The organism is Brevibacillus sp. HB1.2, assembly GCF_013332495.1.
Classification (GTDB): Bacteria; Bacillota; Bacilli; order Brevibacillales; family Brevibacillaceae; genus Brevibacillus; species Brevibacillus porteri.
Genome location: NZ_JABMIU010000021.1, coordinates 1 through 55221 on the forward strand (window position 1 = coordinate 1; position 55221 = coordinate 55221).

The window sequence follows — 55221 nt, forward strand, 5'->3', positions numbered from 1 at the left end:
TTCTTAGCAATCATGCGTATTCAGTTTTCAGGGAATGAAACCAACCTCTTTACCCCAGAATGGGTAAGGAGGTTTTTCGTTTTTATAGCAAAAAGTCAAACTCGCGATTATTTTGTCGATAAGTTAGGCCGAATGACCGACAAGTTCCCTCTTGCAGACGGGTCTTGGGGTAGACTAACATGAGAAGGTACCTGATCCAGGCGTTGGAGTAGGCGAGGTTATGAAGGAGAATCGTTCATGAAAAAAATTCTAATCTTTTCCGCTTCCATCGGTAACGGACACAACCAGGCAGCGCGGGCCATGCAGGAAAGCTTGGCCGAGAGTGGTTGCACATCAATGATCATCGATACGTTGGAATATATTAGCCCCACCTTTCACAAGATTTTGCTGGAAAGCTATATGAATCTGTTAAGGCTGTCACCCAAGATGTGGGGAAGGATTTACCATAATACGGAAAAAACCCGTTTCTTCGATATGAATGTGCTGATGAATAAGTTATTGGCAAACAAACTGAAAAAGCTGATCAACAGTGTACAGCCTGATGCCTTTATTGCTACGCATCCGTTTGCAAGCTGTATGCTCTCCGTCCTGAAAGGGAGAAATGATTGGAAGGAACCAATCTATACGATCATTACTGACTATACCATCCATCCTTCGTGGATTAATCACCATATCAATTATTACTTCATCGGCCATGAACAACTGTATTACCTGTTAGACGTTTATCGTCAGGACCATCAAAAATTCATTCCGATGGGCATTCCCATCATGAAAAAATTCAGTTTACCATTGGACCCTGATTTGATTCGGCAAAAGCTGGGCCTCGCTCCTGGACAAAAGAGCATTATTCTTTCAGGGGGCGGATTGGGTCTCGGCTCGATGGAAAAGGTATTAGATGGTCTAGAAGAGATTAACATTCCTCTGAAAACTTTTGTGTTAACAGGGACAAACGACAAGCTGTACAATAAAGTGATAAATCGTACGTATCGCCATGAAGTCGTTCCACTAAAATTCATCAATAACTTCCATGAATACTTGGAGACGGCTGATTTAATTGTCACCAAATCAGGCGGACTTACATCAGCTGAAGTAATGAGTAAACGGGTACCCATGATTATTTACAACCCTCTGCCTGGACAAGAAGAGAGGAACAGCCACTTTTTGCTCAATAATGGATGTGCGGTACATGCCAATCTCTCGGAGCAATTGATTTACTTTATCGATGAACTATTGCATAGCCCGTCCAAGGTGGACTATATGCGTAGAATGGGACAGAAAATCTCAAAGCCAGATGCTGCACAACGAATTACCGAGTTTATCATGGATGATATGAATATGTTGTCAAGAGAAGTAGAATAGCTGCCTAGCCAGACAAAATGGAGGAACCCATGACTGTACCATTCGCCATATTATTTGATATGGATGGCACGTTACTGCAAACAGAAAAGCTGTCGACCCCCGCATTTATTCGAACGTTTGACCAGCTTCGTCAACAAGGGCTATGGCAAGGGGAAACGCCTGACGAGCGTGAACTGATCAATGTACTGGGAATGACGATCGAGCAGATCTGGGACAAATTGCTGCCGAGCGCGAGTGAGGAAGCCATTCGCTCAGCAGATGCTTTCTTGCTAGATAATGAAATCCAGTTACTCAAAGAAAGAGTGACCGAGCTATATCCGGATGTAAAATCAACCTTGGAAACACTGCGTGAGAAAGGATTTGCTTTGTTTGTAGCAAGCAATGGGCAAGAAGAGTACATCGATGCCATTTGTCAGGAATACGAGTTAAAGCCGCTGATGACCGATCTGTACTCAGCCGGCCGATTCCGTACGCATTCCAAAAATGACCTGGTTGCAAAATTGTTGTCTGATTACAAAATCGGGCAGGCCATCATGGTAGGAGATCGTCACTCCGACGTGGAAGCAGGCAAGACAAACGGTTTATTTACCATTGGATGCGACTTCGGTTTCGCCAAACCAGGGGAGCTTGATGGGGCAGATGTCATCATCACCAGCTTCACTCAGCTACTGAATCATTTGCCAGCAATCGACACCAATACACAAGAACAAACATAAACCATTCCTCAGGGAGTGGTTTTTTTGTTGATCATGTCCAAGTTTCAAGCGACCTTCTTTTGCCCACACTAGAATGTGTAAGGGACACTTGCGGGCACGCACTAAACCCATTATAATTAACGTCAAAGATAGTCAAAGTCAATAGGTAACCTCATAAGAACATACACAGAGGAATAGGAGGCGATGACTTGCGTAACATCTCGGACATCATTGAACATCACTTGAAAAGCATCATTACAAACAGTCCCAATGGATCGATCGAGATTCAGCGTAGTGAGCTTGCCGACCATTTTCAATGTGTGCCGTCTCAGATCAATTACGTCATCAATACGCGTTTTACCGTTCAAAAAGGATACATTGTAGAGAGTAAGCGCGGGGGCGGCGGGTATATTCGCATACGCAAGGTGCAGATTGTCAGCAAAGCACGTTTGCAGGAATTGCTAACAGAAGAACTGATTGGTGAGAGCATCAGTCAGAGCGTGGGAAATGCGATCGTAGAAAGACTAATGGAAGAAGGATTAGTCAACATCAGAGAAGCCACCTTGATGAAAATCGCTACCTCGCGAAATGTATTGACGCTAGAAGCTGAATTGCGGGATCGTTTGCGGGCAAATATTTTAAAGCAGATGATCGCAGCAATCTTGTTGAAGTAAAAGGAGGTATGATGTTATGAACTGTGAGGAATGCGGAAAACGACCGGCGACACTTCATTTGACGAAAATCGTCAATGGCGAAAAAACCGAATACCATATTTGCGAGCAGTGTGCTCATGAAAAAGGGGACGTCTTTACCGGCTTTCACAACTTCAGCATCAACAATCTCCTGTCAGGACTTTTAAAATTTGATCCCATGCAAAAGAATGGACGCGAAACGGCAACGAATAAGCCGCTTCAATGCGAAACATGTGGACTCACATATTCTCAATTTAGTAAAAGTGGACGATTTGGCTGTAGTGATTGCTACACCTTTTTGGGTGACCGACTGGACCCCCTTTTCCGCCGGATTCACGGAAACACACAGCATAGTGGAAAAGTACCAGAGCGTACCGGTGGCAAATTGAAGATCCGTAAAGAGCTGGAACAACTAAAGCAAGCACTGCAAAGTCATGTCGCCAGTGAAGAGTTCGAGAAGGCAGCAGAAATGCGTGATCGAATTCGAGCATTGGAACAAAAAATGGCCCAATCGTAGCAAGGGAGGTTAGCTGGTTATGTCCCAAAAGCAGTTTATGCAAAACCCGTGGAGCAATTGGATGAAAGGAGAAGGTCCTGATTCCGACATTGTCATTAGTACACGGCTGCGTATCGCCCGTAACCTGCGCCAGCACCCCTTTCCGTTATTGGCAACGGACTCGCAGGGCGAGGAAGTCGTCAGAAAGGTAACGGAAGTAAGCGATTCGGAGGCAATGCGCAAAAGGCATCAGCTTCAGGTCATCCAGATGGATCAAATTAACCCATTAGAAAAAAGGGTACTCGTAGAAAAGCATCTGATTAGCCCTCATCTGGCAGAGGAATCTCGCAAAGGTGCTGTATTACTTCGTGAAGATGAGTCTGTCAGCATTATGGTTAATGAAGAAGACCACATTCGAATACAGGTACTATTACCCGGGTTTCGTTTGAACGAGGCATGGGAATTAGGTACGAAGATAGACGACATTTTTGAGAAAAACTTGAACTACGCTTTCGACGAAACACGAGGATATCTGACAAGCTGCCCAACCAATGTGGGTACGGGTATTCGTGCATCTGTAATGCTGCACTTGCCGGCTCTGGTGATGACGCAGCAGATCAGCAGAATTTTACAGGCAATTAATCAAGTTGGTCTAGTTGTTAGAGGAATTTACGGAGAGGGCAGCGAAGCTCTAGGGAATCTTTTTCAGTTATCCAATCAGGTCACACTGGGGATGTCTGAGTCAGATATCCTTTCCAATCTCTACGGTGTAGCCAGACAGATTATTGAGCAAGAGCGTGTCGCACGTACTTATTTGCTGGAGCATACCCGGGTTTCTTTAGAGGATCGGATTTTTCGGTCGTATGGCATCCTGATGTACGCTCGCACAGTAGAGTCCAAGGAGGCGGCTCAGCGCCTGTCCGATGTACGTTTGGGGATTGATCTAGGTATTATTCCAAATGTATCTCCGCTCGTCCTAAACGAACTGTTGGTCACGACACAGCCGGGGTTTTTACAACACCACGCTGGACAAAAGCTCACTCCGGACCAACGCGACGAAAGAAGGGCACGGCTGATTCGCGAACGTCTGCGCGTAGTAGAATCACAAGAGTAATCGTAATGGTATCACGCAATTGTTAACCATATAGAGAAAAAACACGGTTATACGGAGGTGTACGATATGATGTTTGGACGTTTTACAGAACGAGCACAAAAAGTACTGGCGCTTGCCCTGGAAGAGGCGGTTCGTCTCGGACACAAAGATATTGGGACAGAGCATGTGCTGCTGGGACTCATTCGAGAAGGCGAAGGGATTGCGGCGAAGGCATTGCAATCACTTGGGCTTGGCCTCGATAAAATCCAGAGTGAAGTGGAGTCGTTAATCGGGCGAGGAACAGAGCAGTCCGGTAGTAATTACACACCAAACTATACACCTCGCGCCAAAAAGGTTATTGAACTGTCAATGGACGAAGCCCGCAAACTGGGTCATACCTATGTGGGGACTGAACATATTTTGCTTGGCTTGATCCGTGAAGGAGAGGGCATTGCTGCGAGAATCATGAACAATTTGGGCGTTAGCCTGAACAAGGCACGTCAACAGGTGCTCCAGCTCCTTGGCAGCTCGGAAATGATGGCATCTCATCAACCGTCTGGAGGGAACCCAGCGGCGAATACGCCGACATTGGACGGCTTGGCAAGGGATCTGACTGCAATCGCTCGTGATGGCGGACTGGACCCTGTCATTGGTCGCCAAAAAGAAATCGAGCGTGTGATCCAAGTACTTAGTAGACGTACTAAGAACAACCCTGTTTTGATTGGGGAGCCTGGCGTCGGGAAAACAGCTATCGCAGAAGGTCTTGCCCAAAAAATCGTGAACAACGAAATTCCAGAGACCCTTCGTGATAAGCGCGTCATGACACTCGATATGGGAACCGTTGTTGCGGGAACCAAATATCGTGGTGAGTTCGAAGATCGTCTGAAAAAAATCATGGACGAAATTCGCCAAGCAGGAAACATCATCCTGTTTATTGATGAGCTGCACACCTTGATTGGTGCTGGTGGAGCAGAAGGCGCAATTGATGCCTCCAACATTTTGAAGCCTGCTCTGGCACGTGGCGAGCTACAGTGCGTGGGTGCCACTACGCTGGATGAATATCGCAAGTACATCGAAAAAGACGCGGCACTGGAGCGTCGTTTCCAACCGATTCAGGTTGATGAACCGACACCGGAGGATGCGATTCGTATCCTGCATGGCCTTCGTGATCGTTACGAAGCCCACCATCGTGTCAAAATTACCGATGAAGCAATCGAGCAGGCAGTAAAACTGTCTGACCGCTATATTACGGAACGCTTCCTTCCTGACAAGGCTATCGACTTGGTCGACGAGGCGGCCTCCAAAGTTCGCTTGCAATCCTTTACGGTTCCACCAAACCTCAAAGAGCTGGAGGGACGTCTGGAAGAGGTACGCAAGGAAAAAGACGCTGCCGTACAATCACAAGAGTTCGAGGAAGCAGCAGCACTTCGCGATCAGGAGCAAAAACTGCGTGAAGAACTGGATAAAACGAAAAAAGACTGGAAAGAGCGCCAAGGCCAGCTGAACATGGAGGTTACGCCAGAAGACATCGCGCAAGTAGTGGCGAGCTGGACGGGTATTCCTGTATTGAAGCTGAAGGAAGAAGAAACAGAGCGTTTGCTGAAGATGGAAGAGATTTTGCACGATCGCGTCATTGGTCAAGATGAAGCAGTCAAATCCATCTCGCGTGCAATCCGCCGTGCCCGTGCTGGTTTGAAAGATCCAAAACGCCCGATCGGCTCGTTTATCTTCCTAGGACCTACTGGTGTGGGTAAAACTGAATTGGCTCGTGCCGTAGCAGAGACGCTTTTCGGTGACGAGGATGCCATGATTCGTGTAGATATGTCCGAGTACATGGAGAAGCATTCCACCGCTCGTCTGGTCGGTGCCCCTCCTGGCTATGTAGGCTTTGATGAAGGCGGTCAGCTGACCGAAAAAGTGCGTCGCAAGCCTTACTCCGTCATTTTGCTGGACGAAATCGAGAAAGCTCACCCAGACGTATTCAACATCCTGCTACAAGTATTGGATGATGGTCGTCTGACAGACTCCAAGGGACGTACCGTTGATTTCCGCAACACGGTTGTCATTATGACTTCCAACGTCGGAGCCAGCATGATCAAGAAAAATACGACGCTCGGCTTCACGACCAACGATTCGGAAAGAAAGTACCAGGATATGAAGGACAAAGTCATGGATGAGCTGAAAAAGAGCTTCCGTCCTGAGTTCTTGAACCGTATCGACGAAGTCATCGTGTTCCACTCTTTGGAGCAAGAGCATATCGAGCAAATCGTATCTCTCATGACAGAAGATCTGCGTAAACGTTTGAAAGAGCAAGACATTGATTTCCAATTGAGTGAAGAGGCCAAGAAAGTATTGGCAAAAGAAGGCTTTGATCCGGCCTATGGTGCGCGTCCTCTGCGTCGTGCTATCCAGCGCCACATCGAGGATAATTTGTCCGAGGAATTGCTCAAGGGCACGATCAGTAAAGGCGATACCGTCAATATCGAAGCCGAAGAAGGCAAGCTGGTTGTTAAGCGCCTCGAAAAAACGAAATCATAAGCTGGATTGAAAAGTAATAGAATGCCTCCTGATTCGGGAGGTATTCTTTTTTTGGGTGCGTAATTATGATAAAAGTAGAGAAAGAAATCCAAGTGAGGGTGCGACTATGTCAAAGTATAAAACGAAATACGCGTGTCAAGAATGTGGCTATGAATCGCCAAAATGGATGGGAAAATGCCCGGGGTGCAGCAGTTGGAACACCTTGGTGGAGGAAGTGACCGTAAAAAATCCACATCGTCACGAAGGGATGAGCGGCGGTCAGCGCCAATCTGCGATTCCATTGACTCAGGTAGCCAGTGAAGAAGAGCCACGCATGGATACCACGATCGGTGAATTGAATCGTGTTCTTGGTGGAGGACTTGTTCCGGGTTCACTCATTTTGGTTGGAGGAGACCCCGGAATCGGAAAATCGACATTGCTTTTGCAGACATCTTTTGCCTTGGCTCATCAAGGGGCAAAGGTTCTCTATGTATCTGGAGAGGAGTCGGCAAAACAAATCAAAATTCGCGCGGATCGACTCCATTTGCAAACGCCGCCGATGTTTGTATTGGCAGAAAATGATTTGGATTTGATCGAACAGCATATTAATCAAGTAGACCCGGATGTACTGATTATTGACTCGATCCAGACCGTGTTTCACCCGACGATCCAATCGGCTGCTGGAAGTGTCGCACAAGTGCGGGAGGCGACTGCCCAATTGATGCGGATTGCAAAAGGGAAAGGAATTGGTACCTTCATTGTCGGTCATGTTACCAAGGAAGGCTCCATCGCCGGTCCGCGTATGCTTGAGCACATGGTAGATGCTGTTCTCTATTTTGAAGGGGAGCGCCACAATACGTTTCGGATTTTGCGCGCCGTCAAAAACCGTTTTGGTTCGACAAACGAAATCGGTATTTTCGAGATGAAGGATCGCGGTTTGGAGGAAGTGGCGAATCCGTCTGAGATATTTTTAGCAGAGCGTCCATTTGGTGTTGCGGGTTCCACGGTCGTAGCCAGCATGGAGGGCACACGTCCCGTTTTGGTTGAGCTGCAAGCACTCGTTGCCCCGACCAGCTTTGTAACCCCACGGAGAACGGCAACAGGGGTCGATCATCAGCGTGTGGCGATGATCATGGCAGTGTTGGAAAAGCGCATGGGCATGATGCTACAAAATCAGGATGCATATGTAAACGTAGCAGGTGGGGTCAGATTGGATGAGCCAGCGGTTGATTTGGCGATTGCCGTAAGCATTGCAAGCAGTTTCCGTGATCACGCTACCAATCCGCATGATGTCGTGATCGGAGAAATTGGCTTGACTGGTGAGGTGCGCGGTGTCTCTCGTATTGAGCAACGAGTACGAGAAGCACATAAGTTAGGCTTTAAGCGTGTTATCATTCCGGAGAAAAACATCCGCGGTCTGGATGCGCCAGCAGATATTCAAGTGATTGGTGTGAGCAATATTGCCGATGCGTTGAACGAGGTGATAAGGAGGTAGGAGTGGGCATGCAGGGGAACATCAAAAGAGCTCCGCAATTCGGTGATGTGCTTCGTCTCGTGGCACCCGGCACACAGCTTCGTGAAGGATTGGAAAATGTTTTACGGGCCAAAACCGGGGGCTTGATCGTCATTGGGTGCGGTCCAGAGATGAAGACGATTGTCGATGGCGGTTTTTCCATCAATTGTGATTTTTCTCCTGCCCATTTGTATGAATTAGCGAAGATGGATGGGGCGATTATAGTAAGTGAAGACGCAAAACGCATCCTGTACGCGAATACGCAAATCTTCCCACCCTCCTCAGTCCCCACGAGCGAGACGGGGACACGGCATCGTACAGCGCAACGGACAGCCATTCAAACGAATCATCTGGTCATTGCTATCTCTCAGCGCCGCAATGTGATCACGTTGTACCAGGGGAATTTCCGGTATGTCTTAAGTGAAATCAGTGTCATTTTGGCCAAGGCGAATCAGGCTGTATCTACCCTTGAGAAATACAAGGCCGTTCTTGATCAAACATTGACGAATCTTGGTGCGTTAGAATTTGAGGAGCTCGTTACTCTACACGAAGTTGCCTCGGTTTTGCAACGGATTGAGATGGTGTTACGTATTAAGACAGAGGTCTCCAAGTACATATGTGAGCTAGGGGTAGAAGGAAGGCTCGTCAGTATGCAGTTGGAGGAATTGGTTTCAAACATTGAGGAAGAGGCACACATGCTTATTCGGGATTATTCCCGAGATCCATCCTATTCACCTGATCTCGTGTTGCGGGACATGAAAAAATTAAACTCGGAGGAAATGCTGGAACTTACTTCTTTTTTGCGAACGCTGGGGTATTCCTCCAATGCCAGTATGCTGGATGAATCCGTTTCCCCTAGAGGTTATCGGATCCTGTACAAGATCCGGCGTTTGCCCGTTACGATCATCTCAAATCTGGTAGAGCATTTTCATCATCTGCCGCGAATCATGATGGCAACGATTCAGGAATTAGACGAAGTGGAAGGCATTGGCGAGGTACGAGCGAGAGCGATTAAAGAGGGGCTGAAACGGATTCAAGAACAAGTGTTCATTGACAGACACATTTAAAGTAGAATAGGATAAAGGCATTATTTGTATTCAACATTTGCCTAGGGGACTTGGATGAAAACAAGGTCGACAGGATAACCTGCTCCTTACGCAAAAGAAATCAGGAGGTAGTCTATGTTCGTGAAATCGTTACCGAACATACTAACCGTAAGCAACTTGTTTCTGGGAGTTTTAGCAATTATTCTTGCGTTTCGAGGCGATCAATACGTCGAATATGCAGCGATCACAGTGATCATTGGTATGCTGGCAGACGGGCTGGATGGACGTGTAGCTCGTATGTTGAATGCCCAAAGCGAGTTCGGAAAGGAATTGGATTCACTTTCTGACGTCATTACGTTTGGGATTGCGCCAGCGTTCATCATGTATGTTGTCGTCTTGCAACACTTTGATTTGCTTGGGATTCTCATTACAGCCATTTTTCCGATCTGTGGTGCGCTGCGTTTGGCGCGTTTTAACGTACAGGCCGGGGTTCCGGGGTATTTCATCGGTTTGCCGATTACGGCAGCGGGGGGCGTACTGGCTACGCTCGCACTCTATCACCAAGTATTCACTCCGGTATTGCTTGCCGTAAGTATGTTGCTGCTTGCCTTTTTGATGGTATCAAAAGTCAAGTATCCTAACTTTAAAAAAGTGGGGATTCCAAAGTCTGCTTACTGGATCACACCCATTATCATCGCGATTGTGGTTGTTGTAGCGATTAAGTATCCGCAGCAATTTCCAAAAATCGTCTTCCTGCCACTTGCTTTTTATGCACTGTACGGAATAAAAAAAAACGTTGACTTTCTCGTCAAAAAATTACGCAAGCGTAAAAACAAAGAGGAAGAATCCGTTCCGTTTGAATAGTTACGGCATAAAAAAACCCACACTTCAATGTGCGGGTTTTTCTTTTTTGTATGCAACTTTTTTTAGGGTTCATTCGTAATACGAGTAACGGACTTTTAAGACAGATTGAAGACACCCAAAGTATTCAGTCGGTTGGATTCTTTCTGAAGCACATCTTCTAGCTTAATGTCAGTAATATTGCACAGGGCAGTGAGGTAAAAGAGATTTTTGCCAAGCTCAGCAGTAACTACATCGCGACAATGCTCGCACAGCGGTCCGTTAAAGTGGGTGTCCAAATGGGACTTGTTGTCCTCCAGATTCTTGTTCGAATCGTACGTCTGTTTTTTGGCAACCACTTCGACACAGCCGCATTCGGTGATGGCTTTGGTCAGTGAACGGTTAATGCGGGATGCCGTTTCCTGAACTTTGGACATGACGTCCAGTACGCTACGATGTCTGATCAAAAGCTCGGATACTTGCGTTTGAAAGTCGTCTATGTTTCGATTGTCCATCTGGTTCACCTCTGCTTTAGGCTGTTGGTATCGTCATAATTTTCTCTCATTACGATACTGACATTATAAGAAGGGAGTCAGCTCCCTGTCAATTTAACATCGAAGGAAACGAGTGTTCCCGGGTTGACGAGAAAATGACAACTATGTTAAAATTTTTGGCTATTTGACATGGCAAAATCTTTTTTGCTATAGTGAGGGAAAGTAAAATGAAGCATTATAATGATTTGGAAAAAAATAGGGTTTTACTCTTAGGCTTCTGTCTATATTAGTAAAAGGAGGTGAAGGCATGTTACGCCGAGTAGGAAAATTCATTTTTGTTTTGATTGGTGGCGGATTAGGGTATCGCTTTGGTGACGAACTGTTTTCGTTGCTCGATCCACTGTTAAACTTTGGTGTAGTAGCCGGATCGCAATATATTGGAGCTGTACTAGGTGCCATCTTGTTTTTCTTTTTAGCGAATTGGGTTGTGGATTATGTTCTGCGCATCGTTCGATGGGGTGAAGAGACACTCGTCAAAATGCCGGTTGTCGATGTGATGTTCGGAGCGATGGGGTTGATTAGTGGTCTTATTATTGCATTCTTATTATTCCTGCCCATCAGTAAAATTCCGATTCCATTTGTAGGAGATCTTTTGCCGTTAATTGTTTCCGGGTTGCTCGGTTATTTGGGCTTCCAGGTAGGATTTCGCAAGCGGGACGAGATTATGTCGGTATTTTCGATTGGACGTAAGGATAAGAAAAAGGATAGTGCAACAACTGCCGCTAACTTGGAAAATAAAATTCTCGATACCAGTGTCATCATTGACGGACGCATCGCAGATATTTGCCGTACTGGCTTTCTGGAAGGGGTACTGGTCATTCCGGGATTTGTGCTAGAGGAACTGCAGCATATCGCAGATTCCTCCGATGTACTGAAGAGAAACCGCGGTCGTCGTGGTCTGGATATCTTGAACAAGATTCAAAAAGAAATGAAGGTAAAGGTCCAGATTTGGGAAGGCGATTTTGAAGAAGTATCCGAGGTGGACAGCAAGCTGATCAAGCTCGCTAAGCTCATTAACGGAAAGGTCGTAACAAACGACTTTAACCTGAACAAGGTATGTGAGCTGCAAGGTGTTGCGGTATTGAACATCAATGATTTGGCGAATGCAGTTAAGCCTGTAGTTTTACCTGGAGAAGAGATGAACGTTCAAGTCATCAAGGATGGGAAAGAGCATGGTCAGGGTGTCGCTTATCTGGACGATGGCACGATGATTGTTGTAGAGGGTGGACGAGAATACATCGGAAATGACGTCGATGTTCTCGTAACGAGTGTGCTGCAAACTTCTGCGGGACGCATGATCTTCGCCAAACCAAAGTTGCTGGAACGAGCGTTATAGAAAAGACAACAGGAGAGGGATGAATCAGTGAGTACGGGTGTCGTGATCGTTGCAGCCGGTTCGGGTAAACGAATGGGTGGACAACGAAACAAGTTGTGGTTACCGCTTGCGGGCGAGCCGATCTTGGCTCATACGGTACGTCTTTTTGCCACTCATCCCGACATTGATGAAGTCGTGCTAGTGGTGAGTGAAGCAGACCACGCAGAAGTAACGACCTTGATCTCGGCTGAAAAGCTGACGGTTGTGGTTACTCTGGGTGGAGCAGAGCGACAAGACAGTGTGAGAAATGGCTTGGCATCACTATCCGCAAATTGCGATTATGTACTAGTTCACGATGCTGCCCGTCCTTTCGTCACTCGCAAACAGATCAGTGACATGATCAAACAAGTGCAACAAGATCAGGCAACGATCATGGCAGTACCTGTCAAAGATACGATTAAAGTGGTGGGGGCAACAGGACTTGTAGAGTCAACCCCAGCACGGGAAAGCTTGTGGGCGGTTCAAACCCCACAAGCTTTTCGTATGTCTTTATTGCGAGAGGCACATCAGGCAGCAGAGGCAGCGGGGAAGCTGGGTACGGATGATGCGATGCTGGTTGAGTGGCTGGGTCATCCGGTATCGATTATGAACGGAAGCTATGAGAACATTAAGATTACTACGCCAGACGATCTGTGGTTTGGTGAAGAGATATTGCGGAAACGAAAGGGAGAGTAGCTCATGCGTATTGGACAAGGTTTTGACGTGCATCAACTAGTAGAGGGGCGTCCATGCATTATCGGTGGCGTCACCATCCCGTATGAAAAAGGCTTGCTAGGGCATTCTGACGCGGATGTTCTCCTCCATGCGATTAGTGACGCGATTCTTGGAGCGATTGGTGAGGGGGATATTGGCCGTCATTTCCCAGATACAGACCCGGCTTTCAAGGATGCGGATAGCGTGAAGCTGTTGGAGCATGTATGGAAGTTGGTTCGGGAGCGCGGCTACCGTTTAGGAAACGTGGATGCAACGATCATTGCCCAAGCGCCGAAGATGGCGCCATACATCCCGCAAATGTGTGAAGTCATTGCACGCGTGCTGGAGGCAGAAGATCTCTCGCAAGTGAATGTGAAAGCGACTACCTCCGAGAAACTCGGTTTTACAGGCAGAGGGGAAGGAATCGCTGCACAGGCAGTATGCTTGCTTGTCAAGTAGAAGGGCAAGGTGTAACATAAAGCCTTAGATACGTTTTTACTTAGGTCAAGGTTTATAGCCTTTTACATTCATAAGGATGGTGCTACCAATGGCGAAAGAAATTCGCACTCGTTATGCGCCGAGTCCTACGGGGCATTTACACATCGGCGGTGCGCGAACAGCGCTCTTTAATTATCTTTTTGCGAAACATCACGGTGGTTCGTTCATCGTTCGGATTGAAGATACGGACCAAACGCGCAATAAGGAAAATGCGGACGAAGAGCAAATGAAAAACCTGAAATGGCTCGGCGTAACATGGGAAGAAGGTACAGACGTTGGTGGACCATATGGACCGTACCGTCAAACAGAACGCCTGGACATTTATCGGAAATATATCGATCAACTGCTGGCAGAAGGCAAAGCGTACTACTGCTACGCGACAAAAGAAGAGCTGGATGCAGAACGTGAAGAACAGCTCGCGCGTGGAGAAACACCGCGCATTTTGGAAAAGCACCGCCATGTAACGGACGAGCAGCGTGCTCAGTACGAAGCAGAAGGGCGAGTGCCATCCATTCACTTCCTCGTTCAGGATAATCGCGAGTATGTCGTGAACGACCTGATTCGTGGCCAGGTAACATTCGACTCCAACGAGATGGGCGATTTCGTTATTTGCCGTCCGGATGGAATTCCTACATACAACTTCGCTGTTGTAGTGGATGACTATTTGATGAAAATTAGCCACGTCATTCGTGGAGAAGAGCATCTGTCCAATTCGCCTCGTCAATTGATGATTTATGAAGCGTTTGGCTGGGAAGCGCCTGACTTTGCTCACTTGGCACTGATCCTCAACCAAGATGGCAAAAAGATGTCCAAGCGCGATGAGAGCATTCTTCAGTTCATTGAACAGTACCGTGACCTCGGCTTCTTGCCAGAAGCAATCGTGAACTTCCTTGTTCTTTTGGGATGGTCTCCAGGTGGCGAAGAAGAGATTTTCTTAATGGAAGATCTGATTAAGCTGTTCTCAATGGACCGCGTGAACAAGTCGCCAGCTGTGTTTGATGCAACGAAGATGAACTGGATGAACAACTTCTATTTGAAGCGTCAACCGCTGGATATGATTACAGACATGTGTATCCCGCATCTGCAAAAAGCAGGCTTTATCGAAGAGAATTTGTCTGCTGAGAAGCGCGAATGGGTTCGCAGTATCGTAGGCCTGTACCAAGAGCAAATGTCCTACTGTGCGCAAATCGTTCCGTTGGCAGCTCTTTTCTTCCTCGACGAAGTGGTGTACGATGAAGAAGCAACTCTGGTGCTAAAAGAACCGCAATTGCCGGAAGTGCTTGCTTCCTTTGTGAAACACCTTTCTGCCCAAGATGCATATAATGTGGATGTTATTAAAGCGGTACTCAAAGACGTGCAAAAGGAAACGGGTCACAAAGGCAAGGCATTGTTCATGCCGGTCCGTGTAGGAGCAACTGGTCAGGCGCATGGTCGTGACCTGGCGGAGACGTTGTATCTGCTTGGACGCGACAAGGTGATTGCACGTGCAGAGCAAGTAATTGCAAACGGTCAGTAAGTATTGGCTGGTTTTCTTTTATAAATAATGAATGCGACGATCAGGAGAAGTACAACAGTCTGCACATCTACAGAGAGGATGGATAGGTGAGAGCCATCTGGTGTGCCCTGTATGGAAATGCCCCTGTGAGCAATGAGCTGAACCTATCTTTTTGAAAAGATATCAGTAGGCGCCATCGGCTTCCCGCCGTTATCGGGATATGAGCGAGATTTGCTCATGACTGTTGTGAGTTTTTTGTGACAGTGATGACGATCTAAGCAGAGTGGAACCACGGTAAACCCGTCTCTGTCCCTTCGTGTTTTTTGAGGGGATAGGGACGTTTTTTATTTTTTTGAAAAGGTAGTTCAAAAAGTGGTTCTCGCTATTTTCTCAATGCTGAAAAGACAACTTTTTGAACCCTGACATTGAGGTTGAACGTGAGCAGGTAAATCAGGCAGGAGGTGCCACCCAAAAATGTTAGCACAGATGAGAGATGACATTCATGCTGTTTTTGAACGAGACCCGGCTGCGCGAAGTACGCTGGAAGTCGTTATGACCTATTCCGGTTTGCACGCGATATGGGGGCACCGGATTGCCCACAGGCTCTGGAAGTCTGAGCTGTGTACACTCGCCCGAATTGTCTCTCAAGTATCCCGATTTTTCACGGGAATTGAGATTCACCCGGGCGCAACAATTGGCCGCGGCCTGTTCATTGACCATGGCATGGGTGTTGTGATCGGAGAGACGTGCGAAATCGGAGACAATGTAACGATTTATCAAGGGGTTACACTCGGGGGAACAGGTAAGGAAAAAGGAAAGCGTCACCCTACAATCGGCAATGATGTCATTATTGCTACGGGAGCAAAGGTGTTGGGCTCCTTCAAAATTGGCGATAATTCAAAGATAGGGGCTGGTGCCGTTGTCTTGCAGGAGGTACCGCCTAACTCGACCGTAGTAGGAATCAAGGGACGCATCGTCATCCAGGATGGCAAGCGGGTCAAAAATGATCTGGACCATGTAAATATGCCAGACCCGGTAGCGGATACGATTCGTATGATGCAAAAGGAAATTGATCAGTTACGCAAAGAATTGGAGCTTTTGAGGGAGGATAAAAAGAACGATGGGCATTCAGCTGACTAACACGATGACGCGGCGAAAGGAACCGTTTCACACATTGGAGCCAGGGAAGGTAAAAATGTACGTGTGCGGTCCGACCGTGTACAACTACATCCACATTGGAAATGCGCGCCCTGCCATTGTATTTGATACACTTCGCCGTTACTTGAAATATCGTGGCTACGAAGTGACATTCGTGCAAAACATTACGGACGTAGATGACAAACTGATTCGTGTGGCGAATCAGGAAGGTGTCACTGTCAAAGAAGTGGCGGATCGATACACGGATGCGTACAACGCTGATCTGAAATCACTAAACGTACTGCCACCTGATATTCAACCGCGAGTAATGCAGACCATTCCGGAGATCATTGAATTCGTGCAAGGGCTGATTGAAAAGGGCTTTGCCTACGAGAGTGAAGGTGACGTCTATTTCCGCACGGGACGTTTTCAGGAATACGGAAAACTTTCGCATCAACCGTTGGATGATTTGCAGGCAGGTGCTCGTGTAGAAATCAACGAGAAAAAGGAACATCCCCTGGACTTTGTCCTTTGGAAAGCGGCCAAGACCGGAGAAGTTACCTGGGGCAGTCCGTGGGGCGAAGGAAGACCGGGATGGCATATTGAGTGCTCGGCGATGGCCCTGAAGTTTTTGGGTGAGGAAATCGATATCCATGCGGGCGGAACAGACCTTGTGTTCCCGCACCACGAGAACGAAATTGCCCAGTCGGAATGCTTTACGGGTAAAGTCTTTGCTCGCTACTGGCTACACAACGGCATGCTCAATATCGATAACGAAAAAATGTCCAAATCCCTCGGGAATTTCTTGCTTGCACGCGATCTTTCGGAGAAATTCGGTGGTCAATTAATTCGCTTCTTTATGCTTCAGGGGCACTATCGCAACCCGATCAATTTTAGCGAAGAGTTGATTGAACAGGCGGCTAATGGTCTAGATAGAATTAAGACCGCGCATACGAATCTGTCTCATCGTCTGGATACCGTGCGCGCAGAAGAGCCGAATGATCAGGCACAGGAGCAGGCACGAATCATTGGAGAGCTTCGTGAGCGTTTCATTGCTGAGATGGATGATGATATCAATACAGCGAATGCCATTACCGTTATTTTTGACGTCGTGAAGGAAGCCAACCTGTATTTGCGTCATCAAAATGTAGGCGAAACCGAAGTTCGTGCGTACATGGATTTGTTGGTGGAGTTGACGGAGGTTCTTGGTCTTGAAATTGCAGAAGAGCAGGAACTGTTGGATAGTGAGATTGATGCGTTGATCGAAGAGCGCACAGAAGCTCGCAAAGCAAGAAACTTTGCCCGTTCTGACGAAATCCGCGATCTGCTCGCAGCAAAAGGAATCGTGCTGGAGGACACGCCACAAGGTGTTCGCTGGCGTCGAAAATAAGGGGCCGAAGAAAATAGATGCAAAAAGAAGAACTAACCCGAGATCCTAATCTGACAAATCCACTCGTGCTTGCCTTCCTCGGGGATGCTACCTATTCGCATTGTGTTAGGTATCATTTGATCGCCAAGGGGCTGGTTAAACCAAACCAGCTCCACAAGGCGGCCAACCGCTATGTTTCAGCGAAAGCACAGGCCAATGTGTTGTTGACGTTAATGCCCACATTGCCGGAGGAAGAATTGAATGTAGTGAAGCGGGGGCGGAATGCCAAATCCGGTTCCAGTGCCAAAAACGCCGATATTATCGACTACCGTCATGCAACGGCTTTTGAAGCATTGATCGGGTACCTGTACTTGTGTGGAAAAGAAGAGCGGATCGCTGAAATTGTGCAGCAGGCTTTTGCCATAGTGGAAGGAGAATCGTGAAATGAGTGAAGAGTGGATTCTGGGGAAAAACCCCGTCATCGAGGCTTTGCGATCGGGGCGTACGATCAATAAGATTTGGGTTGCAGAGGGAACGAATAAAAATTTGATGGGACCTGTCTTTGCTTTGGCAAAAGAACAGGGTGTCATTGTGACGACAGCGAACCGCAAAAAGCTGGATCAGCTCGTGTCGACGGACAACCATCAGGGTGTAGTGGCTTCTGTTGCTGCTTACGATTACGTAGAAGTAGACGATATTTTGAAGCGGGCAGAGGAAAAAAACGAGGCGCCGTTCATTTTGCTGTTGGACGAGCTGGAAGATCCGCATAACCTCGGTTCGATCATGCGTACAGCCGATGCAGTCGGTGCTCATGGTGTCATCATTCCAAAACGACGTTCTGTCAGTCTTACGGCAACAGTGGCAAAAGCTTCGGCAGGGGCGATCAACTACGTGCCGGTAGCGCGAGTGACGAATTTGGTTCGTACCATGGAAGAGCTCAAAGAACGCGGTGTTTGGATCGCAGGAACAGACGCGAGTGCCAAACAAGATTTCCGCCAGGGTGATTATACGATGCCGCTCGCGATTGTCATTGGCAGCGAAGGAAAAGGCATGAGTCGCCTCGTTCGGGAAAACTGTGATTTTCTGTACAGCCTTCCGATGGCGGGCAATGTTACCTCACTCAACGCTTCTGTAGCAGCTGCCTTGTTGATGTATGAAGTCTATCGCTCCAGGAGTCCAATTCCAACGCGGGTGAAATGACATGTCAAAACGAAAAGCCAAGCAGCTGTTGATCGTAGATGGATACAATATCATCGGCGCCTGGCCCGATCTGCGCCTGCTGAAGGATCAAGAGCGGATGGACGAGGCGCGTGATCAGTTGATCGCAAAAATGGCAGAATACCAGAGCTACACAGGGACGAAGGTTATCATCGTTTTCGATGCGTACAACGTTCCTGGCATTGGCCGTCAAATGGAAGACTTCCAGGTTGAAGTCTATTTCACGAAGAAAAAGGAGACGGCTGACGAAAAAATAGAGCAGTTAGTCTCCGAATTTCACAATAAAAATCGACAAATTTATGTGGCAACTTCTGACTATACGTCACAACGTGTCATATTTGGGCAGGGAGCTTTGCGCAAATCTGCCCGGGAGTTGTTGCTCGATATGGAAAATGCGGGGAAAGAAATCAAGAAACAAGTCGAAAAAACGCAAGAAGACGGCTTCTCCAGGCGGATTACGCTGAATGATGAAATAGCGAAAATATTCGAAAAATGGAGAAGGGAATAACTTGGATTCGGTTGACGCTTTTTTACGGCATCATGTATAATAGCGCTATCTATTGGAGAAACCGGTTGGCGGAGGGATCATTTGTGAGTGTTGACCTCAAGGAGTTAAAACATGCCCAATATGAACTAATGACCGACGAAGAAGTAGTCGACCTGGTTCGCGATAATGACGCCGAAGCTTTGGAGTATTTGATCAACAAATACAAAAACTTCGTTCGTGCCAAAGCGAGATCCTATTTTCTTATTGGGGCTGACCGCGAAGACATCGTGCAGGAAGGGATGATCGGACTGTACAAGTCTATTCGCGACTTCCGAGGAGACAAGCTCACGTCGTTCAAAGCATTTGCCGAGTTGTGTATTACCCGTCAGATCATTACCGCGATCAAGACGGCGACACGCCAAAAGCACATCCCGCTCAATTCTTACGTGTCACTGGACAAGCCTATCTACGATGAAGATTCTGACCGCACGTTACTCGATGTGATCTCGGGAACAAAAGTGACCGATCCAGAGGAATTGTTTATCAATCGGGAAGAGTTCGATGATATCGAGGGCAAAATGAGTGAAATCTTGAGTGATTTGGAGCGCCAGGTTCTCATGCTCTATTTGGATGGACGATCCTATCAGCAGATTGCCGTCGAGCTGAAGCGTCACGTCAAGTCTATTGATAATGCATTGCAGCGAGTAAAGCGCAAGCTAGAGCGCTATTTGGAAGGAAGAGAGATTCATCTGTAGAGAATCTCTCTTTTTATTTTGGAAGCAAAAGGACTTCTTCTTGTCAAGTCATTTTGTTTGACATGGGTATTTCGGTATGATAAATTTATTTAGGTAGCCATAGACTCTTATCTCTCTGTTCTATGGTTACTTAGGTGAATGAAATGGTCTGGAAAAAGTAGCGGTTTTCCCGTACTATTTATCATCGGGGTACTTTTAACTAATAGCAGGTTTGAAATGAGATGGAGGTGGCAATAAATGCGAGTAAACATCACGTTGGCGTGCACCGAGTGTGGCGAGCGTAACTATATCTCCACGAAGAACAAGCGCACCACTACTGAACGTGTTGAACTGAAAAAGTATTGCTCCCGTGACAAGAAGCAAACCCTTCATCGCGAGACGAAGTAATGGTTGATGCGACGAAGTCAGGGGGTGGCAAAGTGGGTTTTTTATCACGAATCGGAGCCAGTTTTCGCCGTACCGGTGGTTTTTTTAGTGACGTAATGTCCGAACTAAAGAAAGTCCGTTGGCCTAACCGTAAAGAGTTGACAACCTATACGCTTGTTGTACTCGTTACGGTTGTGCTCCTGGCAATATTCTTCTTCGTCGTTGATTTGGGTATCTCGCGCTTGATCGATTTGATTCTAGGAACGTAATTATGCAAGTCTTAGGAGGGACGGACGGTTATCGTCCTGTTGGATATGGAAAAAGCATGGTATGTACTTCATACGTACTCAGGTTACGAAAACAAGGTTAAAACAAATCTGGAGAAGCGGCTCGAGTCGATGGGCATGGAAGACAAGATCTTTCGCGTTCTTGTTCCCACTGAAGAAGAGGTGGAAACCAAGGATGGTAAGAAGCGCACCGTCACGAAAAAAGTGTTTCCTGGATACGTCCTTGTTGAAATGGTGATGACGGACGACTCTTGGTATGTCGTGCGCAACACTCCTGGGGTTACCGGCTTTGTCGGATCCACGGGCGCCGGCTCTAAGCCGACAGCGCTGCGTCCTGAAGAGGCCGATACGATTCTCAAGCAAATGGGAATCGAAATTCCCAAGATCAGAGTCGATTATGCTCTCCGCGATATGGTGCGCGTCATAGATGGTCCATTTTCCAATCGCACCGGGGAGATTATCGAGATTCACCCGGACAGGCAGAAGGTTCGCGTATTGGTGGACATCTTCGGTCGCGAAACACCGGTAGAGCTAGACTTTACACAAGTTCAAAAATTGGATTAGGATTCAACTTGAAAAGTATCGCGCTATGTGGTACATTTCATTTTGTTTTAACAATCCCACAACATTAATTGGGGTTTCTTGCACTCTCACTATAGATCGAAAGTCTTTTACATAGAGACTTTCAAAAAACGGTGGGAGGGGGCATTCCCCCGTAATAACCACATGTGAAGTAAGGAGGTGTGTTACGTGGCTAAGAAGGTTATCCGCGTAATTAAATTACAAATCCCAGCAGGTAAAGCGAATCCTGCACCTCCAGTAGGTCCGGCTCTCGGTCAAGCTGGTGTAAACATCATGGGATTCTGTAAAGAATTCAATGCTCGCACTGAAAGCGAAGTAGGTATGATCATCCCGGTGGAAATCACCGTGTTTGAAGACCGTTCTTTCACTTTTATCACAAAAACTCCTCCAGCTGCAGTTCTGTTGAAGAAAGCTGCTGGTATCGAGTCTGGTTCTGGCGTACCAAACAAAACAAAGGTTGCTACGCTGAAGCGTGATAAAGTTCGTGAAATCGCAGAACTGAAGCGTCCTGACCTGAATGCTGCATCCGTAGAAGCGGCTATGCGCATGGTAGAAGGTACAGCTCGTTCTATGGGTATCGTAATCGAAGACTAATTGTCTTGAGTGCAAGGGGGCACAGACGTTGTGCCCCCCTGTCTGTGGGAGGATCAACCGCTACGACCACATTGAAGGGAGATTTAATCATGGCGAAAAAAGGTAAGAAATATCAAGAGGCTGTAAAGCTCGTTGATAAAAACAAAGTATACGAAGTAGCAGAAGGTATTGAGCTGGTTAAAAAAGCAGCTACTGCTAAGTTCGATGAAACTGTTGAAGCAGCTTTCCGTTTGGGTGTAGACCCTAAGCGTGCTGACCAACAAATCCGTGGCGCTGTTGTATTGCCACATGGTACTGGTAAAGTACAACGTGTTCTCGTATTCGCTAAAGGCGAAAAAGCAAAAGATGCAGAAGCAGCTGGCGCAGACTTCGTAGGCGATGCAGACATGATCGCGAAAATTCAAGGTGGCTGGTTCGACTTTGACGTTGTAGTAGCTACTCCTGACATGATGGGTGAAGTAGGTAAATTGGGTCGTGTACTCGGTCCAAAAGGCCTGATGCCAAACCCTAAGACCGGTACTGTTACTTTCGATGTAACAAAAGCGGTAAACGAAATCAAAGCAGGTAAAATTGAGTACCGCGTAGACAAAGCAGGTAACATCCACGCTCCGATCGGTAAAGCATCCTTCGATGCTGACAAGCTGGCTGACAACCTGGCTGCTCTGACTGACGCACTGAACCGTGCGAAACCAGCTGCAGCAAAAGGTGTTTACATGAGAAATGTAACCCTGAGCTCCACTATGGGCCCTGGTGTACGCGTAGCTGTAAAATAATGACACTTGACTTCCTTTGTGGGAGTTGTTAAGATAGTCCCTGTTGATGAAAAGAATATGCCGTAGACAGAAGGCGCGGTGCTTGTGAGAGTAACGCTTAATATCCCTCCGAGGCGTGTAATGTACGAATGAGGAAACGCTGTTTTCCTTTGACGATATAGCATTATGCCCTCGTGAGTCTGCGAGGGCATTCTTCATTTTCTAGGATTAGAGCACGGGAGGTGTAATCAATGGCAGAAATTCGTCCAACCGTTATTCGTGAAGAAAAGGTACAAGCGATCAACGAAATCGCAGCTAAGCTTCGCGAAAGCCAAACTACAGTGGTAGCTGACTACCGCGGTCTGACAGTAGCACAAGTAACTGAGCTCCGTAAGCAATTGCGTGAAGCTGGTGTTGAGTTCCAGGTGTTGAAAAACTCCCTGACTCGTTTGGCTACTGAGAAGGAAAGCCTGACTGAACTGGATCAATATCTGACTGGACCAAACGCTCTGGCGTTCTCCAAAGACGATATCATCGCTCCAGCGAAAGTTATCGCTGAATTCGCTAAGAAAAACGACAAGCTGGAAATCAAGGGTGGCGTTATCGAAGGTAAAGTAGTTGATGCTGAGCAAATTAAAGCTTTGGCTTCCCTACCAAACCGCGAAGGTCTCTTGTCCATGCTTCTCTCCGTCCTGCAAGCTCCTATGCGCAACGTTGCATTGGCAGTCAAAGCAGTGGCAGAACAAAAAGAAGGTCAAGGCGCGTAATCGCCTGATCGGCTAATTTCAAAAAAATACTATTCCTTGAATGGAGGATTTACAAATGTCTAAAGACCAAATCTTGGAAGCCATTAAAGGCATGTCCGTTCTCGAACTGAACGATCTGGTAAAAGCAATCGAAGAAGAATTCGGCGTAACTGCTGCTGCTCCTGTAGCTGTAGTTGCTGGTGGCGGAGCAGAAGCTGCTGCTGAGCAAACTGAATTCACTGTTAACCTGGTAAGCGGCGGCGCTTCCAAAATCAACGTAATCAAAGTTGTTCGCGAGCTGACTGGCTTGGGTCTGAAAGAAGCAAAAGACCTGGTAGACAACGCTCCAAAAACACTCAAAGAGGGCGTTTCCAAAGACGAAGCAGAAGCTCTCAAAGCAAAACTCGAAGAAGCTGGCGCACAAGTAGAAGTAAAGTAAGTTAGCTTCCTTTAGGATATCCCCTTGCCTGCGGCAGGGGGATTTTCTATAAGCTTTTGATGATAGAGGTTTTCGTAAACGATGAGGAAGGGTGAATCACACGTGGCAGACCATTACTATACCAATCAACCGGGTGCTGCACATGATGAACAGCAATTTACGTTCAATCTCCGTGGTAATGAACTTCGCTTCATAACGGATGCTGGCGTTTTTTCCCGAGACCGGATTGACTTTGGAAGTGTATTGCTCATCGAGAACATGGAAATCCCCAGTCATGCGCGTGTGCTGGATGTGGGATGCGGGTATGGTCCGATGGGGTTGACGGCTGCCAAGCTTGCTGATCATGGTCGGGTGACGATGATCGACGTGAACGAGCGTGCGGTTAACCTGGCTCGTCGTAATGCAGAAGCAAATGGAATAAAAAATGTTGAGCTTCGAGTGAGTGATGTCTACAGCGGCGTGCAAGGCGAGCAGTTTGATGTCATTCTGACCAATCCGCCGATTCGTGCGGGTAAGGAAATCGTTCATCGCATTTTTGTAGAGGGATACGACCTGTTGGTAGAAGGTGGAGAAATGTGGGTTGTCATTCAGAAGAAGCAAGGAGCCCCATCCGCATTGAAGAAGCTACAGGAAACGTACCGCGAAGTAATAGAAATTGATCGGGAAAAAGGCTATCACATATTCAGGGCAATCAAATAAGCAAGAAGAAATCATTAGAAAAGTTTTCTTGACGTGAATAATTGAATGTGATAGCATTATAAAATGTCAATATGGGATAAATGTCTATTTTTCAGCAATTCCCTGTCTGTCAAGCGTTTCTACTTTTTTCCTGAGATAGGAATGTTTGCGTGAAAACATGGGAATTCTTTTAAAATAGAGTTTCTCTGGGTTAAAAATGGTTGAAACTACTTTAACCCATTTTTATTTTTAGGCATTCGAATGCGACTGAAAGAAGTTGCCGAATGCCGAGTTTCTATGTGTGAAAACACAACCTGAGGGGTGAATAAGTTGGCAGGTAAAGTGATTCAAAGTGGCCGACACCGCCAGCGTCGTACGTATTCACGTATTAACGAAGTGCTGGGCCTTCCAAATCTCATCGAGATTCAACAAAAGTCCTACCAATGGTTCCTTGATGAGGGGCTCCGTGAGATGTTCCAAGACATTTCGCCAATCCAGGACTTCACAGGTAATCTCGTGCTGGAGTTTATCGACTACAGTTTGGGAGAGCCGAAGTACGATGTTGACGAGTCGAAAGAACGTGACGTCACCTATGCGGCGCCTCTGCGTGTGAAGGTACGTTTGTTGAACAAAGAGACGGGAGAAGTGAAGGAACAAGAAGTCTTCATGGGGGATTTCCCGCTCATGACCGAAACGGGAACCTTCATTATTAATGGTGCTGAGCGCGTTATTGTCAGCCAGCTTGTTCGTTCCCCCAGTGTATATTACAACACCAAAGTGGACAAAAACGGCAAGCAGACGTTTACAGCTACAGTAATCCCGAACCGGGGTGCTTGGCTGGAGCTGGAGACCGATGCGAAAGACGTAATTTATGTCCGCATCGACCGTACGCGAAAAATCCCGGTAACGGTTCTTTTGCGTGCGTTGGGCTTTGGTTCTGACATCGAGATTCTCAACTTGCTGGGTGAAGATGAATACATCAAGAACACGCTGGAAAAAGACAATACCGATTCTACGGAAAAAGCGCTCATCGAAATCTACGAGCGTCTTCGTCCGGGCGAGCCGCCAACAGTCGAAAATGCGAAGAGCCTCTTGATCTCTCGTTTCTTCGACCCTAAGCGCTATGACCTGGCTTCTGTTGGTCGTTACAAAATGAACAAGAAGCTTCATCTGAAAAACCGTCTGTACAACCAACGTTTGGCTGAAACATTGATCGATACCACTACAGGTGAAATTTTCGCCGAAGCCGGTCAAATGATTGACCGTCGTGTATTGGAACGCATTGTGCCAGCTCTGGAAGGCAGCATCGGATTTATTGACGTTCGCACGCATGGCGGCGTTCTAGAAGATGAAGCAATCCATTTACAATCTATCAATATTTTCTCTCCGATCGAAGATGGCAAGATCATTAAAGTAATCGGAAACGGAAATGTAGATAAGTCCTTCAAGCATATTACGCCGGCGGATATCGTATCGGCGATCAACTATTTCATGAATCTGCTGCACAGTGTTGGTTCCACAGACGATATCGACCACTTGGGTAACCGTCGTCTGCGATCCGTGGGTGAGCTTCTGCAGAACCAGTTCCGTATCGGTTTGTCCCGTATGGAGCGTGTGGTTCGTGAGCGTATGTCCATCCAGGATCAGAACCAAATTACACCGCAAGCTCTCATTAACATCCGTCCAGTGATTGCATCACTGAAGGAGTTCTTTGGTAGCTCGCAGTTGTCTCAGTTCATGGATCAAACAAACCCATTGGCTGAGCTGACACACAAGCGCCGTCTGTCCGCACTCGGACCTGGTGGTTTGACGCGTGAGCGCGCGGGCTTCGAAGTGCGTGACGTTCACCATTCCCACTACGGTCGTATGTGTCCAATTGAGACGCCGGAGGGACCAAACATTGGTTTGATCAACTCCCTGTCTTCCTTTGCACGCATTAACGATTACGGATTCATCGAAACGCCTCGTCGGAAAGTAGATCCGGAAACAGGCTTCGTGTTGACTGATATCAGCTATTTGACGGCTGATGAAGAAGACGTGTTTAACGTGGCACAGGCAAATCAGCCGCTTGATCACGATGGCCGTTTCGTAAACGACATGGTTATCTGCCGTCGTAAAGGTGAGATCTTGAGCGTACCGCGCGACAAGGTAGACTTCATGGACGTTTCGCCAAAGCAGGTTGTATCCGTAGCGACTGCGCTGATTCCGTTCCTCGAGAACGATGACGCCAACCGCGCACTGATGGGTTCAAACATGCAGCGGCAGGCCGTTCCGCTTTTGATTCCACAAGCACCGTTTGTCGGTACTGGTATGGAGCATAAAGCAGCGCAAGACTCCGGCGTGGCGATCGTTGCCAAGAATCCGGGTCAAGTAGAGCGCGTAACGGCTCGCGAAATCTGGATTCGTCGTTACCAAGAAATCGACGGTAGAAAAGTTGCCGGCGATCTCGATAAATACAAAATGCACAAGTTTATCCGTTCCAACCAAGGTACCTGCATCAACCAGCGTCCAATTGTAAGCACTGGAGACTGGATTGAAAAAGGCGATATCATTGGGGACGGCCCATCCACTGAAAAAGGTGAATTGGCTCTCGGTCGTAACGTAATCGTTGCGTTTATGACGTGGGAAGGATACAACTACGAAGACGCGATTCTTCTGAGTGAAAAACTTGTAAAAGATGACGTGTATACGTCTATCCATATTGAAGAATACGAGTCCGAAGCTCGCGACACCAAGCTGGGTCCAGAGGAAATCACTCGCGATATTCCAAACGTCGGGGAAGATGCTCTGAAAAACCTGGACGAACGCGGTATCATCCGTGTTGGTGCGGAGATTCAGGACGGCGACATTCTCGTTGGCAAGGTTACTCCTAAAGGGGTTACTGAGCTGACAGCAGAAGAACGCCTCTTGCATGCCATCTTCGGTGAAAAGGCTCGTGAAGTTCGTGATACATCCCTGCGCGTACCGCATGGTGGGTCCGGTATCATCGTAGACGTAAAAGTATTTACCCGTGAGAATGGCGACGAATTGCCACCAGGCGTAAACCAACTCGTTCGCGTTTACATCGCCCAAAAACGGAAAATCTCCGTGGGTGACAAAATGGCCGGTCGACATGGTAACAAAGGGGTTATCGCCCGCATCATGGCGGAAGAAGATATGCCGTTCCTGCCAGATGGCTCTCCAGTAGAGATCGTACTCAACCCGTTGGGCGTACCTTCGCGTATGAACATCGGTCAGGTATTGGAGACTCACTTAGGTATGGCAGCGAAGCTTCTGGGTATCCACGTAGCAACGCCGGTATTCGACGGTGCACGTCAGGCAGAAGTATTCGAAACGTTGGAAGAAGCAGGTCTGGATCGTGACGGAAAAACGATCTTGTTTGATGGTCGTACAGGTGAACCATTTGACCGCCGTGTAACAGTTGGTTGTGTATACATGCTGAAACTGGCTCACTTGGTCGATGATAAAATCCATGCTCGTTCTACAGGTCCTTACTCTCTTGTTACGCAACAGCCATTGGGTGGTAAAGCTCAATTTGGTGGTCAGCGTTTCGGGGAGATGGAGGTTTGGGCATTGGAGGCATACGGTGCTGCCTACACCTTGCAAGAAATCCTCACTGTCAAGTCGGATGACGTCGTGGGCCGCGTGAAAACGTACGAAGCGATCGTTAAGGGCGAAAACGTTCCAGAACCAGGTGTTCCAGAGTCCTTCAAGGTATTGATCAAGGAACTCCAGAGCTTGGGTATGGACGTGAAGATTCTGTCCGGTGATGAGCAGGAGATTGAAATGCGTGAAATGGAAGACGAGGATGAAGGTAACGGTGAAAAACTGAACCTCGTTCTCGAAGGCGGAAGCTTGAACGAAGAGTAAGATTCCGGTACCAAGGGAGGTAACGCCCTGTGATTGACGTGAACAACTTCGAATATATGAAGATCGGCTTGGCTTCCCCCGATAAGATCCGTTCGTGGTCTTTCGGGGAAGTAAAGAAGCCAGAGACGATCAACTACCGCACACTGAAACCGGAAAAAGACGGCTTGTTCTGCGAACGCATCTTTGGACCAACCAAGGACTGGGAATGCCATTGCGGTAAATACAAGCGTGTTCGTTATAAAGGTGTAGTGTGCGACCGTTGTGGCGTGGAAGTGACCCGCGCCAAAGTACGGCGTGAGCGTATGGGGCACATTGAGCTGGCTGCCCCAGTTTCTCACATCTGGTACTTCAAAGGGATTCCAAGCCGTATGGGCTTGGTGCTCGACATGTCCCCTCGTTCCTTGGAGGAAGTTATCTACTTTGCTTCTTACGTAGTAACCGATCCGGGTGACACTCCTCTCGATAAAAAGCAATTGCTCTCCGAAAAAGAGTATCGCAACTATCGTGAGAAATACGGCCACTCCTTCCAAGCGATGATGGGAGCAGAAGCGATTAAGCGCCTGCTTGCTGAAATCGATCTGGATAAAGATGTGGAAACGTTAAAAGAAGATTTGAAAACGGCACAAGGACAGCGTCGCAACCGTGCGATCAAGCGCCTGGAAGTGCTCGAGGCGTTCCGCAACTCCGGTAACCACCCGGATTGGATGGTTCTCGACGTACTGCCGGTTATCCCGCCGGAGCTTCGTCCAATGGTTCAGTTGGATGGTGGACGTTTTGCCACTTCCGACTTGAATGACCTGTATCGTCGTGTAATCAACCGTAATAACCGTCTGAAGCGCCTGCTCGAACTGGGTGCTCCTGACATTATCGTACAAAACGAGAAACGCATGCTGCAGGAAGCAGTAGACGCGCTCATCGACAACGGTCGTCGTGGACGTCCGGTAACAGGACCAGGTAACCGTCCTTTGAAATCTCTCAGCCACATGCTGAAAGGTAAACAAGGTCGTTTCCGTCAAAACCTGCTCGGTAAGCGTGTTGACTACTCCGGTCGTTCCGTTATCGTTGTAGGACCTAACCTGAAGATGTATCAGTGCGGTTTGCCAAAAGAAATGGCGCTGGAGCTCTTCAAGCCGTTCGTGATGAAAGAGCTGGTTTCCAAAGGCCTCGCTCACAACATCAAGAGCGCAAAGCGCAAGGTTGAGCGCGTTCAGCCAGAAGTTTGGGACGTTCTCGAAGACGTTATTCGCGAGCACCCGGTACTGTTGAACCGTGCCCCCACCTTGCACCGTCTGGGTATCCAGGCTTTCGAACCAGTTCTGGTTGAAGGTCGTGCGATCCGTCTGCATCCGCTCGTTTGTACAGCGTACAACGCGGACTTCGACGGTGACCAAATGGCGGTTCACGTTCCGTTGTCTGCTGAGGCACAGGCGGAAGCCCGTATCCTCATGCTGGCAGCGCAAAACATCTTGAACCCGAAAGACGGTAAGCCGGTAGTAACACCATCCCAGGATATGGTGCTTGGTTCCTACTACCTGACGCTGGAACGCGAAGGCGACAAAGGCGAGGGTACGATTTATCGCGATCCTCACGATGCGATTGCCGCTTATCAGCAAGGCTTTATCAGCCTGCATACGCGCATCGCTCTGCCAGCGAAACGCCTGAACAAAACCAGCTTTACTGAGCGTCAAGAGAACTCGCTGATCGTAACGACAGTAGGTAAAGTAATCTTCAACGAAATTTTCCCTGCTGATTTGCCGTTCATCAATGCACCGACTAGGGCTAACCTGCAAACGATGGTTCCAGATGAGTGCTTTGTATTTGATAAAGGTACAAATGTTTCGGAGTTCATTAAAAACCTCCCAGATCCGGGTGCTGTTAAAAAAGGATTCTTGGGAACCATTATTTCCGAGTGCTTCCGTCGCTTCGGTACGATGAAAACATCCATGATCCTCGACAGAATTAAGGAACTGGGCTTCACGTATTCGACGAAAGCAGGTATTACGATTGCCGTAGCGGACATCGCGGTGCCAGGAAAGAAAAAAGACATCCTTGATGCGGCAGATGAGAGAGTTGCAACTGTCATGACGCAATTCCGTCGTGGTTTAATTACTGAAGACGAGCGTTACGACCGCGTTATCTCTATCTGGTCCAAGGCCAAGGATGAGGTAACAGAAGTATTGATGAAGTCCATGGATAAGTTCAATGCGATCTTCATGATGGCGAACTCCGGTGCCCGTGGTAACGTATCCCAGATCACTCAGCTGGCTGGTATGCGCGGTCTGATGGCAAACCCATCCGGTCGAATCATCGAGTTGCCGATTAAATCCAACTTCCGTGAGGGTCTGACGGTATTGGAATACTTTATCTCCACGCATGGTGCGCGTAAAGGTCTCGCCGATACAGCGTTGCGTACAGCGGACTCGGGCTACCTGACTCGTCGTCTGGTAGACGTTGCTCAAGACGTGATCGTACGCGAAACCGATTGTGGAACAGATAAAGGTATCCGAGTAACAGCAATCAAGGATGGTAAAGAAGAAATCGAGAAGCTGTCTGACCGTCTGACAGGACGTACTTGCTTCGAGACTTTGCGCCACCCTGAGACGAAAGAAATTATCGTGCACCGCAATGAGGAGATCTCTGAAGAGGTTGCCGAGTATATCGAAAAAGAAGGTATTACTTCCGTATATATCCGTAACGTACTTGCTTGCCGCACCAGCCATGGTGTTTGCAAACTGTGCTACGGACGCAACCTGGCGACAGGTGCCGAGGTGGAAGTGGGAGAAGCGGTTGGTATTATCGCTGCTCAGTCCATTGGTGAGCCGGGTACCCAGCTGACCATGCGTACCTTCCATACCGGTGGGGTTGCGGGAGACGATATTACCCAAGGTTTGCCGCGTATTCAGGAGTTGTTCGAAGCGCGTAATCCAAAAGGGCAAGCAGTCATCTCCGAGATCGATGGTGAAGTCGTCGACATTCGCGAAGGGAAAGATCGTCGCGAAATCGAAGTACGTGGAGAAGCGGAAAATAAAGTGTATGCAGCACCGTATGGCTCTCGCATCAAGGTTTCTGTTGGTGTCAAGCTGAATGCTGGTGATGAGCTCACGGAAGGTTCCGTAGACCCGAAAGAAATGCTCAAAGTTCGTGGCATGCGCGGCGTTTCCAACTACATCTTGCAAGAGGTACAAAAAGTTTACCGTATGCAAGGGGTAGAAATTAACGACAAGCACGTTGAGGTTATGATTCGCCAGATGCTGCGCAAACTGCGCGTCATCGACAGCGGAGATACTGACCTCTTGCCAGGCTCCTATGTAGAGGTACCAGAATTTGAAGTAGCGAACACAAAAGCGCTCATGGAAGGCAGAAGTCCAGCAGTAGGTCGTCCGGTTCTTCTCGGGATCACCAAAGCATCCCTCGAAACCGACTCCTTCCTGTCGGCAGCATCCTTCCAGGAGACGACTCGTGTTCTTACCGATGCAGCGATCAAAGGAAAAGTGGACCGCTTGCTAGGTTTGAAAGAGAACGTTATTATCGGGAAGCTGGTTCCAGCAGGTACCGGTATGTCACGTTACCGCAATGTAAAAGTTGCTAGCCAAGTAGATTACGAAGCAGAGCTGGAAGCAGCGAAGGCTGAGCAAGAAGCAGTTTCTGTAGAGTAATTGCGGGAAAAGCGCCCATCACCAATTGGTGGGCGCTTTCCTAAATAAAAAATATCAAATGGGCGTTGACAACAACTAGCCCACCTGATATTATATTCAAGTGTGCCTGACATCTGTACTTTGGAGGATATGAGAATCATGTCTTATGAAAAAGTCGAGCGGGCCAAGGACTTGACAATCGGCATTAAGCAGACGATTAAAGCTGTTGAAAGCCAACAGGTAGAAGCAGTGTATATCGCTGTCGATGCAGATAAGCGTTTGACCCAAAAAGTCGAGCTCCTTTGCAAAGAGAAGGGTGTTCCAGTCATCCATGTAGATTCCATGCGTCGTCTAGGCAAAGCGTGCGGAATTGAAGTGGGAGCAGCTACTGCTGCGATTAAAAAAAGTGGTTGACGATGTTTTTGTCTGTGGTTACACGTTGCGTAATACTGGACAAGGACTTTCTATTTGACCTAAAAATGACTCACCTGGATCTGTGGTCTTGAAGATTGGGTATTAAGAAGGGAGGTAACATCATGCCTACAATTAACCAATTGGTGCGTAAAGGTCGCGAGGATAAGGTTGTGAAGTCGAAGTCCCCAGCTCTTCAAAAGGGGTACAACAGCTTCAAGAAAAGCCAAACCAACCAAAGCTCTCCTCAAAAACGTGGTGTTTGCACTCGTGTAGGTACCATGACTCCGAAAAAACCGAACTCCGCGTTGCGTAAATACGCTCGTGTGCGTTTGACAAACGGAATCGAGGTAACAGCTTACATCGGTGGTATTGGCCACAACCTGCAAGAACATAGCGTCGTGCTGGTGCGCGGCGGTCGTGTAAAAGACTTGCCAGGGGTACGCTACCATATCGTTCGTGGTGCACTTGACACTGCTGGTGTGAACAACCGTAAACAAGGTCGTTCCAAGTACGGTACTAAGCGTCCGAAGCCAGGTCAAGCAGCAGCTGCAGCGAAAAAGAAATAAGACAAACGCCTGTGAAGTGGCGTGACTTTATATCGAAAAGAAGGAGGGAATACGATGCCTCGTAAAGGTCCTGTAACCCGTCGTGACGTGCTGCCAGATCCTATTCACAACAGCAAGTTGGTTACTCGCTTGATTAACCGCCTGATGTTGGATGGTAAGCGTGGTGTAGCTCAGAACATTCTCTACAACGCATTTGACATCATCCAGGAGCGCACAGGTCGCAACCCGATGGAAGTGTTTGAAGAAGCACTGAAAAACGTAATGCCAGTACTGGAAGTTAAAGCTCGCCGTGTAGGTGGTGCTAACTACCAAGTACCAATCGAAGTAAAACCGGAGCGCCGTACCACTCTTGGTCTGCGTTGGATGGTTAACTACTCCCGTAACCGTGGAGAGAAAACCATGGAACAACGTCTTGCTAACGAGATCATGGACGCTGCTAACAACACCGGTGCAGCAGTTAAAAAGCGTGAAGACACGCACAAGATGGCTGAAGCGAACAAAGCGTTTGCTCACTATCGCTGGTAGGAATTGAATCGGGTGTCCGTATTGGATACCCGTTTATTCTCAAACTCGAGTATGGAAGGAGCATACCTAATGGCTCGCGAGTTCTCTTTGCCGAATACGCGTAATATCGGTATCATGGCTCACATCGATGCTGGTAAGACGACGACTACTGAGCGTATTCTGTTCTACACTGGTCGCGTTCATAAAATTGGTGAGGTGCACGAAGGTGCAGCAACCATGGACTGGATGGAACAAGAGCAAGAGCGTGGTATCACGATCACTTCGGCTGCTACTACTGCTCAATGGGCTGGTCATCGTATCAACATCATCGATACACCAGGCCACGTAGACTTCACTGTAGAAGTTGAGCGCTCCCTGCGCGTTCTTGACGGTGCTGTAACCGTTTTTGACGCAAAAGGTGGCGTTGAGCCACAAACCGAAACCGTATGGCGCCAAGCTGACCGCTATGGCGTACCACGCATGTGCTACATCAACAAAATGGATATCATGGGTGCTAACTTCGATATGTGCTTGGGTCAGATCAAATCTCGCCTGGGTGCAAATCCTGTAGCAATCCAATATCCAATCGGTGCAGAAGATCAATTCAAAGGTATGGTTGACCTGATCGAAATGAAGGCAATCGTATATACCGATGATTTGGGTAAAACTTCTGACTCCGCTGAAATCCCTGCTGACCTGCTCGCTCGTTGCGAAGAACTTCGTATGGCGATGGTTGAGGCAGCTGCGGAACAAGACGAAGAGCTCATGATGAAGTACTTGGAAGGCGAAGAGCTGACCAACGACGAAATCCGTGCTGCTCTGCGTAAGGGTACTATTGAGTGCAAACTGACGCCGGTAATGTGCGGTTCTTCTTACAAGAACAAAGGTGTTCAGCCTATGCTGGACAACGTAGTATCTTACCTGCCGTCTCCAGTAGATATCCCTGCAATTAAAGGTACATTGCCAGACACTGAAGATGAAGTTGATCGTCCAGCTGACGACAACGGTCCGTTCTCTGCTCTTGCGTTCAAGATCATGACTGACCCGTATGTTGGTCGTTTGACATTCTTCCGTGTATACTCCGGTGTACTGAATTCCGGTTCTTACGTTCTCAACTCTACTAAGGGTAAACGTGAGCGTGTAGGCCGTATCCTGCAAATGCACGCAAACCACCGTGAAGAGATCCAAACGGTTTACTCCGGTGACATTGCAGCAGCTGTAGGTTTGAAAGATACAACAACTGGTGATACTCTGTGTGATGAAAAGGCTCCTGTAATCCTCGAGTCTATGGACTTCCCAGAGCCAGTTATCTCTGTTGCGATCGAACCAAAATCCAAAGCAGACCAAGACAAGATGGGTATCGGCCTGTCCAAACTGGCTGAAGAGGATCCAACGTTCAGAACTCGTACAGATGAAGAGACTGGTCAAACTATCATCTCCGGTATGGGTGAACTTCACTTGGAGATCATCGTTGACCGTCTGAAACGCGAATTTAAAGTTGAGTCGAACGTAGGTGCTCCACAGGTTGCTTACCGTGAAACATTCCGTAACGCAGCGAAAGTGGAAGGTAAATTCGTTCGTCAGTCCGGCGGTCGTGGTCAATACGGTCACGTTTGGGTGGAATTTGCTCCACTCGAAGCTGGTCAAGGCTTCCAATTCGAAAACAAAATCGTTGGTGGTGTAGTACCACGCGAATACATCCCTGCTGTTCAAGCGGGTATCGAAGAGTCCATGAAAAATGGTGTTATCGCCGGCTTCCCGCTGGTTGATATCAAAGCTACTATCGTAGACGGTAGCTACCATGATGTTGACTCCAACGAGATGGCATTTAAAGTAGCAGGTTCCCTCGCATTGAAGGAAGCTGCGAAAAAATGTGGCGCAGTACTGCTCGAGCCAATCATGAAAGTAGAAGTTACAATGCCAGAAGAGTACATGGGCGACGTAATGGGCGACCTGAACTCCCGCCGCGGTCGTATCGAAGGTATGGAAGCTCGTGCAAATGCACAAGTAATCCGTGCGATGGTACCACTGTCCGAGATGTTCGGTTACTCCACAATTCTTCGTTCCCGTACCCAAGGCCGTGGCGTTTACTCCATGGTGATCGACCACTACGAAGAAGTACCTAAATTTATCGCTGAAGAGATCATCAAGAAATCTAAAGGCGAATAATTACAGGTTACAGCTTTATCTTGCAATCAGAAAGGTTTACAATATGGAAGGGACAACCATTCGTAAGGTAAACCTTTCTTCAAACCATAAAACCCTTATCTATAAGGAGGCTTTCCTCTCATGGCAAAAGCGAAATTTGAGCGTAATAAACCACACGTTAACATTGGTACTATCGGTCACGTTGACCATGGTAAAACTACCCTGACTGCTGCTATTACAACTGTATTGGCACAGAGCGGTAAAGCACAAGCTATGAACTATGCTGCAATTGACGCTGCTCCAGAAGAAAAAGAGCGCGGTATCACAATCAACACTGCTCACGTTGAGTACGAAACTGACAACCGTCACTATGCTCACGTTGACTGCCCTGGTCACGCTGACTACGTGAAAAACATGATTACTGGTGCTGCTCAAATGGACGGCGCTATCCTGGTTGTATCCGCAGCTGATGGCCCTATGCCACAAACTCGCGAGCACATCCTGCTCTCCAAGCAAGTAGGCGTACCTTACATCGTAGTATTCATGAACAAATGCGACATGGTAGACGATGAAGAGTTGTTGGAACTGGTTGAAATGGAAATCCGTGACCTGTTGTCTCAATATGAGTTCCCAGGTGACGACACTCCAGTAATCAAAGGTTCTGCTAAAGAAGCTTTGGATAACCCAACTGGTGACTGGGCTAAGAAAATTGTTGAGCTGATGGAAGCTGTAGATTCCTACATCCCAACTCCTGAGCGCGCAACTGACAAGCCGTTCCTGATGCCTGTAGAGGACGTGTTCACGATCACTGGTCGTGGTACTGTTGCTACTGGTCGCGTAGAGCGCGGTGTAGTAAAAGTTGGTGACCAAGTTGAGATCATCGGTTTGGCTGAAGAAACAAAAACAACTACTGTAACTGGCGTTGAGATGTTCCGCAAATTGCTGGATTCCGCTCAAGCTGGTGACAACATCGGTGCTCTTCTGCGCGGTGTAGACCGTAACGACATCGAGCGTGGACAATGCTTGGCGAAACCAGGTTCCGTTAAGCCTTACACGAAGTTCAAAGCAGAAGTTTACGTTCTGTCCAAAGAAGAAGGCGGACGTCACACTCCTTTCTTTGCTAACTACCGTCCACAATTCTACTTCCGTACAACTGACGTAACAGGTATCATCCAACTGCCAGAAGGCGTTGAAATGATCATGCCTGGCGACAACACTGAGTTCACTGTAGAACTGATCGCTCCAGTAGCGATGGAACAAGGTACTCGCTTCGCGATTCGCGAAGGTGGCCGTACAGTAGGCGCAGGCGTTGTAGCTTCTATCGACGCTTAGGTTTTACTGATACACAAAACCCGACAACTTTGGTTGTCGGGTTTTTTTATGTGCTTTTATCGAATTTTTAAATAACTCCCATCAAAATCATTCAATTTGCCTCTCGTAGCAATATGCTACAATACCATCAGGATTGGATGGGGGATACTAGAGATGAAAAATAATGAGCGATTATTGTTTCTTATGCTTGCGGGTGTTGTCACGCTGTGGGGATTGAACGTGGTCATGGTCAAATATTTAGCAACGTTCCCTCCATTATATGTCGCCGCCATACGCATGACTGTCGGTGGAATCTGTTTATCGCCACTCATCTTCTTATACAGAAAGAGTTTGCGATTTAGCAAAACAGATTGGTTTTTGTTGGCTGGAGTCGGTGCTAGTTCTATCGCGCTTCATCAAATAACGCTTGCGGCGGGTGTTCAATATACGACAGCAGGAAATGCATCGCTTATTCTTGGATTAAATCCATTGGCAACGGCGCTCTTGGCGATGCTTCTCTTAGGGGAAGGCATGTCGTTGAAAAAAGGGCTTGGCATTGGAATGGGCTTTGCCGGAGTATTGATTGTCGTTATCTCTCAGCACGGTGGCCTTCATATGAATGGCTGGGGAGATGCCATTATGTTTTTCTCCATGCTCATGTATGTAACGGGTGGTTTACTCATACGGAAATTGGTCGTAAGAGGGGTACCGGTACTTTTAATTACGGCTTTATCGCAAATGTTTGGGGTCATCTTCTTGTGGGGAGTTGCATTGACTGTTCAACCAGCTTCCTATTATCTTTCTTTGGACGTTTCTACCTTCCAGTGGCTTGTGATATTTGCTTCAGGTGCGCTATCAACTGCGCTCGGCTCGATCGGCTGGAATTATGGGATACGTCAGCTGGGAGCGAGTCGAACGGCTGTTTTCCTAAATGGAATGCCAATGGCCAGTTTGGTATTTGCGGCGATATTCCTGGGGGAAAGCCTTCAACTCGTACATTTACTAGCACTGTGTATGATCGTAGGCGGTGTTTATTTGGGATCGCGTAGCCTGGTGGGAGCGAAAGTCACACGGGCGGCAGCAACGCCTGAAATAACAACAAAAGCGTAGGACAGTAATTGTCCTACGCTTTTTCTTATTGATCCCACTTATTGACCATATGGTGGGCGGTTAAACGCAAGCGATCAAAGATTTGCTTCCGAATCTCGCCTTCGAGTCCAGTCAGATCCATGGCTTTATCCATACAAGCGAGCCAAGCCTCTGCCTGTATAGGTCCAATAGGGAACGGCATGTGTCGTGCTCTCAGCATTGGATGGCCATGGGCGTCCGAATACAGGCTTGGACCACCGAGAAACTGTGTCAAAAACTGATATTGTCGCTCCTTCACTTGCGTTAAATCTTCAGGGAAGAGTTCGGTAATATCGGGATGCTGCTTTACCAGATCATAAAAGGTATCGACAAGACGGGTCAAGGTATCTGCACCGCCAATGATTTCATAAGGGGTTTGATTCACATCAGACATTGAGGAAAACCTCCATTTCATAACGATTACAATCATAAGTATAACGTCTTCCTTCTATTATAGATAGATTGCTCGGCGAGTTGGCAGGTAATCCCGCTTGCCTTTCTTCGCAGAAATCTGTAAGATGATCAAGGTGAGTCATTCAGTAGGCACACCATGTACAAAAAAATATACGGAAACCCAAGAAAAAACTTGCGTTGCCCAGATCTTTTTAGTACAATATTGAATGTTGGTCATGGACTTGCGATGATGTGGGAGGTTGCTGACACACCCGGGCCCTTTGCCATGACTGGGGTGCAGGATATTTCCACGGAGAAATGTCTGTTTTAAAAATGGGCGAAAAAGGAGGGACTTCAATGGCAAAGCAAAAGATTCGTATTCGTTTGAAGGCGTATGATCACAAAATCCTGGATCAGTCCGCAGAGAAAATCGTGGACACTGCGAAACGTTCCGGTGCTAACGTATCCGGTCCAATTCCACTTCCTACGGAGAAAGCAATTTACACGATCCTGCGTGCGGTTCATAAGTACAAAGATTCTCGTGAGCAATTCGAGATGCGTACACATAAACGTTTGATCGATATCTTGAATCCAACACCACAAACAGTAGATGCTCTGATGCGTCTAGATCTGCCATCTGGTGTGGACATCGAGATTAAACTGTAAGGTCCCAAAAAGCGATACACGCGCAGACGTTGTCTTGATAAGCGTGTTATACCAAGCAACAAACCCTTAAATGGCACCCCTGCGCATCGATGGGGACTTGATACAACATAAAGCGTTTTACTGAAATAAGCACAGGAGGTGGCACAAATGACCAAAGGAATCTTAGGGAAAAAACTTGGAATGAGTCAAGTTTTTGGTCCAAACGGAACAGCGATTGCTGTAACGGTTATCGAGGCAGGTTCTAACGTAGTTCTTCAGAAGAAAGACGTTGCGAACGACGGTTATGAAGCAATTCAAATCGGCTTCGAAGACAAAAAAGAACAGCGCGCTAACAAGCCGGAAAAAGGCCATGCAGCAAAAGCTAACACTGCTCCTAAGCGCTTCATTCGCGAAATTCGCGGAGTAAACCTCGCTGACTATGAGGTTGGTCAAGAGTTGAAGGCTGACATTTTTGCTGAGGGAGAATTCGTTGACGTTGCCGGCGTAACCAAGGGTAAAGGTTTCCAAGGTGCGATCAAACGTCACAATCAATCCCGCGGTCCTATGGCTCACGGTTCACGCTACCATCGCCGCCCAGGTTCTTTGGGTGCTGTCGATCCAGGTCGTGTATTTAAAGGCCAAACCCTGCCAGGTCAAATGGGTGGAGACAACGTTACCATTCAAAACCTGGAAGTGGTTAAAGTTATCGCAGAACGCAACTTGATTCTCGTAAAAGGCTCCGTGCCTGGTCCGAAAAACGGCTGCGTAATGGTTTCCACGGCAGTCAAGAAGAACTAGTAAGGAAAGGAGGAACTGACATGCCGAAAGTAGCTCTTTATAACCAAAGCGGTTCTCAAGTTGGCGAAATCGATCTGGCAGACAGCGTATTTGGGATTGAGCCTAACAGCGCAGTTCTGTACGATGCGATCGTGATGCAACAAGCATCCCAACGTCAAGGTACACATGATGTAAAGAACCGTTCTGAAGTACGTGGTGGTGGCCGCAAGCCATGGCGCCAAAAAGGTACAGGACGTGCACGCCAAGGTTCCATTCGCTCTCCGCAATGGAAAGGTGGCGGTGTTGTATTCGGTCCAACTCCGCGCAAATATGGTTACAAACTGAACCGTAAAGTTCGCCGTTTGGCACTGAAATCCGCACTCTCCGCAAAAGTACAAAGCAATGAAATGTTGGTTTTGGATGCTCTGAACATTGCAGCTCCTAAAACTAAAGAAATGACAGTTGTTCTGAACAACTTGAAAGCAGATCGCAAAGTTCTGATCGTTACTTCCGAGTACGACCAAAACGTAGCTCTTGCTTCCCGCAATATTCCAGGTGCAAAAATCGTAGATGCTGCAGGCATTAACGTTCTTGATCTGGTAGCGCATGACAAAGTAATCGTGACGAAAGAAGCGATTGCGAAAGTAGAGGAGGTGCTCGCCTAATGAAGAGCCTTCATGATGTCCTTAAACGCCCTGTCATTACCGAGCGCACCACTGACATGATGGCTGAGAAAAAGTACGTATTCGAAGTACCTCTCAAAGCCAACAAGACAGAAATCAAACAAGCAGTTGAAAAAGTATTTGGCGTAAAAGTAGAAGCAGTTAACACAGTTCGTGTACCTGCGAAACCAAAACGCTACGGAAAATACTCCGGTTACACATCCGAGTGGAAGAAAGCAATCGTTAAGCTGACTGATGACAGCAAAGAATTGGCCTTCTACGAGGGAGTATAACCTCGACGACTACCGAAAAGGAGGGTATTAACATGGGTATCAAAAAGTTTAAACCGACTTCTCCTGGTCGTCGCCAAATGACGGTTTCTACTTTCGAGGAGATCACCACGTCGACTCCCGAAAAATCCTTGTTGGCGCCTCTCAGCAAAAAAGCTGGTCGCAACAACCAAGGTAGAATTACCGTTCGTCATCAAGGTGGCGGTCACAAACGTAAATACCGTATTATCGACTTCAAACGTAACAAAGATGGTATCATTGGTCGCGTAGCAACCATTGAATACGATCCAAACCGTTCCGCTAACATCGCGCTGATCAACTATGCAGACGGTGAAAAGCGTTACATTATCGCTCCACAAAACCTGAAAGTGGGCGACCAGATTGTATCCGGAGCAGATGCCGACATCAAAATCGGTAACGCACTGCCAATGGAGAAAATCCCGGTAGGTACTACCATCCACAACATCGAGCTGAAACCTGGTAAGGGTGGCCAATTGGTTCGCGCTGCTGGTACTTCTGCTCAATTGCTTGGTCGTGATGGTGAATTCGTAATCGTACGCCTGTCTTCCGGTGAAACTCGCCGCATTCATAACGTATGCCGCGCTACCATCGGTCAAGTAGGTAACCAAGATCACGAATTGCTGAACATCGGTAAAGCAGGACGTTCCCGCTGGTTGGGTATTCGCCCGACAGTTCGCGGTAGCGTAATGAACCCTAACGATCACCCACACGGTGGTGGTGAAGGTCGCGCTCCAATCGGTCGTAAGGCTCCTGTTACTCCTTGGGGTAAACCAACCCTGGGTCTCAAGACTCGTAAGAAGAAGAACAAGTCCGACCAGTACATCATCCGCCGCCGTAAAAAGTAAGGTAGGCTGATACTATAACCGAACGCCTATGGCGAAGGGAGGTTCACTAATGGGACGTAGCTTAAAAAAGGGTCCTTTCGTGGATGACCACTTGATGAAAAAAGTTGACGAGCAAAATGAAAAGAACGAGAAACGCGTGATCAAAACATGGTCTCGCCGTTCCACCATCTTCCCTGATTTCGTAGGACACACGTTTGCAGTTTACGATGGCCGCAAACATGTACCTGTATACGTATCGGAAGACATGGTTGGTCATAAATTGGGTGAATTCGCACCAACTCGTACCTTCAAGGGTCACGTCGACAACGACAAGAAGTCCAAGAAGCGCTAATTTTCTCTTGACAGAGAGGAGGTACAAAGATGGAAGCAAAAGCAGTTGCACGGAATATTCGCATCGCGTCTCGTAAAGTCCGCCTGGTGGTTGACTTGATCAGAGGCAAGCAAGTAGGTGAAGCTTTGGCGATCTTGAAACACACGCCAAAGGCAGCTTCTCCAGTTGTTGAAAAGCTCCTGAAATCGGCTATTGCAAACGCTGAGCACAACTATGAGCTGGATCCAAATAGCTTGGTAGTAGGCAAAATCTTCGTAGACCAAGGTCCTACGTTGAAGCGTTTCCGTCCGCGCGCTATGGGTCGCGCTAGCCGCATCCATAAACGCACGAGCCACATCACAGTGGTACTAAACGAGAAATAAGGAGGGATTACGTGTGGGTCAAAAGGTAAGCCCGGTAGGTCTTCGGATCGGTGTCATTCGTGACTGGGAGTCCAAATGGTACGCTGACAAGGACTTCGCAACTCTGTTGCACGAAGACTTGAAAATCCGTAAGTATGTAAAAGGGCGTCTGAAGGATGCTGCTGTATCCACGATCGAAATCGAACGCGCAGCTAATCGCGTAAACGTTACGATTCACACCGCTAAGCCTGGTATGGTAATTGGTAAAGGTGGTTCAGAGGTTGAAACTCTGCGCAAAACTTTGACCGAACTGACTGGCAAACGCGTTCATATCAACATCAACGAAGTAAAACGTCCGGATCTGGATGCTACTCTTGTAGCTGAAAATATTGCACGCCAATTGGAAAACCGCATTTCTTTCCGCCGTGCGCAAAAGCAATCGATCACTCGTTCGCTGCGCTCTGGTGCTAAAGGTATCAAAACCTTGGTAAGCGGTCGTCTTGGCGGCGCGGACATCGCACGTTCTGAAGGTTACAGCGAAGGTACTGTTCCGCTTCACACATTGCGCGCTGACATCGACTACGGTACTGCTGAAGCACATACCACTTATGGTCGCATCGGTGTTAAAGTGTGGATCTATCGTGGAGAAGTCCTTCCAGCGAGAAAGAACGTCGCTACTGAGGAAGGAGGCAAGTAATCATGTTGACGCCAAAACGCGTGAAACACCGTAAACAACACCGCGGGAAAATGGCAGGTAACGCAAAAGGCGGTACCACTGTTGCGTTCGGTGAATACGGATTGCAAGCAATGGAACCATCTTGGGTAACCAACCGTCAAATCGAGGCTGCCCGTATTGCAATGACCCGTTACATTAAACGTGGTGGTAAAGTCTGGATTAAAATTTTCCCTGACAAACCAGTTACACAAAAACCGCTCGAAGTACGGATGGGTTCCGGTAAAGGTTCTCCTGAGAAATGGGTAGCGGTAGTGAAGCCAGGCAAGATCATGTTTGAACTTGCTGGTGTTCCTGAAGAAGTCGCTCGCGAAGCTATGCGTCTGGCTATGCACAAACTGCCTATCAAGTGCAAGTTCGTGAAGCGTGAAGAAGTGGGTGGTGACGCACATGAAGGCTAATGAGTACCGTAATTTGACCACTGCCGAGCTCGAACAAAACGTTACTTCTTTGAAAGAAGAGTTGTTCAACCTTCGTTTCCAGTTGGCTACCGGTCAACTCGAAACCACATCTCGTATCAAACAAGTGCGTAAGGATATTGCTCGTGCGAAAACCGTCCTGCGCCAGAGAGAATTGGGAATCGGCTAATTATAGGAAGGAGGTTTGAACGATGACCGCAGATCGCAATATGCGTCGAACCGTTGTAGGTCGCGTCGTTTCCGACAAGATGGATAAAACCATTGTTGTTCTTGTTGAAACTTACAAGACACACCCATTGTACGGTAAACGCATGAAATTCTCCAAAAAGTTCAAGGCTCACGATGAGAACAACGCAGCAAAAGTTGGCGACATCGTAGAAATCATGGAAACTCGCCCATTGTCTAAAGACAAGCGTTTCCGTATGGTACGTATCGTTGAAGAGGCAGTAATCGTATAAGTCAGATTTTCGGATAGATAAATCCGAAAGGAGGAACAGTAAATGATCCAAACTCAAACGAGATTGGCTGTTGCTGACAACTCCGGTGCTAAGGAACTCATGTGCATCAAGGTTCTGGGTGGTTCCGGTCGCAAAACGGCGAACATCGGGGATGTTATCGTGTGCTCCGTAAAATCCGCTACACCCGGCGGCGTTGTCAAGAAAGGTCAAGTAGTTAAAGCGGTTGTAGTACGCACAGCAAGTGGCGTTCGTCGTAACGATGGTTCTTACATCAAGTTCGATGAGAATGCAGCTGTAGTTATCAAAGACGATCAATCCCCTCGTGGTACTCGTATCTTTGGACCTGTGGCTCGTGAGCTCCGCGATAAGGATTTCATGAAGATCATCTCTCTGGCTCCAGAGGTTATCTAATTGAACGGCAAAACTCAGGCAGTTTGTTCGATAGGAGGTGCACCAAGCGATGCACGTTAAAAAAGGCGACACTGTTATCGTAAATGCGGGCAAAGATAAAGGCAAAAAAGGTCGCGTTCTCGCTGCTTATCCGAAGAAAGAACGCGTTCTGGTTGAAGGTATCAACCTCGTGAAGAAACACAGCCGTCCGTCCCAAGCTAACCCGCAAGGTGGCATTGTGACTCAAGAAGCAGCTATTCACGTATCCAACGTATCTTTGATCGATCCGAAGTCCGGAAAAGCTACTCGCATCGGTTACAAAGTATTGGATAGCGGCAAGAAAGTTCGGTACGCGAAAAAGTCTGGCGAAGTACTCGACAAGTAGTCAGGTTGGAAAGGAGGATATCCTAGATGGCAACAAGATTGAAAGAAAAGTATACGAGCGAAATCGTGCCTGGCTTGATGAGCAAGTTCAACTACACTTCCATCATGCAAGTGCCGAAAGTAGAAAAGATCATCATCAATATGGGTGTAGGCGAAGCGGTAGCTAACGCTAAGTCCTTGGATACTGCAATTGAAGACCTGCAAATCATCGCTGGTCAAAAGCCTGTAGTAACAAAGGCTAAGAAATCCATCGCGGGTTTCAAATTGCGTGAAGGTATGCCGATCGGTGCAAAGGTTACTCTGCGCGGCGAGCGTATGTACCACTTCCTCGACAAATTGATGAACGTATCTCTCCCGCGTGTTCGTGACTTCCGTGGAATTTCTTCCAAGGCTTTTGACGGTCGCGGTAACTACACACTCGGTCTGAAGGAACAACTGATCTTCCCTGAGATCGAGTACGATAAAATTGATAAAGTTCGTGGTATGGACATCGTTATTGTTACTTCCGCGAAAACGGATGAGGAAGCTCGTGAGTTGCTGACTCAAATGGGTATGCCATTCCGTAAATAAACCCACTCGTAAGGAGGGAAGAATGTGGCAAAGAAATCAATGATCATCAAGCAACAGCGGCAGCCGAAGTTTGCAGTACGCGCGTACACTCGTTGCGAGCGTTGCGGACGTCCTCACTCCGTATTGCGCAAATTCAAACTCTGCCGTATTTGCTTCCGTGAACTTGCTTATAAAGGTCAAATTCCAGGCGTGAAAAAAGCAAGCTGGTAATTTGAAACGGGAAGGAGGTTTTCTCTCATGGTTATGACTGATCCAATCGCAGATATGTTGACACGTATTCGTAACGCCAACATGGTTCGCCACGAGAAAGTGGAAATCCCGGCGTCCACCATCAAGAAGGAAATCGCGCGCATTCTGAAAGAAGAAGGCTTCATCCGCGATGCGGAGTTTGTTGAAGACAACAAACAAGGAATCATCCGCGTATTCCTGAAATATGGTGCGAGCAACGAGCGCGTCATCACAGGTCTGAAACGTATCTCCAAGCCAGGACTTCGTGTTTATGCAAAGAACAATGAAGTACCTAAGGTTTTGGGTGGTCTCGGTTGCGCGATCATCTCTACATCCACTGGTGTAATGACTGACAAGCAAGCTCGTCAAGCACATGTTGGTGGAGAGGTTCTCGCATACATTTGGTAATTAATAGATCGTAAATAGCACAGGAGGTGCACCACATGTCTCGTGTCGGTAGAAAACCGATCGTGGTCCCTGCAGGCGTTACCCTCACTCTGAACGGTACTGAGCTGACGGTAAAAGGCCCTAAGGGTCAACTCGTTCGTAGCTTCCATGAAGATATCAAAATCAACATCGCTGAAAACGAAGTAGTAGTAGAGCGTCCAAGCGATAACAAACTTCACCGTTCCCTGCATGGTACGACTCGTGCGCTGGTATCCAACATGGTAACTGGCGTATCTGAAGGCTTCACTCGTACCCTGGAACTGGTCGGTGTAGGTTACCGTGCTGCCAAGTCTGGCAACGGTGTTACTCTCTCTCTTGGTTTCTCCCACCCAGTGGAAGTTACTCCAGAAGCGGGTATCGAAATCGATGTACCTAACCAAACGACTCTGATTGTTAAAGGTATCAATAAAGAGCGTGTAGGCCAAGTTGCTGCTGAGATTCGTTCCCTGCGCAAACCTGAGCCATACAAAGGTAAAGGTATCAAGTACAGCAATGAAGTGGTTCGTCGTAAAGAAGGTAAAAAAGGTAAATAAGCTTCTAGCTTCATGAGAAAGGAGGCCGCTTAATGTTTACGAAAGCTGATAAAAACAAAGCTCGGAAAAAACGTCATCTGCGAATCCGCAAACGCGTGATTGGTTCTACCATTCGCCCGCGTCTGAACGTATTCCGTTCTTCTAAGCACATCTACGCTCAATTGATCGACGATGCAACTGGCGTAACACTGGTATCCGCATCTTCTTTGGATAAAGAGCTGGGCCTGAATAATGGCGCTAACGTGGAAGCTGCTACAGCTGTTGGCACACTGATCGCTAAGCGTGCACAAGAAAAAGGTGCGACTGAAGTGATTTTTGACCGCGGTGGTTACATCTATCATGGACGTATTAAAGCACTGGCAGAAGCAGCTCGTGAAGCTGGTCTGCAATTCTAACAACAAGGAGGGTAAGGAATGCGTATCGACCCTAGCAAATTAGAGCTCGAAGAAAAAGTAGTCGCAGTTAACCGTGTAGCAAAAACGGTTAAAGGTGGACGTCGTATGAGCTTCAGCGCCTTGGTTGTTGTGGGAGACCGTAACGGCCACGTAGGTGCTGGTATGGGTAAAGCTCAAGAAGTTCCAGACGCCATTCGCAAAGCGATTGACGATGCTAAGAAAAAATTGATCCGTGTACCGATGAGAGGAACAACTGTTCCGCACCAAGTACTGTGCCAATTCGGCGCTGGTAAGGTTCTCATCAAGCCTGCTGCCCCTGGTACAGGTGTTATCGCTGGTGGACCTGTTCGTGCCGTACTCGAACTGGCTGGTGTAGGCGATATTTTGAGTAAGTCTCTTGGTTCCAACAATCCTATCAACATGGTCAACGCTACGCTGGAAGGCCTCGGCCGTCTGAAAACAGCGGAAGATGTCGCGAAATTGCGCGGTAAGACTGTTGACGAGTTGTTGGGTTAATAAGGAGGGAATGAAAATGGCAAAATTGCAAATCACCCTCAAACGCAGCTTGATTGGTCGCACTGTTGACCAACAAGATACTGTAAAAGCTCTGGGTCTTCGCAAAATCAACTCCACTGTAGTGAAGGAAGATAACGCTGCAATTCGTGGAATGGTTTTCAAAGTGAAGCACTTGGTTGAAGTGAAAGAAGTAGAAGCTTAATTGAACATCTCAATTAGTTAGGAGGTGCAACGTATGAAATTGCATGAACTGCAACCTGCAGAAGGATCCCGTCACACTCGTAAGCGCATCGGTCGCGGTATTGGTAGCGGTACTGGCAAAACTGCTGGTAAAGGTCACAAAGGTCAAAACGCTCGTTCCGGCGGAGGTGTTCGCCCAGGATTCGAGGGTGGTCAAAACCCATTGTACCGTCGTCTGCCTAAGCGTGGTTTCACTAACATCAGCCGCAAAGAATTTGCGATTGTTAGCTTGGACGCGCTGAACCGTTTCGAAGAGGGCACTGTAGTAACACCTGAGCTGTTGAAAGAAACAGGTGTTATCAGCGCGCTGCGCGACGGTGTTAAGGTTCTTGCTAACGGTGAACTGACTGTGAAGCTGACTGTAAAAGCTCACAAGTTCTCCGGAGCAGCTGCTGAGAAGATCGCTCAAGTCGGTGGAACAACCGAGGTGATCTAATGTTAGCGTCCTTAACTAACATTTTTAAAATTAGCGACCTTCGTCGCAAGATCCTTTTTACGCTCATGATGCTGGTTGTTTTCCGGATCGGAAGCTATGTGCCAGTTCCTAACGTAAATGTCGAGTTGTTTCAGCAGAATACAAACCAATTACTGGGCTTGTTGAACACCTTCTCAGGTGGAGCACTGCATAACTTCTCGATTTTTGCCATGGGTATCATGCCGTACATTACGGCATCGATTATCATGCAGCTGATGTCCATGGATGTTGTGCCTAAGCTTACGCAATGGGCACGTGAAGGGGAAGTTGGCCGTCGCAAGATTGCCACCGTTACCCGTTACGCTACCATCATCCTTGGTTTGATTCAGTCTGTAGGGATGACAATTGGATTCAACAATATGGCGCCTGGATTGCTAAACGACACGTCGGTTAGTAGCTATGCACTCATTGCGTTGACTTTGACAGCTGGGACCGCATTCATGATGTGGATGGGGGAACAGATTACGGAAAAGGGTATCGGTAACGGGATTTCGATCCTGATCGTTGCCGGGATCGTTGCTGGATTGCCTAATGCAGCTACGACGATTTACACCACGATGTTTGGTGATCCATCTGTAAATATCTTTTTCAGCATCGTCAAGGTTCTGCTTATCCTATTGGTGGTCCTCGCCATTATTGTCGGGGTTATCTTTATGCAGCAAGGTCTTCGTAAGATTCCAGTGCAATATGCGAAACGAGTGGTTGGACGCAAAATGTACGGTGGTCAATCTACCCACATTCCGCTAAAAATCAACTCTGCTGGTGTTATTCCTGTTATCTTTGCGGTATCGCTGGTAATGTTCCCGTCAACGATTGCTCAGTTCTGGGTGGATGCATCTGGACAAGGATTTGCTAACTGGATTTATCAGAACTTCCAAGTCAACAAACCATTAGGAATGACGCTCTACGCTATCTTGATTCTCGGATTCACCTACTTCTACACATTCGTACAGATCAACCCTGTACAAATGGCAGATAACATGAGAAAAAATGGCGGTTACATTCCTGGTATCCGACCTGGTAAAAACACTGAGGTATTCATTACTCGTACATTAAACCGGTTAACATTGGCGGGCGCTTTGTTCTTGATGCTTATTGCGATTTTGCCATTCTTCTTCGGTAGTATTGCAAACTTGCCGCAATCCATTTACATCGGTGGTACATCGCTGTTGATCGTGGTTGGGGTATGCTTGGATACAATGAAGCAGATTGAAAGCCAGATGATCAAACGCCACTACCAAGGGTTTATCAAGTAATGACTTAGATGTTTACAGAAAAGCTTCTGTAGCTTTTTTGATGGGACGGAGGGAATGGACGTGAATATAATTCTGATGGGACTGCCTGGAGCCGGTAAAGGGACACAGGCAGAACGTATCGTAGAAGAGTTTGACATCCCGCACATTTCGACTGGCGACATGTTCCGAGCTGCGGTCAAAAACGAAACGCCGCTCGGACTAGAGGCTAAATCCTACATGGATAAAGGTCATCTCGTCCCAGACGAGGTCGTCATTGGTATTGTGCGGGAGCGCCTTTCGATGGAAGACTGCGCAAAGGGATTCCTCTTAGATGGTTTTCCGCGCACAGTTCCTCAGGCGGAAGCGTTGACAGCTACAGTAAAAGAGCTGGGACGCGAAATTGACCATGTAATTAACATCAACGTTCAACGCGAGCAATTGATTGAACGTCTGACCGGTCGCTGGATCTGCCCTGTTTGCGGTGCTAGCTATCACACGATGTTCAATCCTCCAAAAGAGGCTGGCGTATGTGATAAAGATGGTGGTAAGCTGTATCAGCGTGAAGACGACAAGATCGAAGTGGTAACACAACGCCTTGACGTAAATATCGCTCAAACACAGCCACTTATCGACTACTACTCCGCACAGGAACTTCTGCGAGATATCGATGGAGAACAAGATATCCAGGTAGTGTTTGCGGAAATTAAGTCTTTGTTGCGAGGGTAATTGCGAATGATTATCCTAAAGTCGAAAGCAGAACTTGAGGTTATGCGCGAAGCTGGTCGTATCGTCGCACTCACCCATCAAGAACTGGCCAAGGCGATCAAGCCTGGTGTCACGACGAAGCAGCTAGACGAAATTGCCGAGACCTTTATTCGAAGCATGGGAGCAATTCCATCGTTTAAAGGCTATGGTGGCTTTCCAGGAAGTATCTGTGCTTCAGTCAATGAAGAACTCGTACACGGGATCCCAGGTAAACGGGCGTTGCAAGAAGGAGACATTATCAGTATCGACATTGGTGCCCAGTTTCAGGGTTACCATGGCGACTCCGCTTGGACGTATCCGGTCGGTAAGATTTCAACAGAAAACCAGAAGCTGCTCAGAGTAACGGAAGAGTCGTTGTACAAGGGGCTTGAAAAAGCTGTTCCGGGTGGACGCTTATCCGATATCTCTCATGCGATTCAGGTTCATGCAGAAGCTGCCGACTTCACACTCGTTCGCGAGTATGTGGGGCATGGGATCGGGCAAAACTTGCACGAAGATCCACAGGTTCCTAACTACGGCCCTCCTGATCGAGGACCGCGGTTAAAACCAGGCATGGTGTTGGCAATTGAGCCAATGGTAAATGCCGGCGAACGTTATGTCCGCACATTGGAGGACAATTGGACGGTAGTAACAGTGGATCGGAAAACTTGTGCTCATTTTGAACACACCATCGCGATTACGGAAGATGGCTATGAGATTTTTACACGGACATAAAAACGGTAGTTCCGAATGATTCGGGATTGTCGTCCAACGTGTCGACGATAAGTTCGTTGTGTGATCATTTCGCAAAACTCATGGTCCGACTGAAGAGCAGAAGAAAGGAGAGTTTACCATGGCAAAAGATGATGTAATTGAGGTGGAAGGTACGGTAATCGAACCTTTGCCAAATGCTATGTTTCGAGTAGAATTAGAGAATGGACATAAAGTCCTCGCTCACGTCTCAGGAAAAATCCGCATGCACTTTATCCGTATCCTGCCGGGGGATAAAGTAACTGTTGAACTGTCGCCGTACGACTTAACCCGCGGACGTATTACGTACCGCTATAAATAGTAAGCAAAACCCCTAGAAAAGGGAGGCAAGAACCATGAAAGTGAGACCTTCGGTTAAACCGATCTGCGAGAAATGCAAGGTTATCCGTCGCAAAGGTAACGTAATGGTTATTTGTGAAAATCCGAAGCATAAGCAAAAACAAGGGTAAACAAGGAGGTGCTTTTGACACATGGCACGTATTGCAGGCGTAGACTTGCCGCGCGAAAAACGCGTTGAAGTTGCTCTTACCTACATTTTTGGTATTGGCCGCCCCACGTCTCAAAAAATTCTGTCCTCTACTGGAGTAGACGCTAACACTCGTGTTCGCGATCTGACAGAAGACGAAGTAAACAAACTTCGTGAGTACATCGACAAAACTGTGAAGGTGGAAGGTGACCTCCGTCGTGAGATCTCCCTCAACATCAAGCGTCTGATGGAAATCGGTTGCTTCCGTGGCATCCGTCATCGTCGTGGACTTCCAGTTCGCGGTCAACGTTCTAAAACAAATGCTCGTACGCGTAAAGGTCCACGCCGTACAGTAGCAAACAAGAAGAAGTAAAGGAGGGTAATCTGACATGGCGAAAAGAAAACAAGCTACAGCAACTCGTACCCGTCGTCGTGACCGTAAGAATGTTGAAGTCGGCGTAGCACACATCCGTTCTACTTTCAACAATACGATCGTCACTATCACGGATCCACACGGTAACGCGATCTCTTGGTCCAGTGCTGGTTCCCTCGGCTTCAAAGGCTCCCGTAAAAGCACTCCATTTGCTGCGCAAATGGCTGCTGAAGCGGCTGCACGCGTTGCAATGGAACACGGCATGCGTTCCCTTGAAGTATCAGTAAAAGGCCCAGGTGCTGGTCGTGAAGCTGCGATCCGTTCCCTGCAAGCTACTGGTCTTGAAGTGAACATGATTAAAGACGTGACGCCAATTCCGCATAACGGTTGCCGTCCACCAAAACGTCGCCGCGTGTAACTGGTTTATATCGTTCAGAACATGTCCATACTAGAATGGTAAATTCTGATTTATAGCTTGTCATGCACGCAAACGGTAAACCGCCGGGGAAATTCCTGAGTGGGCACGTATGCGGCCCACCCCAGGATTTCGACGTTTTGAAGGAGGGTTTGTTTAATGATAGAAATAGAAAAACCAAAAATCGAGGTTGTGGAAGTTAGCGACGACAACTCGTATGGAAAGTTTGTTGTAGAACCTCTAGAGCGCGGATACGGAACTACCCTTGGCAACTCGCTGAGACGAATTCTTCTTTCGTCCTTGCCAGGCGCGGCAGTTCGTACTGTTCAAATCGATGGGGTTCTTCACGAATTCTCCACGATTGAAGGCGTCGTTGAAGATGTAACCGAGATCATCCTGAACATCAAAGGCTTGGCGCTGAAGATCCATTCCGATGAAGAAAAAGTAATCGAGATCGATGCAGAAGGCGAAGGCGTTGTCAAAGCGGGAGATATCCGTGCTGACAGTGATGTGGAGGTCTTAAACCCTGATCTTCATATTGCAACGTTGGCCAATGGCGGTCGTCTGCATATCCGCATGACAGCTGGACGTGGTCGTGGTTATGTTCAATCTGACGGAAACAAATCTGAGGATCTGCCTATTGGTGTGATTCCGATTGATTCGATCTACACGCCGATCAAGCGCGTTAACTATCAAGTGGAAAATACCCGTGTAGGGCAAATGACCAACTATGACAAGTTAACACTTGAGGTTTGGACTAACGGTAGCATCAGTCCGGAAGAAGCCGTAAGTCTCGGCGCAAAAATCATGACGGAGCACTTGAACCTGTTCGTCGGTCTGACTGACGAGGCGAAGGATGCAGAAATCATGGTAGAGAAGGAAGAGGACAAGAAAGAGAAAGTCTTGGAGATGACTATCGAAGAGCTCGATCTTTCCGTTCGTTCCTACAACTGCTTGAAGCGTGCCGGTATTAATACCGTGCAAGAGCTGACGCAGAAGACAGAAGAGGACATGATGAAAGTACGCAATCTGGGGCGCAAATCTCTTGAAGAAGTTCAAGAAAAGTTAGCTGAACTGGGCCTGTCCCTGCGCAGCGACGATTAGAATAGCAAACCAAGAAGCAAACTTTTGTTCTCTCGATTAAGAGGGAGGTAAACCACATGGCACAACGTAAATTGGGTCGTCGTAGCTCAGCTCGTAAAGCGCTGTTCCGCGACTTGGTAACAGACCTGATCATCAACGAGCGCATCGAAACTACAGAGATGAAGGCGAAAGAACTGCGCCCAATCGCTGAAAAAATGATCACGCTCGCGAAACGTGGCGATCTGCATGCTCGCCGTCAAGTTGCTGCTTTCGTTCGCAAAGAAGTTGCGAATGCTGAAGGCCGCGATGCTGTTCAAAAACTGTTCGATGAAATCGCTCCTCGCTTCAAAGAGCGCAACGGTGGATACACTCGTATCCTGAAAACCGGCCCTCGCCGTGGCGACGCTGCTCCAATGGCGTACATCGAATTCGTTTAATACATGTAAACTGGTCGTTTACTCAGGTTTCGGCCTGGTAGATTACCGCGAAAAGGGTGGGGGCAGATCTGGTCATAGGCTGGACTCTGATTCAACCCTTTTTTCCTTTCTCATCGAAATCCTGCTAGTCAGTTCCCTGTGAAGGCTGGGGAGGTTGTGAATGCCTCATGAATGAAGATAACCTGCTGGCATTGCGTGATGTTTCTTATACCTACGATGGTGAGGATGGCCAACGGGTTCCGGTATTACAAGGTGTTGACCTTACCATTCAAAAAGGTTCCTTTGTATCCGTATTGGGTCACAACGGTTCTGGCAAATCAACAATGGCAAAGCTGATGAATGCTCTGCTGCTTCCAGAAGGCGGCACAGTACTTATCAGTGGAATGGATACGAAAGATGGGGATCTGCTTTGGGAGATCCGACGACATGTTGGCATGGTCTTTCAGAACCCGGACAATCAGATTGTTGGGGCTACTGTGGAAGATGATGTCGCCTTTGGCCTAGAAAACATGGGTGTGGACCCCAAAGAGATGAGAGATCGTATTGATGAGGCGCTCGTTTCGGTAGGGATGGAGTCTTATTTACAGGCACAACCACATCGTCTGTCTGGGGGTCAAAAGCAACGCGTGGCGATCGCCGGAATTATGGCGATGCGTCCTTCTGTCATCATCTTGGATGAAGCGACAGCGATGCTTGATCCACAAGGGAGAATGGAAGTGCTGAATCTGGCTCGTCAACTGAACCGTGACGAGGGACTCACAATCATTAACATTACCCATTTTCCGGAAGAAGCCATTTATTCGGATAAGGTCATCGTCATGAATGCAGGTGAAGTCCTGATGGAAGGTAAGCCGAGTGAAGTGTTTAATGAGGTAGATCGTTTGAAACAGGTGGGACTGGATGTGCCATTTGCCGTTCGACTGCGACACGCACTTCATTCCAAAGGGATTGATTTACCGTTTGTCCTGCATCAAGAGGAGCTGGTGGAGCACGTATGCAAATTACTTTTGACCAAGTAAGCCATATCTACGCAAAGGGAACACCGTTCGAACGAGTTGCCTTACACAATATTTCGCTGACGATTCCATCCGGTTCGTTTGTCGGAATTATTGGCCACACAGGCTCGGGTAAGTCAACGCTGATTCAGCACTTGAACGGGTTACTGATGCCTAGTACAGGGCAAATCACCCTGGGTGATGCGGTCATTACTCCAAAGCGGCGATTACCCCATGCTCAAAGGCGCGATATTGGGCTCGTCTTTCAATATCCTGAACATCAGTTGTTTGAAGAAACGGTTGCGAAGGATGTTGCTTTTGGACCGCTCAATTTTGACTTGCCAACGGAAATGGTGGAAGCGCGCGTAAAGGAGTCCCTTGAAATTGTCGGCCTGGATTATGCCACGATCAAGGATCGCTCGCCGTTTCATTTGAGTGGCGGGCAAATGCGACGTGTTGCTTTGGCTGGTGTTCTTGCCATGCAGCCGAAGGTTCTGGTATTGGATGAACCAACTGCGGGTCTTGATCCTGCGGGACGAGTAACGATTCTGGAAGGAATCTACCGGATTCATCGGGAACAAAACCTCACGACACTATTGGTCACGCACAGCATGGAAGAGGCAGCCCGTTATGCAGACTATTTGCTTGTGATGGCACAAGGCCAAGTAGCTTTGCAGGGGAAGCCGGAGGAAGTATTCATGCATGTGGATCGTCTCCGAGAGATGTCTTTGGATGTACCGGAAACGGTGGCTCTCGT

Annotated in this window: 70 protein-coding genes and 2 other annotated features (1 of these 72 only partly in view); of the genes, 68 read left to right on the plus strand and 2 right to left on the minus strand. The window is 47.7% G+C overall.

Features of this window, described 5'->3' with window-relative positions; translation table 11 throughout:
* The 10 genes from HPY28_RS30270 to pssA form a co-directional block, all read left to right on the plus strand.
* Positions 1–183, plus strand: a 183-nt coding sequence (locus HPY28_RS30270) for a hypothetical protein (protein ID WP_217444914.1), incomplete at its 5' end; no start/stop codon positions are given.
* 54 nt (positions 184–237) lie between these two features.
* The gene (locus tag HPY28_RS27565; protein WP_017247021.1) at positions 238–1359 is read left to right on the plus strand and encodes a UDP-N-acetylglucosamine--LPS N-acetylglucosamine transferase; all 1122 of its coding nucleotides are present in this window, start codon (positions 238–240) and stop codon (positions 1357–1359) included.
* A gap of 29 nt (positions 1360–1388) precedes the next feature.
* Positions 1389–2075, plus strand: a complete 687-nt coding sequence (locus HPY28_RS27570; RefSeq protein WP_174231824.1) for an HAD hydrolase-like protein — start codon at positions 1389–1391, stop codon at positions 2073–2075.
* 188 nt (positions 2076–2263) lie between these two features.
* A complete protein-coding gene (locus HPY28_RS27575; RefSeq protein WP_017247023.1) occupies positions 2264–2728 on the plus strand; it encodes a CtsR family transcriptional regulator in 465 nt (154 codons plus the stop codon).
* A 16-nt stretch (positions 2729–2744) separates the two neighbouring features.
* On the plus strand, positions 2745–3263 hold the full coding sequence (gene mcsA / locus HPY28_RS27580; RefSeq protein ID WP_007716182.1) for a protein-arginine kinase activator protein McsA: 519 nt from the start codon (positions 2745–2747) through the stop codon (positions 3261–3263).
* Positions 3264–3282: 19 nt separating this feature from the next.
* On the plus strand, positions 3283–4356 hold the full coding sequence (gene mcsB, locus HPY28_RS27585; protein WP_017247024.1) for a protein-arginine kinase McsB: 1074 nt from the start codon (positions 3283–3285) through the stop codon (positions 4354–4356).
* A 66-nt stretch (positions 4357–4422) separates the two neighbouring features.
* A complete protein-coding gene (locus HPY28_RS27590) occupies positions 4423–6873 on the plus strand; it encodes an ATP-dependent Clp protease ATP-binding subunit (protein ID WP_017247025.1) in 2451 nt (816 codons plus the stop codon).
* Between the two features lie 106 nt (positions 6874–6979).
* Complete coding sequence (gene radA / locus HPY28_RS27595) at positions 6980–8347, plus strand: DNA repair protein RadA (RefSeq protein WP_016742863.1); 1368 nt, start codon at positions 6980–6982, stop codon at positions 8345–8347.
* Between the two features lie 8 nt (positions 8348–8355).
* Positions 8356–9432 carry a DNA integrity scanning diadenylate cyclase DisA gene (gene disA / locus HPY28_RS27600; protein ID WP_017247026.1) on the plus strand — a complete coding sequence of 359 codons (1077 nt, stop codon included), beginning with the start codon at positions 8356–8358 and terminating at the stop codon, positions 9430–9432.
* Between the two features lie 114 nt (positions 9433–9546).
* Positions 9547–10275, plus strand: a complete 729-nt coding sequence (gene pssA / locus HPY28_RS27605) for a CDP-diacylglycerol--serine O-phosphatidyltransferase (RefSeq protein ID WP_017247027.1) — start codon at positions 9547–9549, stop codon at positions 10273–10275.
* Positions 10276–10370: 95 nt separating this feature from the next.
* Here pssA and HPY28_RS27610 read toward each other — a convergent pair whose 3' ends face one another.
* On the minus strand, positions 10371–10766 hold the full coding sequence (locus HPY28_RS27610) for a nucleoside triphosphate pyrophosphohydrolase family protein (RefSeq protein ID WP_007716195.1): 396 nt from the start codon (positions 10764–10766) through the stop codon (positions 10371–10373).
* 286 nt (positions 10767–11052) lie between these two features.
* Here HPY28_RS27610 and HPY28_RS27615 point away from each other — a divergent pair, with 286 nt between their 5' ends.
* From HPY28_RS27615 to HPY28_RS27740, 26 genes are all read left to right on the plus strand, one after another.
* Positions 11053–12141 (plus strand): PIN/TRAM domain-containing protein, encoded by a 1089-nt coding sequence (locus HPY28_RS27615; protein ID WP_017247028.1) that lies wholly within the window; start codon positions 11053–11055, stop codon positions 12139–12141.
* Between the two features lie 27 nt (positions 12142–12168).
* Entirely contained in the window at positions 12169–12855 is a 687-nt protein-coding gene (ispD, locus tag HPY28_RS27620; RefSeq protein ID WP_069852868.1) for a 2-C-methyl-D-erythritol 4-phosphate cytidylyltransferase, read from the plus strand.
* 3 nt (positions 12856–12858) lie between these two features.
* Complete coding sequence (gene ispF, locus HPY28_RS27625) at positions 12859–13332, plus strand: 2-C-methyl-D-erythritol 2,4-cyclodiphosphate synthase (RefSeq protein WP_017247030.1); 474 nt, start codon at positions 12859–12861, stop codon at positions 13330–13332.
* A gap of 88 nt (positions 13333–13420) precedes the next feature.
* Positions 13421–14887, plus strand: a complete 1467-nt coding sequence (gene gltX, locus HPY28_RS27630) for a glutamate--tRNA ligase (RefSeq protein WP_173624362.1) — start codon at positions 13421–13423, stop codon at positions 14885–14887.
* 27 nt (positions 14888–14914) lie between these two features.
* Positions 14915–15177, plus strand: a binding site (T-box leader).
* A 163-nt stretch (positions 15178–15340) separates the two neighbouring features.
* Positions 15341–16006 carry a serine O-acetyltransferase gene (cysE, locus tag HPY28_RS27635; RefSeq protein ID WP_017247032.1) on the plus strand — a complete coding sequence of 222 codons (666 nt, stop codon included), beginning with the start codon at positions 15341–15343 and terminating at the stop codon, positions 16004–16006.
* The gene (cysS, locus tag HPY28_RS27640) at positions 15987–17393 is read left to right on the plus strand and encodes a cysteine--tRNA ligase (RefSeq protein WP_017247033.1); all 1407 of its coding nucleotides are present in this window, start codon (positions 15987–15989) and stop codon (positions 17391–17393) included. Before cysE ends, cysS begins: the two co-directional genes overlap by 20 nt.
* Before the next feature lie 17 nt (positions 17394–17410).
* Positions 17411–17815, plus strand: a complete 405-nt coding sequence (locus HPY28_RS27645) for a Mini-ribonuclease 3 (RefSeq protein WP_017247034.1) — start codon at positions 17411–17413, stop codon at positions 17813–17815.
* Between the two features lies 1 nt (position 17816).
* Entirely contained in the window at positions 17817–18572 is a 756-nt protein-coding gene (rlmB, locus tag HPY28_RS27650; RefSeq protein ID WP_012683967.1) for a 23S rRNA (guanosine(2251)-2'-O)-methyltransferase RlmB, read from the plus strand.
* A 1-nt stretch (position 18573) separates the two neighbouring features.
* The gene (locus HPY28_RS27655) at positions 18574–19098 is read left to right on the plus strand and encodes an NYN domain-containing protein (RefSeq protein WP_017247035.1); all 525 of its coding nucleotides are present in this window, start codon (positions 18574–18576) and stop codon (positions 19096–19098) included.
* Between the two features lie 83 nt (positions 19099–19181).
* Positions 19182–19832, plus strand: a complete 651-nt coding sequence (gene sigH / locus HPY28_RS27660) for an RNA polymerase sporulation sigma factor SigH (RefSeq protein ID WP_005828894.1) — start codon at positions 19182–19184, stop codon at positions 19830–19832.
* 237 nt (positions 19833–20069) lie between these two features.
* Positions 20070–20219 (plus strand): 50S ribosomal protein L33, encoded by a 150-nt coding sequence (gene rpmG, locus HPY28_RS27665; RefSeq protein WP_003392018.1) that lies wholly within the window; start codon positions 20070–20072, stop codon positions 20217–20219.
* A complete protein-coding gene (secE, locus tag HPY28_RS27670; protein WP_012683970.1) occupies positions 20219–20467 on the plus strand; it encodes a preprotein translocase subunit SecE in 249 nt (82 codons plus the stop codon). The genes rpmG and secE overlap by 1 nt, the downstream gene beginning before the upstream one ends.
* Positions 20468–20512: 45 nt before the next feature.
* Positions 20513–21049: a transcription termination/antitermination protein NusG gene (nusG, locus tag HPY28_RS27675; protein WP_017247036.1), complete on the plus strand. Its 537-nt coding sequence runs from the start codon at positions 20513–20515 to the stop codon at positions 21047–21049.
* Between the two features lie 186 nt (positions 21050–21235).
* Positions 21236–21661 carry a 50S ribosomal protein L11 gene (gene rplK, locus HPY28_RS27680; protein ID WP_005828886.1) on the plus strand — a complete coding sequence of 142 codons (426 nt, stop codon included), beginning with the start codon at positions 21236–21238 and terminating at the stop codon, positions 21659–21661.
* Positions 21662–21750: 89 nt separating this feature from the next.
* A complete protein-coding gene (gene rplA / locus HPY28_RS27685; RefSeq protein WP_017247037.1) occupies positions 21751–22434 on the plus strand; it encodes a 50S ribosomal protein L1 in 684 nt (227 codons plus the stop codon).
* Between the two features lie 42 nt (positions 22435–22476).
* Positions 22477–22640: a sequence feature (ribosomal protein L10 leader region), on the plus strand.
* A gap of 24 nt (positions 22641–22664) precedes the next feature.
* A complete protein-coding gene (gene rplJ / locus HPY28_RS27690; RefSeq protein ID WP_012683973.1) occupies positions 22665–23180 on the plus strand; it encodes a 50S ribosomal protein L10 in 516 nt (171 codons plus the stop codon).
* A 55-nt stretch (positions 23181–23235) separates the two neighbouring features.
* A complete protein-coding gene (gene rplL, locus HPY28_RS27695; RefSeq protein WP_007716218.1) occupies positions 23236–23598 on the plus strand; it encodes a 50S ribosomal protein L7/L12 in 363 nt (120 codons plus the stop codon).
* A 102-nt stretch (positions 23599–23700) separates the two neighbouring features.
* Positions 23701–24297 carry a class I SAM-dependent methyltransferase gene (locus HPY28_RS27700; protein WP_017247038.1) on the plus strand — a complete coding sequence of 199 codons (597 nt, stop codon included), beginning with the start codon at positions 23701–23703 and terminating at the stop codon, positions 24295–24297.
* Between the two features lie 309 nt (positions 24298–24606).
* Positions 24607–28146 (plus strand): DNA-directed RNA polymerase subunit beta, encoded by a 3540-nt coding sequence (rpoB, locus tag HPY28_RS27705; protein ID WP_017247039.1) that lies wholly within the window; start codon positions 24607–24609, stop codon positions 28144–28146.
* A 29-nt stretch (positions 28147–28175) separates the two neighbouring features.
* A complete protein-coding gene (rpoC, locus tag HPY28_RS27710; protein ID WP_017247040.1) occupies positions 28176–31802 on the plus strand; it encodes a DNA-directed RNA polymerase subunit beta' in 3627 nt (1208 codons plus the stop codon).
* 138 nt (positions 31803–31940) lie between these two features.
* Positions 31941–32195 carry a 50S ribosomal protein L7ae-like protein gene (locus HPY28_RS27715; RefSeq protein WP_017247041.1) on the plus strand — a complete coding sequence of 85 codons (255 nt, stop codon included), beginning with the start codon at positions 31941–31943 and terminating at the stop codon, positions 32193–32195.
* A gap of 122 nt (positions 32196–32317) precedes the next feature.
* Positions 32318–32761 carry a 30S ribosomal protein S12 gene (gene rpsL / locus HPY28_RS27720; RefSeq protein ID WP_005828873.1) on the plus strand — a complete coding sequence of 148 codons (444 nt, stop codon included), beginning with the start codon at positions 32318–32320 and terminating at the stop codon, positions 32759–32761.
* Between the two features lie 54 nt (positions 32762–32815).
* A complete protein-coding gene (gene rpsG / locus HPY28_RS27725) occupies positions 32816–33286 on the plus strand; it encodes a 30S ribosomal protein S7 (protein ID WP_007716226.1) in 471 nt (156 codons plus the stop codon).
* 69 nt (positions 33287–33355) lie between these two features.
* Positions 33356–35434 carry an elongation factor G gene (gene fusA / locus HPY28_RS27730; RefSeq protein ID WP_017247042.1) on the plus strand — a complete coding sequence of 693 codons (2079 nt, stop codon included), beginning with the start codon at positions 33356–33358 and terminating at the stop codon, positions 35432–35434.
* 120 nt (positions 35435–35554) lie between these two features.
* Positions 35555–36745: an elongation factor Tu gene (gene tuf / locus HPY28_RS27735; RefSeq protein WP_017247043.1), complete on the plus strand. Its 1191-nt coding sequence runs from the start codon at positions 35555–35557 to the stop codon at positions 36743–36745.
* Between the two features lie 153 nt (positions 36746–36898).
* Positions 36899–37834 (plus strand): DMT family transporter, encoded by a 936-nt coding sequence (locus tag HPY28_RS27740; protein WP_174231825.1) that lies wholly within the window; start codon positions 36899–36901, stop codon positions 37832–37834.
* A gap of 25 nt (positions 37835–37859) precedes the next feature.
* Here HPY28_RS27740 and HPY28_RS27745 read toward each other — a convergent pair whose 3' ends face one another.
* Complete coding sequence (locus tag HPY28_RS27745; RefSeq protein WP_017247045.1) at positions 37860–38246, minus strand: globin domain-containing protein; 387 nt, start codon at positions 38244–38246, stop codon at positions 37860–37862.
* A 356-nt stretch (positions 38247–38602) separates the two neighbouring features.
* On the opposite strand from HPY28_RS27745, the gene rpsJ reads away from it, so the two are divergent.
* The 32 genes from rpsJ to HPY28_RS27905 form a co-directional block, all read left to right on the plus strand.
* Positions 38603–38911, plus strand: coding sequence for a 30S ribosomal protein S10 (gene rpsJ, locus HPY28_RS27750; RefSeq protein ID WP_007716236.1), 309 nt, complete (start codon positions 38603–38605; stop codon positions 38909–38911).
* 147 nt (positions 38912–39058) lie between these two features.
* Complete coding sequence (rplC, locus tag HPY28_RS27755) at positions 39059–39688, plus strand: 50S ribosomal protein L3 (protein WP_174231826.1); 630 nt, start codon at positions 39059–39061, stop codon at positions 39686–39688.
* Between the two features lie 20 nt (positions 39689–39708).
* A complete protein-coding gene (gene rplD / locus HPY28_RS27760) occupies positions 39709–40332 on the plus strand; it encodes a 50S ribosomal protein L4 (protein WP_017247048.1) in 624 nt (207 codons plus the stop codon).
* A complete protein-coding gene (gene rplW, locus HPY28_RS27765; RefSeq protein ID WP_007716243.1) occupies positions 40332–40622 on the plus strand; it encodes a 50S ribosomal protein L23 in 291 nt (96 codons plus the stop codon). The genes rplD and rplW overlap by 1 nt, the downstream gene beginning before the upstream one ends.
* A 32-nt stretch (positions 40623–40654) precedes the next feature.
* Entirely contained in the window at positions 40655–41485 is an 831-nt protein-coding gene (gene rplB, locus HPY28_RS27770; RefSeq protein ID WP_007716245.1) for a 50S ribosomal protein L2, read from the plus strand.
* 49 nt (positions 41486–41534) lie between these two features.
* Positions 41535–41816 carry a 30S ribosomal protein S19 gene (gene rpsS / locus HPY28_RS27775; RefSeq protein ID WP_007716246.1) on the plus strand — a complete coding sequence of 94 codons (282 nt, stop codon included), beginning with the start codon at positions 41535–41537 and terminating at the stop codon, positions 41814–41816.
* 29 nt (positions 41817–41845) lie between these two features.
* On the plus strand, positions 41846–42178 hold the full coding sequence (rplV, locus tag HPY28_RS27780; protein ID WP_017247049.1) for a 50S ribosomal protein L22: 333 nt from the start codon (positions 41846–41848) through the stop codon (positions 42176–42178).
* 13 nt (positions 42179–42191) lie between these two features.
* Positions 42192–42854 carry a 30S ribosomal protein S3 gene (gene rpsC, locus HPY28_RS27785; RefSeq protein ID WP_007716248.1) on the plus strand — a complete coding sequence of 221 codons (663 nt, stop codon included), beginning with the start codon at positions 42192–42194 and terminating at the stop codon, positions 42852–42854.
* Positions 42855–42856: 2 nt separating this feature from the next.
* Positions 42857–43291, plus strand: coding sequence for a 50S ribosomal protein L16 (rplP, locus tag HPY28_RS27790; protein ID WP_007716249.1), 435 nt, complete (start codon positions 42857–42859; stop codon positions 43289–43291).
* Entirely contained in the window at positions 43281–43478 is a 198-nt protein-coding gene (gene rpmC, locus HPY28_RS27795) for a 50S ribosomal protein L29 (protein ID WP_007716250.1), read from the plus strand. Before rplP ends, rpmC begins: the two co-directional genes overlap by 11 nt.
* Before the next feature lie 22 nt (positions 43479–43500).
* The gene (rpsQ, locus tag HPY28_RS27800) at positions 43501–43767 is read left to right on the plus strand and encodes a 30S ribosomal protein S17 (RefSeq protein ID WP_007716251.1); all 267 of its coding nucleotides are present in this window, start codon (positions 43501–43503) and stop codon (positions 43765–43767) included.
* Between the two features lie 42 nt (positions 43768–43809).
* Positions 43810–44178, plus strand: a complete 369-nt coding sequence (gene rplN / locus HPY28_RS27805; RefSeq protein ID WP_017247050.1) for a 50S ribosomal protein L14 — start codon at positions 43810–43812, stop codon at positions 44176–44178.
* A 49-nt stretch (positions 44179–44227) separates the two neighbouring features.
* A complete protein-coding gene (gene rplX / locus HPY28_RS27810) occupies positions 44228–44542 on the plus strand; it encodes a 50S ribosomal protein L24 (protein ID WP_017247051.1) in 315 nt (104 codons plus the stop codon).
* Positions 44543–44568: 26 nt separating this feature from the next.
* Positions 44569–45111: a 50S ribosomal protein L5 gene (gene rplE / locus HPY28_RS27815; RefSeq protein WP_007716254.1), complete on the plus strand. Its 543-nt coding sequence runs from the start codon at positions 44569–44571 to the stop codon at positions 45109–45111.
* A gap of 24 nt (positions 45112–45135) precedes the next feature.
* A complete protein-coding gene (locus HPY28_RS27820; RefSeq protein WP_005828830.1) occupies positions 45136–45321 on the plus strand; it encodes a type Z 30S ribosomal protein S14 in 186 nt (61 codons plus the stop codon).
* A gap of 27 nt (positions 45322–45348) precedes the next feature.
* The gene (gene rpsH, locus HPY28_RS27825; protein WP_007716262.1) at positions 45349–45747 is read left to right on the plus strand and encodes a 30S ribosomal protein S8; all 399 of its coding nucleotides are present in this window, start codon (positions 45349–45351) and stop codon (positions 45745–45747) included.
* A 35-nt stretch (positions 45748–45782) separates the two neighbouring features.
* Entirely contained in the window at positions 45783–46319 is a 537-nt protein-coding gene (gene rplF / locus HPY28_RS27830; protein ID WP_017247052.1) for a 50S ribosomal protein L6, read from the plus strand.
* A 32-nt stretch (positions 46320–46351) separates the two neighbouring features.
* Positions 46352–46714 (plus strand): 50S ribosomal protein L18, encoded by a 363-nt coding sequence (rplR, locus tag HPY28_RS27835; RefSeq protein ID WP_017247053.1) that lies wholly within the window; start codon positions 46352–46354, stop codon positions 46712–46714.
* A gap of 18 nt (positions 46715–46732) precedes the next feature.
* Positions 46733–47230: a 30S ribosomal protein S5 gene (gene rpsE, locus HPY28_RS27840; RefSeq protein ID WP_007716268.1), complete on the plus strand. Its 498-nt coding sequence runs from the start codon at positions 46733–46735 to the stop codon at positions 47228–47230.
* A 16-nt stretch (positions 47231–47246) separates the two neighbouring features.
* Entirely contained in the window at positions 47247–47432 is a 186-nt protein-coding gene (rpmD, locus tag HPY28_RS27845) for a 50S ribosomal protein L30 (protein WP_007716270.1), read from the plus strand.
* 33 nt (positions 47433–47465) lie between these two features.
* Entirely contained in the window at positions 47466–47906 is a 441-nt protein-coding gene (rplO, locus tag HPY28_RS27850) for a 50S ribosomal protein L15 (protein WP_007716272.1), read from the plus strand.
* On the plus strand, positions 47906–49201 hold the full coding sequence (gene secY, locus HPY28_RS27855) for a preprotein translocase subunit SecY (RefSeq protein ID WP_017247054.1): 1296 nt from the start codon (positions 47906–47908) through the stop codon (positions 49199–49201). Before rplO ends, secY begins: the two co-directional genes overlap by 1 nt.
* Before the next feature lie 60 nt (positions 49202–49261).
* Complete coding sequence (locus HPY28_RS27860) at positions 49262–49906, plus strand: adenylate kinase (RefSeq protein ID WP_017247055.1); 645 nt, start codon at positions 49262–49264, stop codon at positions 49904–49906.
* A gap of 6 nt (positions 49907–49912) precedes the next feature.
* Entirely contained in the window at positions 49913–50659 is a 747-nt protein-coding gene (gene map / locus HPY28_RS27865; RefSeq protein WP_012683998.1) for a type I methionyl aminopeptidase, read from the plus strand.
* Positions 50660–50777: 118 nt separating this feature from the next.
* Positions 50778–50996, plus strand: a complete 219-nt coding sequence (gene infA / locus HPY28_RS27870) for a translation initiation factor IF-1 (RefSeq protein WP_003333772.1) — start codon at positions 50778–50780, stop codon at positions 50994–50996.
* A 34-nt stretch (positions 50997–51030) separates the two neighbouring features.
* Positions 51031–51144 carry a 50S ribosomal protein L36 gene (gene rpmJ / locus HPY28_RS27875; RefSeq protein WP_003333770.1) on the plus strand — a complete coding sequence of 38 codons (114 nt, stop codon included), beginning with the start codon at positions 51031–51033 and terminating at the stop codon, positions 51142–51144.
* Between the two features lie 21 nt (positions 51145–51165).
* Entirely contained in the window at positions 51166–51534 is a 369-nt protein-coding gene (rpsM, locus tag HPY28_RS27880; protein ID WP_017247056.1) for a 30S ribosomal protein S13, read from the plus strand.
* A gap of 16 nt (positions 51535–51550) precedes the next feature.
* Positions 51551–51952 carry a 30S ribosomal protein S11 gene (gene rpsK, locus HPY28_RS27885; protein WP_005828803.1) on the plus strand — a complete coding sequence of 134 codons (402 nt, stop codon included), beginning with the start codon at positions 51551–51553 and terminating at the stop codon, positions 51950–51952.
* Between the two features lie 156 nt (positions 51953–52108).
* Positions 52109–53053 carry a DNA-directed RNA polymerase subunit alpha gene (locus HPY28_RS27890; RefSeq protein ID WP_017247057.1) on the plus strand — a complete coding sequence of 315 codons (945 nt, stop codon included), beginning with the start codon at positions 52109–52111 and terminating at the stop codon, positions 53051–53053.
* 56 nt (positions 53054–53109) lie between these two features.
* On the plus strand, positions 53110–53469 hold the full coding sequence (rplQ, locus tag HPY28_RS27895) for a 50S ribosomal protein L17 (protein WP_017247058.1): 360 nt from the start codon (positions 53110–53112) through the stop codon (positions 53467–53469).
* 167 nt (positions 53470–53636) lie between these two features.
* Entirely contained in the window at positions 53637–54488 is an 852-nt protein-coding gene (locus HPY28_RS27900; RefSeq protein ID WP_174231827.1) for an energy-coupling factor transporter ATPase, read from the plus strand.
* Positions 54464–55221, plus strand: the 5' portion of a protein-coding gene (locus HPY28_RS27905; protein WP_174231828.1) for an energy-coupling factor transporter ATPase. The gene runs 115 nt beyond the window's last position; 758 of the gene's 873 nt are visible here — the first part of the coding sequence; the start codon lies at positions 54464–54466; its stop codon lies beyond the right edge, outside the window. Before HPY28_RS27900 ends, HPY28_RS27905 begins: the two co-directional genes overlap by 25 nt.

Excerpts from the sequence above, each read along its gene's own strand:
- HPY28_RS27565 (WP_017247021.1), top strand. The coding sequence starts at position 238 with ATGAAAAAAATTCTAATCTTTTCCGCTTCCATCGGTAACGGACACAAC.
- HPY28_RS27570 (WP_174231824.1), top strand. The coding sequence starts at position 1,389 with ATGACTGTACCATTCGCCATATTATTTGATATGGATGGCACGTTACTG.
- mcsA (WP_007716182.1), top strand. The coding sequence starts at position 2,745 with ATGAACTGTGAGGAATGCGGAAAACGACCGGCGACACTTCATTTGACG.
- mcsB (WP_017247024.1), top strand. The coding sequence starts at position 3,283 with ATGTCCCAAAAGCAGTTTATGCAAAACCCGTGGAGCAATTGGATGAAA.
- HPY28_RS27590 (WP_017247025.1), top strand. The coding sequence starts at position 4,423 with ATGATGTTTGGACGTTTTACAGAACGAGCACAAAAAGTACTGGCGCTT.
- radA (WP_016742863.1), top strand. The coding sequence starts at position 6,980 with ATGTCAAAGTATAAAACGAAATACGCGTGTCAAGAATGTGGCTATGAA.
- disA (WP_017247026.1), top strand. The coding sequence starts at position 8,356 with ATGCAGGGGAACATCAAAAGAGCTCCGCAATTCGGTGATGTGCTTCGT.
- pssA (WP_017247027.1), top strand. The coding sequence starts at position 9,547 with ATGTTCGTGAAATCGTTACCGAACATACTAACCGTAAGCAACTTGTTT.
- HPY28_RS27610 (WP_007716195.1), bottom strand. The coding sequence starts at position 10,766 with ATGGACAATCGAAACATAGACGACTTTCAAACGCAAGTATCCGAGCTT.
- HPY28_RS27615 (WP_017247028.1), top strand. The coding sequence starts at position 11,053 with ATGTTACGCCGAGTAGGAAAATTCATTTTTGTTTTGATTGGTGGCGGA.
- ispF (WP_017247030.1), top strand. The coding sequence starts at position 12,859 with ATGCGTATTGGACAAGGTTTTGACGTGCATCAACTAGTAGAGGGGCGT.
- gltX (WP_173624362.1), top strand. The coding sequence starts at position 13,421 with ATGGCGAAAGAAATTCGCACTCGTTATGCGCCGAGTCCTACGGGGCAT.
- cysE (WP_017247032.1), top strand. The coding sequence starts at position 15,341 with ATGTTAGCACAGATGAGAGATGACATTCATGCTGTTTTTGAACGAGAC.
- cysS (WP_017247033.1), top strand. The coding sequence starts at position 15,987 with ATGGGCATTCAGCTGACTAACACGATGACGCGGCGAAAGGAACCGTTT.
- HPY28_RS27645 (WP_017247034.1), top strand. The coding sequence starts at position 17,411 with ATGCAAAAAGAAGAACTAACCCGAGATCCTAATCTGACAAATCCACTC.
- rlmB (WP_012683967.1), top strand. The coding sequence starts at position 17,817 with ATGAGTGAAGAGTGGATTCTGGGGAAAAACCCCGTCATCGAGGCTTTG.
- HPY28_RS27655 (WP_017247035.1), top strand. The coding sequence starts at position 18,574 with ATGTCAAAACGAAAAGCCAAGCAGCTGTTGATCGTAGATGGATACAAT.
- rpmG (WP_003392018.1), top strand. The coding sequence starts at position 20,070 with ATGCGAGTAAACATCACGTTGGCGTGCACCGAGTGTGGCGAGCGTAAC.
- secE (WP_012683970.1), top strand. The coding sequence starts at position 20,219 with ATGGTTGATGCGACGAAGTCAGGGGGTGGCAAAGTGGGTTTTTTATCA.
- nusG (WP_017247036.1), top strand. The coding sequence starts at position 20,513 with ATGGAAAAAGCATGGTATGTACTTCATACGTACTCAGGTTACGAAAAC.
- rplA (WP_017247037.1), top strand. The coding sequence starts at position 21,751 with ATGGCGAAAAAAGGTAAGAAATATCAAGAGGCTGTAAAGCTCGTTGAT.
- rplJ (WP_012683973.1), top strand. The coding sequence starts at position 22,665 with ATGGCAGAAATTCGTCCAACCGTTATTCGTGAAGAAAAGGTACAAGCG.
- rplL (WP_007716218.1), top strand. The coding sequence starts at position 23,236 with ATGTCTAAAGACCAAATCTTGGAAGCCATTAAAGGCATGTCCGTTCTC.
- HPY28_RS27715 (WP_017247041.1), top strand. The coding sequence starts at position 31,941 with ATGTCTTATGAAAAAGTCGAGCGGGCCAAGGACTTGACAATCGGCATT.
- rpsL (WP_005828873.1), top strand. The coding sequence starts at position 32,318 with ATGCCTACAATTAACCAATTGGTGCGTAAAGGTCGCGAGGATAAGGTT.
- rpsG (WP_007716226.1), top strand. The coding sequence starts at position 32,816 with ATGCCTCGTAAAGGTCCTGTAACCCGTCGTGACGTGCTGCCAGATCCT.
- fusA (WP_017247042.1), top strand. The coding sequence starts at position 33,356 with ATGGCTCGCGAGTTCTCTTTGCCGAATACGCGTAATATCGGTATCATG.
- tuf (WP_017247043.1), top strand. The coding sequence starts at position 35,555 with ATGGCAAAAGCGAAATTTGAGCGTAATAAACCACACGTTAACATTGGT.
- HPY28_RS27740 (WP_174231825.1), top strand. The coding sequence starts at position 36,899 with ATGAAAAATAATGAGCGATTATTGTTTCTTATGCTTGCGGGTGTTGTC.
- HPY28_RS27745 (WP_017247045.1), bottom strand. The coding sequence starts at position 38,246 with ATGTCTGATGTGAATCAAACCCCTTATGAAATCATTGGCGGTGCAGAT.
- rpsJ (WP_007716236.1), top strand. The coding sequence starts at position 38,603 with ATGGCAAAGCAAAAGATTCGTATTCGTTTGAAGGCGTATGATCACAAA.
- rplC (WP_174231826.1), top strand. The coding sequence starts at position 39,059 with ATGACCAAAGGAATCTTAGGGAAAAAACTTGGAATGAGTCAAGTTTTT.
- rplD (WP_017247048.1), top strand. The coding sequence starts at position 39,709 with ATGCCGAAAGTAGCTCTTTATAACCAAAGCGGTTCTCAAGTTGGCGAA.
- rplW (WP_007716243.1), top strand. The coding sequence starts at position 40,332 with ATGAAGAGCCTTCATGATGTCCTTAAACGCCCTGTCATTACCGAGCGC.
- rplB (WP_007716245.1), top strand. The coding sequence starts at position 40,655 with ATGGGTATCAAAAAGTTTAAACCGACTTCTCCTGGTCGTCGCCAAATG.
- rpsS (WP_007716246.1), top strand. The coding sequence starts at position 41,535 with ATGGGACGTAGCTTAAAAAAGGGTCCTTTCGTGGATGACCACTTGATG.
- rplV (WP_017247049.1), top strand. The coding sequence starts at position 41,846 with ATGGAAGCAAAAGCAGTTGCACGGAATATTCGCATCGCGTCTCGTAAA.
- rplP (WP_007716249.1), top strand. The coding sequence starts at position 42,857 with ATGTTGACGCCAAAACGCGTGAAACACCGTAAACAACACCGCGGGAAA.
- rpmC (WP_007716250.1), top strand. The coding sequence starts at position 43,281 with ATGAAGGCTAATGAGTACCGTAATTTGACCACTGCCGAGCTCGAACAA.
- rpsQ (WP_007716251.1), top strand. The coding sequence starts at position 43,501 with ATGACCGCAGATCGCAATATGCGTCGAACCGTTGTAGGTCGCGTCGTT.
- rplN (WP_017247050.1), top strand. The coding sequence starts at position 43,810 with ATGATCCAAACTCAAACGAGATTGGCTGTTGCTGACAACTCCGGTGCT.
- rplX (WP_017247051.1), top strand. The coding sequence starts at position 44,228 with ATGCACGTTAAAAAAGGCGACACTGTTATCGTAAATGCGGGCAAAGAT.
- rplE (WP_007716254.1), top strand. The coding sequence starts at position 44,569 with ATGGCAACAAGATTGAAAGAAAAGTATACGAGCGAAATCGTGCCTGGC.
- rpsH (WP_007716262.1), top strand. The coding sequence starts at position 45,349 with ATGGTTATGACTGATCCAATCGCAGATATGTTGACACGTATTCGTAAC.
- rplF (WP_017247052.1), top strand. The coding sequence starts at position 45,783 with ATGTCTCGTGTCGGTAGAAAACCGATCGTGGTCCCTGCAGGCGTTACC.
- rplR (WP_017247053.1), top strand. The coding sequence starts at position 46,352 with ATGTTTACGAAAGCTGATAAAAACAAAGCTCGGAAAAAACGTCATCTG.
- rpsE (WP_007716268.1), top strand. The coding sequence starts at position 46,733 with ATGCGTATCGACCCTAGCAAATTAGAGCTCGAAGAAAAAGTAGTCGCA.
- rpmD (WP_007716270.1), top strand. The coding sequence starts at position 47,247 with ATGGCAAAATTGCAAATCACCCTCAAACGCAGCTTGATTGGTCGCACT.
- rplO (WP_007716272.1), top strand. The coding sequence starts at position 47,466 with ATGAAATTGCATGAACTGCAACCTGCAGAAGGATCCCGTCACACTCGT.
- secY (WP_017247054.1), top strand. The coding sequence starts at position 47,906 with ATGTTAGCGTCCTTAACTAACATTTTTAAAATTAGCGACCTTCGTCGC.
- map (WP_012683998.1), top strand. The coding sequence starts at position 49,913 with ATGATTATCCTAAAGTCGAAAGCAGAACTTGAGGTTATGCGCGAAGCT.
- infA (WP_003333772.1), top strand. The coding sequence starts at position 50,778 with ATGGCAAAAGATGATGTAATTGAGGTGGAAGGTACGGTAATCGAACCT.
- rpmJ (WP_003333770.1), top strand. The coding sequence starts at position 51,031 with ATGAAAGTGAGACCTTCGGTTAAACCGATCTGCGAGAAATGCAAGGTT.
- rpsM (WP_017247056.1), top strand. The coding sequence starts at position 51,166 with ATGGCACGTATTGCAGGCGTAGACTTGCCGCGCGAAAAACGCGTTGAA.
- rpsK (WP_005828803.1), top strand. The coding sequence starts at position 51,551 with ATGGCGAAAAGAAAACAAGCTACAGCAACTCGTACCCGTCGTCGTGAC.
- HPY28_RS27890 (WP_017247057.1), top strand. The coding sequence starts at position 52,109 with ATGATAGAAATAGAAAAACCAAAAATCGAGGTTGTGGAAGTTAGCGAC.
- rplQ (WP_017247058.1), top strand. The coding sequence starts at position 53,110 with ATGGCACAACGTAAATTGGGTCGTCGTAGCTCAGCTCGTAAAGCGCTG.
- HPY28_RS27900 (WP_174231827.1), top strand. The coding sequence starts at position 53,637 with ATGAATGAAGATAACCTGCTGGCATTGCGTGATGTTTCTTATACCTAC.